The sequence below is a fragment of the Kitasatospora sp. NPDC005748 genome, from assembly GCF_040630735.1.
Taxonomy (GTDB): domain Bacteria; phylum Actinomycetota; class Actinomycetes; order Streptomycetales; family Streptomycetaceae; genus Kitasatospora.
Map to the genome: position 1 here is coordinate 1 of NZ_JBEXYD010000053.1, position 55,270 is coordinate 55,270.

Consider the following 55,270-nt stretch of genomic DNA (forward strand, 5'->3'; position numbering starts at 1 on the left):
GGGTTCCCTTCGGGGAGCCCGGCCGCACGGCGAGAGGCCGGGCTCCCCGAAGGGAACCCGGCCTCTCGGCGTTCAAGGGGTTGCTCAGGCGCCCTTGGCGGCTTCCTTGAGCTTGGAGCCCGCGCTCACCTTGGCGCTGTAGCCGGCCGCGATCTGGATCGGCTCACCGGTCTGCGGGTTGCGGGCGGTGCGGGCAGCGCGGTGGGTGCGCTCGAAGGTCAGGAAACCGGGGATGGTGACCTTCTCGTCGCCCTTGGCGACGACCTCGCCGACGATCTCGGCGAAGGCGGCCAGAACGGCGTCGGCGTCCTTGCGGGTCACCTCGGCGCGCTCGGACAGCGCGGCCACCAGCTCACTGCGGTTCATGTGTACTCCTGTGGTCTGTTCGCTTGCGGTGTGCGGGGGCCCATCGGTGCTCCCCTCCGGGGGCACCCGGACAGGCCGCAGGTCCGCACACAGTGCTCATTCAGGCAATGCGTGGTCGCAGGCCGGGTTCGCGCCCTGTGCCGCGGTCGGTGCCGTCGACGGCCCGTCTGCCTGCCTGGATACGAATCCTGCCCCGACCGGCCCCGAGAAAGCCAATCGGGCCCCGGCCGTGCCACCCGAACAAAGCCCGCCCGCCGGAGGTGTGACGCTCCGTCGGCTCCGGCGGACCGGGCGCGGGCGGCGGTCGGGACGACGCGCCGGAAGACCAGGGGGACGTTCCGTACTTGTCGGACACGCCTGCCCCGTGCAGGGCTACCGTACGCCCTAGGCCCGACAAGCCCAAACACGCCCCTCGCCCTTGTGTCGCAAGGGTTCGGGGCGGACTTGGGCGGGTAAGGACGCTAATCGGTCATTTGACCGATCCGCGACACCTGTCGCGTACCGCCATCAGAGCTTGAAGACGGGGAAGGACGAGGTGTCGAGCGTGCCGACGATGCCCGGGGTCGGCCGGGACGGCGCCTGCTCCTCCTGGGGGCCGGCCAGGGCGGCGTCCCGGACGGCGGCGGCCACGGTCTTGGCGACGTCCTTGTGGAAGACGCTCGGGATGATGTAGTTGGCGTTCAGCTCGTCGTCCGCGACGGTGGTGGCCAGCGCGCGGGCGGCGGCGATCATCATCTCGGTGTTGACGGTCCGGCTCTGCGCGTCCAGCAGGCCGCGGAAGACACCCGGGAAGACCAGCACGTTGTTGATCTGGTTCGGGAAGTCGCTGCGGCCGGTGGCGACCACCGCGGCGGTCTGGCGGGCGATCGCCGGGTCGACCTCCGGGTCCGGGTTGGCCAGCGCGAAGACGATCGCGTCCTCGGCCATGGTGGCCAGGTCGTCGCCGTCCAGCACGTTCGGGGCCGAGACGCCGATGAAGACGTCGGCGCCCGCCACGGCCTCCTTGAGGCTGCCGGTGCGACCCGAGCGGTTGGTGTGCTCGGCGATCCAGCGCAGCGAGTCGTTGAGGTCCTCACGGCCCTGGTGGACCACGCCCAGCACGTCCGCGACGGTGGCGTGCTCGACGCCGGCCGCCAGCAGCAGCTTGAGGATCGCCGTGCCGGCGGCGCCGGCGCCCGACATCACCACCCGGATGTCGCCGATCTCCTTGCCGACCACCTTGAGCGCGTTGGTCAGCGCCGCCAGCACCACGATCGCGGTGCCGTGCTGGTCGTCGTGGAAGACCGGGATGTCCAGGGCCTCGCGCAGCCGGGCCTCGATCTCGAAGCACCGCGGCGCGGAGATGTCCTCCAGGTTGATGCCGGCGAAGCCGGGGGCGATCGCCTTGACGATGGCCACGATCTCGTCGGTGTCCTGGGTGTCCAGGCAGATCGGCCAGGCGTCGATGCCGGCGAAGCGCTTGAACAGGGCCGCCTTGCCCTCCATCACCGGCAGCGCGGCCGCCGGGCCGATGTTGCCCAGGCCCAGCACCGCGGAGCCGTCGGTGACCACGGCGACGCTGTTGCGCTTGATGGTCAGGCGGCGGGCGTCCTCGGGGTTCTCGGCGATCGCCATGCAGACCCGGGCGACGCCCGGGGTGTAGATCATGCTCAGGTCGTCGCGGTTGCGGATCGGGAGCTTCGAGGACATCTCGATCTTGCCGCCGAGGTGCATCAGGAAGGTGCGGTCCGAGACCTTGCCGATCGACACGCCGTCGATCGTGCGGAGCTTCTCGACGATCTCCTCGCCGTGCGCGACCGAGGACGCGGCCACCGTCACGTCGATCCGCAGGGCCTCCAGGCCGGAGGCGGTCACGTCGAGGCCGGTGACCGAGCCGCCGGAGGACTCGACCGCCGTGGTGATCGCACTGACGGCGTTGCCCCTGGCCGGGACCTCCAGCCGCACCGTGATCGAGTTGGAGACACTGGGCACCGTCGCCATCGACGTTTCCTTCTTCCGTCCGTCAGCTGCTTCAACAGAATGTTGAAGCCCTTCGCCTGCGCATGCTAGACCTCGATCGTCGCACCTACCAGGGCGAAGCCAGAAATAACGTTCATTGAGTGTGCGGACTCGACAACTTCTTGCCTCCCCGGGCAGATGCGTTACATTGGACGGGACACCGGCTCGATCCAAGCCCCCGGGCCCAACCTTCGTCCCTTCGAGGGACCACTTGCCGCGAGGCGAGCATGGCGGGTCGGTGTCATCAACGTCTGAAGGCCCCTCACCACCGGTGAGGGGCCTTCTTCGTGCCCGCGGCACGCGACGGTCGGTCAGCCGTGCAGCAGCGCCGGCACCCCGGCCGCGTCCGGCAGGTCGTCCGGACCGGAGAGCACCGTCAGCCGCTGGGTCGCCCGGGTGAGGGCCACGTAGAGCACCCGCAGACCGGCCTCCGACTCGCCGGCGATCCCGGTCGGGTCGGCCACCACGGTCGCGTCGTACTCCAGGCCCTTGGCCTCCAGGCTGCCCAGGGCCACCGCGCGGGCGCCCAGACCCTCGATCCAGCCGGCCGCCTCGGCCCGCCGGTCCATCGGCACGACGACCGCCACGGTGCCGTCCACCTCCGCCAGCAGCCGCTCCAGCTCCGCCCTGGCCGCCGCGCCGAAGGCCCGGGGCGACGGATCGGTGACGGCCGCGAAGCGCGGCTCCACGCCGACGTGGCGCACCGCGCTCGGCGAGGGCGTGCCCGGGGCCGCCAGCGCCAGCACCTTGGCCGCGACCTCGGCGATCTCGGCGGGGTTGCGGTAGTTCACGGTCAGCGTGAACCGCCGGCGCGGCTTGCCGGCCAGCACCTCGTCCAGCGCGGCCTGCGCCTCCTGCGGGAACGGCCAGGAGGACTGCGCCGGGTCGCCGACGATCGTCCAGGTGGCCATCCGGGCGCGGCGCCCGATCATCCGCCACTGCATCGGGGTGAGGTCCTGCGCCTCGTCCACGATGATGTGCGCGTACTCGGTGCGCTCCACCGGCACCTTCTCCCGCTGTCTGGAGCTGCGGTCGGCGAAGGTGGTGACCTCGTCCAGCCCGCTCAGCAGGTCCACCGCGTCCACCTCGCGGACCTTCGGGCGGGCCGCCTCGCCGAGCAGCACCTGGAGCTCGTCCACCAGCGCGACGTCGTGCGCCGACAGCGCGCCCTCGCCGCGCTCGGACAGGTGCCGCCAGGAGCCGGCCAGCACCCTGGCCTCCTCCGGGGTGACGGCGCGACGGGCGATCCGGTTGGTGTGCCGGCTCTGCTTCAGCGTGGCGAGCACCCGACGCGGGGTCAGCGCGGGCCACCAGGCGTCCAGGAAGTCCAGGAACGGCGCCTCGTCCGAGACGTAGTCGTCGAAGGACTCCTTCTCCTCCTGGCGCTGCTCCCGGGCGTAGTGGTCGGCGGGCCTGGGCAGGTGCCGGGTGAGCTCCTGCCAGAGGGCGTCCAGCAGCAGCCTGCGGGCGCGCGGGCGCAGCAGGTTCAGCGGGGTGCCGCCGGAGCCGATCACGTGGCCGCGGACGGCCTTCAGCCGGCCGGCGTCCAGCCGCAGCACCTCGCCGCGGGCGACCACCTTGAGCTCCTGCGGCGCGCCCAGCTCCAGGGCGCCCCTGGCGGCCCGGCGCAGCAGCTGCGTCATCCGGGCCGAGCCCTTGATCCGGGCCGCCTCCGGGGTGTCGTAGGTGCCCGCCTCGATGCCGTCCACCAGTGAGCCGACCGCGCGGACGGCGACCTGCCCCTCCTCGCCGAGCGAGGGCAGCACGCCCTCGGTGTAGGAGACCAGCAGCGGGGTCGGGGAGACCACCAGAATGCCCCCGGCGTAGCGGCGGCGGTCCTGGTAGAGCAGGAAGGCGGCGCGGTGCAGGGCGACGGCGGTCTTGCCGGTGCCGGGGCCGCCGGTGACCAGGGTGGCCCCGGCCGCGGCGGCGCGGATCACCTCGTCCTGCTCCTTCTGGATGGACGAGACGATGTCGCGCATCGAGTGGCTGCGGGCCCGGCCGAGCGAGGCCATCAGCGCGCCGTCGCCGACCACGGCCAGCTCGCGGCCGTCCAGGGTGGGGGTCAGGTCGGGGCGGAGCAGGTCGTCCTCGACCCCGATCACCCGGCGGCCCTTGGACCGGATCACCCGGCGGCGGACCACCCGGCCCGGCTCCAGCGGTGTGGCGCGGTAGAAGGGCGCCGCCGCGGGCGCCCGCCAGTCGATCACCAGCGGGCCGTACTCGGCGTCCAGCACCCCGAGCCGGCCGATGTGCAGCGTCTCGGCGACGGCCGGGTCGGCCGGGTCGAGCGGGGTGTCCGAGGGGATGCCGTGCTCCTCCGGCGCATCGGCCTGCTGGAGGTCGATCCGGCCGAAGAGGAAGTCCTCGAATTCGTTGTTGAGCCGCTGGAGGTGCGCGCCGGCTCGGTACACCTGGGCGTCGCGCTCGGCGAGCGCGCCGGGGGTGCCGACCTGCACGCGCTTGGCGGCGTCCTCCAGGATGTACTCGGCCTCGGCGAGCTTCTCCTCCAGGCGGTGGTAGACCGTGTCGAGGTGACGCTGTTCCCCGGCGATCTCCCGCTCGCGGACGGTCTCGGAATCGGTGACGGCGGTGGTGTCCGTGTTGCTCTGCATGGCCTCGGTGGTTGCGGCGGAGTACTGGGTGGAGCCGGTCTCGCCCAAGAAGCCCCCCGACGTACGTCCTGCGATGGATGGGGTCCGGCCCGGCGAAACGAGCGGACGGAAAATCCTACGCCCCCACCCCTCCCCCGCGCCGCACCAGGGCCGGAATGTGGCGCGGGAGGCTCCGGACGGGGCCGGGGACGCACGAAGGCCGCCCCCCGCTGAGCGGTGGGCGGCCTTCGATCTTCAAACATGGGGTGGTGGAGATGCCGGGAATCGAACCCGGGTCCAGTGGAGTGGATTCAGGACTTCTCCGAGCGCAGTCCGCTGTGATTTTCTCGGCCCTGGCGGTCACGCGGACAAGCCGCCAACAGGCCCAGCTGCTGTTTGATTTCCCCTCCACCCCCGCAGCCCGGGTGGACGGTTGAGTTCCCTAGATTATGCCAGGGTCCGGGTCGGGAACTCCCCGGTCTGACACCCAAGCGCTATCGGTGCTTATTAGGCAGCGAGAGCGAACTGCTGGGAATCGCGCTTAGAGTTGGCGATTATTTGTTTGCGACAGATGGTTAACGAGATCATTGCCGCGTTCCTCGGCTCGCTTCTCCTGTTTCGACTTCCCCTGTCGAAACCGATCATCCCCATGTTTTGTTGAGAAACAACTCGGACGGCGAACCGTCCGTGGTGCTGGCGCCATACTACGCGAGGCGGCCTGCGAGGGTCCAGCGGATTAACTCCGACGTGGCCGCCGGGTCACTGCTGGCGCCGCCGGGCGGCGGCCACGGCGCGGGCCGTCTCGCGGGTGTCCTGCTTCTCCCGCAGCGTCTGGCGCTTGTCGTACAGCTTCTTGCCGACGGCGAGTGCCAGTTCGAGCTTCACCCGGCCGTCCTTGAAGTACAGCGAGAGCGGGATCAGGGTGTGGCCCGCGTCCCGGACCTTCGCCTCGATCTTGTGGATCTCCAGCCGGTGCAGCAGCAGCTTGCGCTTGCGCCGCGCGGCGTGGTTGGTCCACGTCCCCTGGGTGTACTCGGGGATGAAGACGTTGTCGATCCAGGCCTCGTGGTTCTGGATGTAGGCATAGCCGTCGACCAGGTTGGCCCGCCCCTCGCGCAGTGACTTGACCTCGGTGCCGGTGAGCACGAGACCGCACTCGTAGGTGTCGAGGATGGTGTACTCGTGTCGCGCCTTCTTGTTCTGCGCGATCAGCTTGTGTCCGGTTTCCTTTGCCATAGCGCCGCCATTCTCGCACCTCGACGCGGTGGCGGGCAGCTCCTTTACCCGCGGTGCCTCAGGTCCGGGTGCCGAGGCCGGCGAGCACCCGCAGGGCCAGCGCGCCGGCGTCCTCGGTGCCGGACGCGGGCACGTCGGGCACCAGGCCGACGTCCTCCGGGGAGCGGCCGGCGGGGGTGTAGTAGCGCCCGACGGTCAGCTCCAGCACCGCGCCGTCGGCCAGCCGGCTGGGCTGCTGGACGGTGCCCTTGCCGAAGGTCCGGCCGCCCACCACGACGGCCCGGCTGCGGTCCTGGAGGGCGCCGGTGAGCAGCTCGGCGGCGCTCATGGTGCCGCCGTCCACCAGCACCACCAGCGGGGTGCGCTGGTCGCCGCCGGGCGGGGCGGTCAGCTCGCGCGTCCCGCCGCGCTCCTGGTAGGAGCCGACCGGGCCGCCGTCCAGGAAGACCGCGGCGGTGCCGGCGGCCTCCTCGACCAGCCCACCGGAGTTCCCCCGCAGGTCGAGCACCACCCCGTGGGCGCCGTGCACGGCGGCGCGCACCTGCTCGGCGACGCCGCTGGTGAAGGCCCGCACGGTGATCCGCACGACCCCCTTGTCCAGCCGCTCCACCGCGACCTGCTGACTGTCCAGCAGGGCCCGCCGCAGCCGGACCTCGCGGACCTCGCCATCGCCGCGCCGGACGGCCAGGGTCACCTCGGAGCCGGCCTGGCGCTCGCCCTCGCGGCCGCGCAGCCGGGCGACCACTTCGGTGACCGGCAGCCGGTCGGCCTGGTCCGCGTCGATCGTCAGCAGCCGGTCGCCCACCGCGATCCCGGCGGCGGCGGCCGGACCGGCCGGCAGCACCTGGGAGACGGTGGTGACGCCGTCCTGGCCCCGGCCGACCGAGAGGCCCACGCCGAGGTAGCGGCCGTCCAGGCCCTGACTGAACTCGGCGTACTCCCGCGCGCTGTAGTAGGCGCCCCAGCGGTCGCCGGTGGCGCCGATCAGGTGCTCGGCCTGCTGCTCGGAGAGGGCCGCGCCGGCCGGGTCCTGGCCGGCCCCGACCGTGGCGACGGCGGCCGGGGCCGCGTCGCCGGAGGGGCGCGGGTGCGGCGCGGCCGGGTCGCCCCAGGCGCCGGTCGCGGCCCCGGCCAGCAGCACGGCGCCGAACACCAGGCTGAGGGTGACCACCTGACGTGCTCTGCGCGGAGTTTCTGGCATGGCATCGGAGTGTAGGCGCAGCGTGCGGGGCGGTGGGCCGGATCGGCCGACGGCGAAACCCCGACGGCCCCGGACGGCGCAGTGCCGTCCGGGGCCGTCGGGGCCGTGCGGGGTCAGACCTTGAGGTACTTGCGCAGGGTGAAGAACGCCGCGATGCCGGCCATGCCCATACCGACCACCACCAGCAGCGGTATCACCGCCAGCACCGAACCGAGCCCGATGAAGTGGATGAACTGCACCCGCTCGGCCAGCCAGCTGTGGACGAAGAAGTGCCCGCCGAGCAGCAGTCCGGAGGCCATCACCGCGCCGAGCAGCGCGGCGAACGCCGCCTCGGCGATGAAGGGCATCTGGACGTAGAAGTTCGAGGCACCGACCAGGCGCATGATGCCGGTCTCGCGCCGCCTGCTGAACGCCGACACCCGGACGGTGTTCACGATCAGCAGCAACGCGACGAAGAGCATCAGCACCATGATCACGAAGGCCGCGGTCTGGAGGCCGTTCAGCAGGCCGAACAGGTTCTCCAGGATCTTGCGCTGGTCCTCGACCGACTTCACCCCGGGCTTGCCCGCGAAGGCGCTCTGGATGACGTCGTACTTGGTCGGGTCGTTCAGCTTCACCCGCCAGGACTGCGGGATGGCCTCCGGCCCGAGGACGGAGATGAGCGGGTTGTCCGGGTTCATCTCCTTCCAGTGCTTGTAGGCCTCGGCGGAGTCCTCGAACACGGAGGACTGGACGACCGAGTCCATCTTGTCGAGCTGGGTCTTGATGTCGGCGATCTGCTGGTCGGTGGCCGCACCCGCCTGGCACTGCGGCGAGTTGCGGGCATCCGCCTTGGTGCAGAAGTAGATGCTCACCTCGACCTTGTCGTACCAGTACCCCTTCATGGAGTTCACCTGGTCACGAACCAGCAGGGAGGCACCGGCGAGGGCGAGGGAGAGCGCGACACTGACGACCACCGCGATGGTCATCGTCAGGTTGCGGCGGAGACCCACACCGATCTCCGACAGGACGAACTGGGCGCGCATGCGGGTAACAACTCCAGGGTCGGTTGCTGGTCGGGCGAGACGGGCCGGCGGCCTACGGGATCAGTGCTGGTACCCGTAGACGCCGCGGGCCTGGTCGCGGACCAGCAGCCCCTTGTCGAGTTCGATGACGCGCTTGCGCATCTGGTCGACGATGGCCTGGTCGTGCGTGGCCATCAGCACCGTGGTGCCGGTGCGGTTGATCCGGTCCAGCAGCTTCATGATGCCGACCGAGTTCTGCGGGTCGAGGTTGCCGGTGGGCTCGTCCGCGATCAGCAGCATCGGGCGGTTCACGAACGCCCGGGCGATCGCGACGCGCTGCTGCTCACCACCGGAGAGCTCGCCCGGCATGCGGTCCTCCTTGCCGCCGAGGCCGACCAGGTCCAGCACCTCGGGCACCACCTTGTTGATGGCGCTCTTGGGCTTGCCGATCACTTCGAGGGCGAAGGCCACGTTCTGCGCGACCGTCTTGTTGGGCAGCAGGCGGAAGTCCTGGAAGACGGTGCCCAGCTGGCGGCGCATGTGCGGCACCTTCCAGTTGGACAGCTTGCCCAGGTCCTTGCCCATCACGTGCACCTCGCCGGTGCTGGGGCGCTCCTCGCGCAGGCACAGGCGCAGGAAGGTGGACTTGCCCGAGCCGGACGAACCGACCAGGAAGACGAACTCACCCTTCTCGATCTCCAGCGAGACGTTGTCCAGGGCGGGACGGTTCTGCTTGGGATAGGTCTTGGAGACGTTGTCGAATCTGATCACGGCTGCATCACGGAGGCCATCCTAGGCGGCGCCAGTCCTCGGTCGGTCCACCCCGGGCGCCCGGCCCGGGGGCGGGCGGCGGGAGCGGAAAGGGCCGCTCCCGGCTTGGGACCATACGCGAACCGGCGTCCGGCTCGCAGGGCCGGTCCGGGACGGAAACCTCATCTTGGGAGACAATGTCCGGTTATGCCCGGAAAATTTGGGGGCATCTCACAGCCCAGGGGCCGGAACGGTGGGAACCTGGCAGAGTGGAGGTGGTGGCCGGGGCCGGCCACTCCCCCGCACAGGGCAAGAACAGGAACCAAAGCCCCGTCCGGTGCGTTGGCAGTAGCAGCGAGGAGGAGATCGCATGACCTGCGACCATCTGGTGTGCGCCAACTGCAACGGCCGCGTGAGCGATGGCCGCTGCCCCGTGTGCCGCGCCAACCGGGCCCGGCTGCAGGAGCAGCAGGGCCCGTTCGCCGCGCTCTCCCCCGTGATGCTGCTGGCCCTGCTGGCCGGGCTGATCGCGGTGGCACTGATCGCCCGGCAGGCGCTGGCCTGAGCCACGACGGACAGCCGGAAGGCCCCCGACGGATCTCCGTCGGGGGCCTTCCGTCGTTCACGCTCAGTTCGCGGCGGTCTCGCGCTGCTTGCGCCAGCGGATGCCGGCCTCGATGAAGCCGTCGATGTCGCCGTCCAGCACGCCCTGCGGGTTGCCGACCTCGTACTCGGTGCGGACGTCCTTCACCATCTGGTACGGGTGCAGCACGTAGGAGCGCATCTGGTTGCCCCAGGAGCTGCCGCTGTCCTTCAGCGCGTCCATGGCCGCCCGCTCCTCCTGGCGCCGCCGCTCCAGCAGCTTGGCCTGGAGGACGTTCATCGCGGACGCCTTGTTCTGGATCTGCGAGCGCTCGTTCTGGCAGGAGACCACGACGCCGGTCGGGAGGTGCGTGATGCGCACCGCCGAGTCGGTGGTGTTGACGCCCTGGCCGCCGGGGCCGGACGCGCGGTAGACGTCGATCCGCAGCTCGGACTCGTCGATGTCGACGTGGTCGGACTGCTCGACGACGGGGAGCACCTCGACACCGGCGAAGGAGGTCTGCCGGCGGCCCTGGTTGTCGAAGGGCGAGATGCGGACCAGGCGGTGGGTGCCCTGCTCGACCGAGAGGGTGCCGTAGGCGTAGGGCGCCTTGACGGTGAAGGTCGCGGACTTGATGCCGGCCTCCTCCGCGTACGAGGTGTCGTACACCTCGGTGGGGTACCCGTGCCGCTCGGCCCAGCGCAGGTACATCCGCATCAGCTGCTCGGCGAAGTCGGCGGCGTCCACGCCACCGGCCTCGGCACGGATGTTGATCAGCGCCTCGCGGGCGTCGTACTCGCCGGACAGGAGGGTGCGGACCTCCAGCTCCTCGACCGCCTTCATGACGACCCCGAGCTCCTGCTCGGCCTCGACGCGGGTGTCCGCGTCGTCCTCGGCCTCGGCGAGCTCGAACAGGACGCCCAGGTCGTCGATGCGGCTGCGCAGGCCTTCGACGCGGCGCAGTTCACCCTGGAGGAAGGAGAGCCGGCTGGTCACCTTCTGCGCGTTCGCGAGGTCGTCCCACAGGTCGGGGGCGGCTGCCTCCTCCTCCAGACGCGCGATGTCGGCCCGGATCTTGTCCAGGTCGAGGACTGCCTCGATCGACCCCATGGTCGTGTCGAGGTTCTTGAGCTCTTCGGAAGGATCGACGGCTGCCACGCACCCAGGGTAATGGTTCCGGGGGGGCACCTGGCGACACCGGGGTCGCCGGGCCTCCTACGGGGCCCGCGGCGGCGCGGAGTGGACGGCCGGACGGGGCGCCTGCCCGCCCTCCGGCGCGGTGGCGGCGAAGGCGGTCCAGGCGGCGGCCGCACCGGCCAGCAGCAGCACGGTGGCCAGCAGGACGGCCAGCAGCCGGCGGCGGCGCAGCAGGGCCTGGCGGTCCCGGCGGTGGGTGGCGCCCGGGGCGGTGCGCTGCGCCCGGGACTCGGCGGCGTAGGAGGCCAGCTCCTGCGCGGAGGGGCGGCGCAGGCTGGTGTGGGTGTCCCGGGTGGAGTCGGGGGCGAACCCGGGCACCAGCGGGACGGCCGGGCCGCGGCGGCGCTTGTGGGCGCCGGGGGCGGCGTCCACCTCGGCGTACACCGCCTCGCCGGGGGTCAGCTGCTCCTCGGCCGGGGTCCGGCCCTGCTGCGGGACGGCGAGCACCGGCAGTCCGGCCAGCGCGGGCAGCTGCTCGCGGAGCCGGGTGGCCAGCTCGGCGGCGCGCAGCCGGGAGGCCGGGGCCTTGGCCAGGCACTCGGCGATGATCCGCCAGAGGCCGTCGGGCAGCCCGGGGACGGGCGGCACCTGCTCGGTGACGTGGCGGCGCAGCACGGCGCCGGTGTGGCCGCCGCCGAACGGGGTCGAACCGGCCAGCAGCTCGTAGAGCACGGTGGCGAGCGCGTAGATGTCGACGGCGGCGCGCGGCTCCAGGCCCTCGATGATCTCGGGGGCGAGGTAGTCGGGGGTGCCGATGATCCGGGTGGCGCGGGTCCGGCGCGGGGCGTCGACCAGGCGGGCCACGCCGAAGTCGGTCAGCTTGGCGCGCGGGGCGCCGCCGGGGCCGGGCGCGGCGGCGAGGTCGAGCAGGACGTTCTCCGGCTTGACGTCGCGGTGGACGATGCCGGCGGCGTGCGCGGCGGCCAGGCCGTCGGCGACGTCGGCGATGACCGAGACGGCGGTCTGCGGGGCGAGCGCGCCGTCACGCTCCAGCCGGGAGCGCAGGTCGGTGCCCTGGACCAGCTCCATCACCAGGGCGAGGTCGCTGCCGTCGACCACCATGTCGCGCACGCCGACCACCCGGGGGTGGTCGAGGCTGGTCAGCGCGGCGCGCTCCTGGACGAAGCGGCCGACCAGGACCTGGTCGGCGGCGAGGTCCTCGCGCAGCAGCTTGACCGCGACCGGGCCGTCCGGGCCCTCACCGAGCCAGACCGTCCCGGCGGAACCCCGGCCGATCACCTGGTGGACGGTGTAGCGGCTGCCGATCTTGCGTGCCAATGCTGCTCCGTGGGCGGCGGGAGCGCGCGGGGGAGGGTCCGGTGCGCTCGGTGGGGCGGGACAACAGCGACCAACCTACGCGCCCGAACGCCCTTCGCGGGCCGCCTGAGGGCGCTCGGCGGGCACTGACGGGCGAGAAATCTCGTGGATTGTCGATAAAGCGTCAATGTTGCCGCCGGGCCCGGCCCCTGGCGCGGCGCCGGGCCCCCGCGGTCAGCTCTTGGAGCTGCCGACGATATTGCTCACCCAGTCGCTCGCCCTGCTGAACCAGTCCTGGACGTCGGCCCAGTACTGCGGGAGCGGTGTGAAGTTCCACAGCGCCACCGCCGCCACGGCCAGCACCAGCAGCACCATCAGACAGCCCTTGAGGCAGCCGAGGCCCGGGATGTACATCCGGTTGCGGCTGCGCCGGCGCGGCTCGCGGGCCGGCGCGGCCTCCCGCCGGGCGGGCTCCGGCGGTGCCTCGCGGCGCTGCGGGGGCTCCCGCCGCTGCGGCGCGGGCGGCTCCGCCCGCCGCTGCGGGGCGGGCGGCGGCGGGGCCGGGTAGCCGCCGGGCGGGCCGGCCTGCGGCTGCTGCCGCCCGTAGGGCTGCGGGGCCTGGTTGTGCTGCGGGGCCTGGTTGTAGCCGCCCGGCGGCTGCGGGCGGCCGCCGGGGGCCTGGCCCCCCTGCCCCGCCTGGTAGGGCGGCGGGGCCACCGGCGGGCGCTGGGCGTAGCCGGGCGGCGGGGCCTGCTGGTAGCCGCGCGGCGGCGGCTGCTGGGGGTAGCCCTGCGGCCCCTGCGGCCGGGGCTGACCGCCCTGGCCGCCCTGGTCGGCCCGGCCGCCCGGTCGGGCCTGGTACGGCGGCGGGGCAACCGGCGGAGCCTCGAAGTCCGCCGGGTCGAAGTAGCCGATCTCGGTCTGCTGGTTGCGGTCGCGGGCGGCGCGCAGCTGGCTCTGCCAGGGGTGCGGCGCCTCCGGCTGCGGCGGTCCCGGCGGGGTGGGCGGCATCACCTGGGTGCGGTCCGCGGCGCCGTACGGGGCGGCCGGCGGCGGCTGGGTGCCCATCACCCGGGTCGCGGCGGCCGGGTCGTAGTGCTGCCCGCCCGGCTGGCCGGCCGGCAGCACCTGGGTCCGGTCCTCCGTACCCGGCCCGCCCGCGGCGGCGTCGGGCAGGACGCCCGGCGGGTTGCCCGGCACGGCGGCCGGCTGCGGGTCCGGCAGCAGCAGCGCGCCCACCGCGAGCGCCGCGTCCACCGCCGCCGGGGAGGCGTGCACGCCGACCCCGGCCGCGACCACCCGCAGCGCGCGGGCCAGCGCGACGGCGCTCGGCCGCTGCGCCGGGTCCTTGCGCAGGCAGCGCTCGATCACCGTCCAGAGCGGGTCGGGCATGGTGGAGGGCCGCTGCGGCTCCTGGGCGAGGTGCGCCTGGAGGATCTGCAGCGGGCCGTCGCCCTGGAACGGCTGGCGGCCGGTGACCAGCTCGTACAGCATGATCCCGGCGCCGTAGACGTCCACCGCGGAGGTCTGCGGGCGGCCCTCGGCGGACTCGGGCGCGACGTACGCCGGAGTGCCGACGAACTCGTGGGTGCGGGTGATGCCGGGAGAGTCGGCGAGGCGGGCGATGCCGAAGTCGGTCAGCATCGGGTGCATCTGCTCGGTGCCGTCCACCACGGTGGAGGCGAGCAGCACGTTGGCCGGCTTGAGGTCGCGGTGGACGACGCCGTCGGCGTGGCTGGCCGCCAGCGCGTCGGCGACCTGGGCCATCAGCAGGGCGCCGGCGATCGGGCTGAACGGGCCGTTGCCGCGCAGGTAGCGGGCCAGGTCGGGGCCCTCGATCAGGTCCATCACCAGGGCCAGCAGCTCACCCTCGACCACCAGGTCGCGGACCTTGACGATGTTGGGGTGGGTCAGCCGCAGCAGCAGCGAGCGCTCGCGCAGGAAGCGCATCACCACGTCGGGGTCGGCCGCGAGCTCCTCGCGCAGCACCTTGATCGCCACCGGCTGCCCGGGCTCGCTGCCGGGCACCGCGACATCCGCGCGGACCCGTCCGCGCCAGACGGTGCCGGTGGCCCCCCGTCCGAGGGTCTCCTCAAGCAGATACTTGCTGCCGACTGGCCGCACCTGTCGCACTCCTCGCCGTGCCGCCCGCGCGGGGCGCTCCTCCGCAGGTGCGGTGAGCCTGCCGGGCCCGTGTTGCGGCCACTCTAACCGGGTCCGTTCACGTTTTCGGGGCGACCGGCGAGGGTTCCGGACGGGTCTGGGGGACATCCCCTAGGGGGGTCCCCGAGGCCGGCGGGCGGGGCGTTCGGGGGGACGGTTGACCTGACCCTCCGTCGCCCCCACCATGGCGATGATCGCAAGATCGTCAAATCCGGTACCGTGCGCGGACTGTCGGTGACGGATGGCAGGATGACAGTCGCCACTCTTGTGGCCCACCGTCGTCGCAGCCGCCCGCAGGGGCGTCCACCGCAGGCAGCCCGGGCAGCAAGCGTCAGCACCAGGCGTCAGCACCAGCAGAAGGGACCGCGGGCGAGATGCAGATCCGGCTGACCGTCCTCCGACCGCGCAGCGGCCCGGCAGCCGCCGGCTCCGCCATCCCCTACGTGGACGTGCTGGTCACCGCGCCCGTCGGCACCGCGCTCGGCTCCCTCGCGGGCGCCCTCGCGGGCGCCGTGGGCGTGCGCGGCCCACGAGCCGCCACCCATGTACACCTGTACGCCGGGGCGCACCGGGTGGACGAGCACACCCTGCTCGGCCACCCCCCGCTGCTCGACGGCGCCGTCCTCAGCCTCAACGAGCCCGACCCGACCGCCGACGACCCGGACGACGGCCCGGCCGCCGCCGAGCTGCGGGTGGTCGGCGGCCCCGACGCCGGCGGCGTGCACCGCCTGCACGGCCGGGAGATCCGGGTCGGCCGCTCCGGCGAGGCCGACGTCCCGCTCGACGACCCCGACGTCTCCCGCCTCCACCTCGCGCTGCACCTCGGGGAGGACGGCCGGGTCACCGTGCGGGACCTCGGCTCCACCAACGGCACCACCCTGGACGGCCGGATCGTCCCGCCCGGACCGCCCGAGGAGGCCGTCCCGCTGGAGGGCGGCGCCCTGCTGCGGATCGGCGAGTCCACCCTGCGGGTCACCCCGCCGGATCCCGGGTCCGGCCCGGGCGCGCCCGCCCGCGCGGCGCTGCCCGACGGCCACGGCCACCTCCAGCTCGCCGCACCCGCCCCCGCGCGGCCCGCGCCGCCGGTGGCCGAACCGCCCGCCGCGCCCGAGCCCGCCCCCGGCCGCGGCCGGGGCCTGCTCTCGCTCCGGCTCGGCCGCGCCGGCGCCGAGCCGCCCGGCCAGGAGAGCGCCGAGCGCCACCACGCCGCCGTCCGCACCCGGCAGGCCGCCGCCCAGCGCGAGCGCTGGCCCGACCTCGCCACCCTGCTGCTCAACGCCCTCGGCCCGGGCCCGCGGCTCTGGGAGCGCGGCCCCGGCCACCCCGACGCGCTCACCCTGCGCCTCGGCACCGCCGACCGGCCCGGCGGGCCCGGCACCACCCCCGGCACGCTGCTGCCCGCCGTCCCGGTCACCCTCGACCTGCAGACCGCCGGCAGCCTCGGCCTCAGCGGCCCGCGCGAGCGGCTGGACGCCCTCACCCGCGCGGTCGTCGCCCAGCTGGCCGCCCTGCACCCGCCCACCGGCCTCAGCCTCGTCGTGGTCGACGCCGACCCGGCGCGGCCCGCGCAGGACCGCGTCGACACCTGGGCCTGGGCGCTGTGGCTGCCGCACCTGCGCCCCGTCGACGGCCAGGACTGCCGGCTGCTGATCGGCCTCGACGACGAGCAGGCCACCGCCCGCCTCGCCGAGCTCACCGCCCGGCTCAGCGGCCCGGTCGGGCTCGGCGGCCACCCCGCCACCGTGGTCGTGGTCGACGGCCGCCCGCCCGGCGACGCCGCCCGGCAGGCGCTCGACCTGCTGCTGCGCCAGGGCCCGGCCGTCGGCATCTTCCCGATCTGCCTCGCCGAACAGCCCGAGCTGCTGCCGCGCGGCGTCGGCGCCACCGCCCTGATCACCGGCGAGGTCGGCACCCAGCTCTCCCTCGACCGCCCGGTCGCCCGGGGCCGCGAGACGCTGCACGAAGTCTCGCTGGACGCCGTCTCCGACGTCTGGGCCGAACGGCTGGCCCGCGTCCTCGCCCCGCTGCGCGAGGCCGTCCCCGCCGCCCGCGGCCCGCTGCCCGACGCGCTGCGCCTGCTCGACCTGCTGCAGCTCGACACCGTCACCCCGGCCAAGCTCTCGGCCCGCTGGGCCGCGCACGCCGGCGGCATCGGCGCCGCCACCGCCCTGCTGGGCACCACCCGCGACGAGCTCTGCACCCTCGACCTCGCCGACCCCGAGCTCACCCTGCCCTCGCCCGACCCGGGCGGCCCGCACCTGCTCATCGGCGGCGCGCGCGGCTCGGGCAAGACCGAGCTGCTGCGCACCCTGGTCGCCTCGCTGGCCGTCTCCGAGCGGCCCGAGCGGCTGGCCGTCTCCCTCATCGAGGGCCGGGCGACGGAGGAGGGCCTGGACGGCTGTACCGAGCTGCCGCACGTCACCGGGCTGGTCAACGCCGCCACCGACCCGCGCGCCGCACTGCTCGCGGCGGAGGCACTGGAGGACGAACTCGCCCTGCGCGAGCGGCTGTTCGACGGCCTGGACTTCGCCTCCTGGCACGCGGCCCGCATCTTGGACGGCGAGCGGGGCCTGGCCGGAGAGCGAGGCCTGGACGGCGAGCGCGGGCAGGACGACGCCCGGGACCTGGAAGCGGGGCGGCCGGCCGTCCCGGTACCCGCCGCGGTCGGCGCCGCCGGCACCACGGCGCCGGCGACCACCGCCAGGATCATCCACCCCCGCAACGGCGACTCCCCCCGGTCCGCCGCCCCGGCCCCCGTGGTGCCCGCCCGGCTGGTCGTCGTGGTGGACGACTACGACGCCCTGCTCGCCCCGACCTCCCCGGCCGGCCGGCCCCTGGCCCGCGCCCTCGCGGCCGTCGCCCGCCGCGGCGGCCCGCTCGGCGTCCACCTCGCCGTCACCACCGGCCGCCCCGAGGAGAGCGCCGGCACCGAGGTCGACGAGGCCGCGCTGCTGCGGATCGCGCTGCGCACCGACGACCCGGCCGACTCGGACCTGCTGATCCACCTCGGTGACGCCGCCGCCCTGGGCGAGGACACCCCCGGCCGCGGCTATCTGCGGCTGCCGGACGGCGGTGTCACCGCGTTCCAGAGCGCCCGGATCAGCGGCCGCATCCCGCGGACCGCCACCCTGCGGCCGACGGTGGTCGCGATAGACCCGCTCCAGCTCGGTGCCCCGCCGGCCCGCCGGCCGGTGCGCGAGCTCGGCAACGGCCCGACCGACCTCGCCCTGCTGGCGAGCGCGCTCCAGCGGGCGGCCACGCACTGACACGACGGCGGGGCGGACCGGTCGCCGGTCCGCCCCGCCCCCGGTCGTCCGGCGCGCGGGTGCTCAGGAGCAGTACATGCCGCGGTTCGCCACGGCCAGGCCGCCGACCTTGTCGCCGTCCAGGGTGAACTCGTACTTCCAGCCCTGCGTGCCCCGGCCGCCCTCGACCGGCATCTCGTACTTGCCGCTCTCGGCCAGCTCCAGCCCCTTGTCGCCGTAGGCCTGCCTGAGCGCCTCGACCGTCGAACCGGCCCCGATGCCCTCGGCGGTCCGGGCGCCCGCCGGGGCCACCAGCTCGCGCAGACCCTCCGGGCCGAACCCGGCCCGGCCGGTGGCCAGGAACGCGGCGTCGCGGGTCGCCCGCGCGGCCTTCAGCTCGTCGGTGGCCTTGGCCAGCTGTTCGAGCGTCCCCTGGTTGGCCTTCATCCGCTCGGTCTCGGCCAGCAGCAGCGCGGAGTGCGCCTTGAGGTCCTGCAGCGTGGGATTGGACGGGAGGGGCGGCACCGCGCCGGGGGTGCTCCGCCCGGCCTGCGCCTTGGCCTCCAGCTCGTCGATCTTGGCCTGGAGGGCCGCCTCGGCCGCCATCCTGGCCGCGTCCGGCGCCGGGCCGCCCTTGTAGACGAAGTCGGTGCAGCCGTTGAGCAGCGACACCGGGGCCGCCTCCAGGGCGCCGACGGCCAGCGCCGCGTCCTTCGCCATGCCGGGCTTGAGCCCCCGGTAGCCGGCGGCGCCGAACGGCTCCGGGGCCGGGCTCGCGCTGGTCGCCGCCGGGGCGGCCGCGGTCTTCCCGTCGGAGTCACAGGCCGCCGCCCCCGTGACGAGCAGCGCCACGGTCAGCGCGGTCCCCACGGTGCGCCTGATGCGCGTCGTCGTCATGATGATCTTCCCCCTTGTCGCGGGCCACCGTACCGAAGCCGGATCGGCGTCGCGGCCGGTGGGTCCGTGCCCCGGACACGGACCCACCGCGGCGAGCGGCACAGGAGGCGCGGCGGCTCAGGAGGACGGCGGAGCGCCGGTCCCGCGGGCGTAGTGGGCGCCGGCGAGGACGGCGGCCATCAACTCCGCGTCCAGGACGGAGGTGTCGGCCAGCCTGGTCGCCGCCGCGTGGGAGTTGAGCAGCGTCTTGGTGACCCGCAGCGCGGCTTCGGGGCGGCGCGTCACGGGCCGGACCCACTCGGCCACCGCCACGTCCAGCTCCTCCTCGGGGACGACCCGCTGGAGGATGGAGAGGTCGTACGCCTCGGCGGCACCGACCGGGCGGCCGGTGAGGATGATCTCGCGGGCCCGGGCCGCGCCCACCTCGTGCAGCAGTCGGGGCAGCAGGCCGCCCCACGCGACGGGCAGGCCGAGGGCGAGTTCGGGCAGCCGGAAGGCGGCCGTGTCGGCGCCGACCCGCAGGTCACAGGCGAGGGCCAGCGCGAAGCCGGCGCCGATCGCCCGGCCCTGGACCCGCGCGATCGTGACGGCCGGGCTGTCGGTGAGGGCCGCGCAGACCTGGCGGGCCAGGGTGCCGGCGGTACGGATGCCGCCACCCGTGGGGTCCGCGCCGAGCGAGTCGGCGAACTCGTCCCGGTCGCCGCCGAGGCAGAAGTCCGGACCGGCGCCGGACAGCACCACGGCGCGGACGGCCGGGTCCGGCGCGGCCAGCACGGCGAGGAGGTCGCGCAGCACGGCCTCGGTGACGGCGTTGCCGGTCTCGGGGCTGTCCAGCTCGACGTACAGCACCGCGCCCCGGCGCTCGGCGTGGACGGCGCGGGGCGCCGGGGCGTGGGAACCGGCGGGCTCCGGATCGCCCGCCTCGTACGCGGCGCGGTCATGGGCCGCCTCGCCCGCGGGGGCCCGCCCGGGCGGCGCCGGCGGCTGGAGGGGGTACGGAGGGTACGGGATCGCCTCGGAGGAAACGTTCATGCCGCCACTCTCAAGGACATCACCCGGTGGAAGACCATCCGGGGTGCGAACTCGGGCTGGCCCACCACCCGCAGGGTCGGGAAGCGCCGCAGCAGCTGCCCCAGCAGGGTGCGCGCCTCCAGCCGGGCCAGGGCCGCGCCGAGGCAGTAGTGGGCGCCCCCGCCGAAGGCGATGTGGGAGCCCTTGCGGAGGACGTCGAAGGTGTGCGGAGCCGGATTGCGGCGCGGGTCGCGGTTGGCCGCGCCGTACATCACGTGGACCATGGTGTCCTTGGGAATGAACACCCCGGCCAGCTCCGTGTCCTCCCCCGCCACCCGGCTGTTGAGGCGGACCGGCGGGTCGTAGCGCAGCGCCTCCTCGACCGCGTCGTCGATGTGCTCCGGCCGGGCCCGCAGCCAGTCCCAGGTGCCCGGGGACCGGAGCAGCGACCACACCATCAGGGAGAGCGACGCCGCCGTGGCCTCCAGCGACGCGATGGTGACGAACATGGTGAGCTCGTAGACGGTCCGGTCGGTGGCCTCGCGGTCCGACTCCAGCGCGTCCCAGGTGCGGATCCAGCCGGACACCACGTCGTCACCCGGATGGGCACGACGCTCCTGGACGAGGTCGGTGAAGTACCGGCGCAGGTGCAGGGTGGCCGCTTCGGAGATCGCCAACTGGCTCTTGGTGGGCAGGAGTTCCTGGGCGTGCACCTGATTGTGGGTGATCTCCAGGATGTGCGCGTAGTCCTCCGGCGGAAGGTCCAGCCAGCGCCCGATGGTGTTGATCGGGAGCCGGTCGCCGACCAATGAGGCCAGGTCCGCCTCGCCGTCCACGCGTATTCGCTCGGCCAGCCGGTCGAGCAGCTCGGTGACGTCGGCCTCGATCTCCGGCGCCAGGGCCTGGAGGGTGTGGCGGCCGAAGAGGTTCCCGAGGCCCTGCCGCTGCCGGGTGTGGACGGGGGCGTTGAGCCGGTGGAGGGTCCGGCTCATCTCCTGGGTGGCGACGGCCTGCCAGCGCTCGGTCTCGGTCTGCCGCCCCTGCCAGGCCAGGTCGGGGACGAGCCAGTTCCTGCCGCGCAGGACCTGGTCGCACGCGTCGTAACCGGTGACCAGGTACCCGCCCCACGGCGCCGGCACGAGATCGCCCATGGCCCGCAGCTCGTCGTAGATCGGGAACGGATCGGCCAGCCCCTCCGCCGACCGCAGCCGCCGTAGCAACGGCACGGCGGCGCGGCGGTCGACGGTTCCAGCACGGCACTCCGGCGTCCCGGGGCGGGCTTCCATCATGGCGGTCACACGGGGCTCCTTGCGCTGGCGGGCAGTACGGCGGCGACCTACCCACCGGGAGCACGCTCAAGCGTCGAACGGAGTTGCCCCCGTCACATGCGCGAAGTCACCGGACCACGTGCACCGCTGAGCGGTCGTCCGGTCTCCCGCGCCGTCCCGGTCAGAGCCGGAAGACGTCCAGGAAGGAACTCCACCACCCCTTCTGCTTGGCCGGGGCCCGGCCCGCGGCGGGCGCCGCGGCGGTGGCGGCCGGCGGGTGCGGCGTCCCGTTGGCGGCGGCCTGGCCGGCCGGCGGGCCACCGAGGCCGGCTCCCGTGCCCGCCACCGGGGGGCGGACGGGCGCCGGGCTGAACCGCACCGGCAGCGAGACCAGTCCGCGCTGGAACGGGCCCGGCCGCCAGCCCACGCTCCGCGCGGGCACCGCGAGCGTGACGTCCGGCAGCGCGTTGAGCAGGCACTCGATCGCGGTCAGCGCGATCAGCTGGGCCGGCGACTTGGCCGGGCAGGCGTGCGGGCCGGCGCCCCAGGCCAGGTGGGCGCCCTTGCTGAGGGTCAGTCGGGCGTCGGTCAGCGCCGGGTCGGTGTTGGCGGCGGCGAAGCTGATCACCACCGGGCTGTCCGCGGGCATCCGGACCCCGCCCACCTCGACGTCCTGCATCGGGAAGTGCGTCGCGTAGTTGGCGATCGGCGGGTTGTTCCACAGCACGTCGTCGAGGGCGTCCTCGATGCGCATCCCGGAGCCGGCGTCACCGGACAGCAGCAGGAGCAGCGCGTTGCCTATCAGGTTGCGCTCGGGCTCGACCCCGGCGCCCATCAGCATGACCAGCTGGTCCTTGAGCTCCTCGTCGCGCAGCCCGGCCGGGTGCTGGACGAGCCACGAGGTGATGTCGTCGCCGGGCTGGCGGCGCTTCAGCGCGACCAGGTCCATCAGGCAGGCGTTCAGCTCCTCGTTGGCCTGGAGCACGTCCAGCCCGTCGAAGAGCGCGGACATGCTGCGGGTCAGCCGGTCGCCGATGTCGGCCGGGCAGCCGAAGAGCTGGTTGAACAGCAGCAGCGGCAGCAGCTTGGCGTAGTCGTTGATCAGGTCGGCCCGGCCCAGCGGGCTGAACTGGTCGATCAGGTAGCCGGCGATCCGCTCGACGTGCCGGTTGAGCCGGTTGTCGTTGAGCCGCTCCAGGCTCTCGGTGACGGCCTTGCGCAGCCGGAGGTGCTCGGTGCCGTCCGTGAACAGGCAGTTGGGCCGGTAGAACATCATCGGCAGGACGGGGCTGTCCATCGGCACCCGCCCCTCCTTCAGCGCCGACCACCGCCGGGAGTCCCGGGCGAACAGCCCCGGGTTCTGCAGCACCCGCAGGGCGACCTCGTGCGAGGTCACCAGCGTGGCGTCCACACCGGGCGACAACTCCACGGGCGCGACCGGGCCGTGCGCGCGCAGCGCGTCGTAGACCGCCTCGGGGTCGGACGAGAACATCTCCCCGTACAGCGGGGTCGAGCCGCCGTGCATCGGGCAGCCCGGGGGCGGCGACTGCGGGGCGGAGCGCTGCGGAGATTCCATGGGTCGTTCCTCGGAAATGGCCCCGGGCGGGTGCGGCCCCGGGAGGCGGTGACGGGGGGCGGTGACGGGGAAGGGTCAGGAGGCGCGTTCGAGCAGGTGCCGGACGAGGGTCAGCAGCGCGTCGGCCGACGACCGCTGGTCGCGGGCGTCGCAGAACACCACCGGCGTGTGCGGCAGCAGGTCGAGCGCCTCGCGCAGCTCGTCCTCGGTGTAGTCGCTCTGCCGGTCGAAGCTGTTGACCGCCACGGCGTACTCCAGGCCGTACTGCTCGATCAGGTCGATGACGGGGAAGGTGTCCGTGAGCCGGGTCGGGTCGGTCAGCAGCAGCGCTCCCAGCGCCCCCCGCGCCATGTCCTCCCAGAGCTGCATGAAGCGCTGCTGGCCCGGCGTGCCGAACAGGTACAGCACCAGGTCGTCGCCGAGCGTCAGCCGGCCGAAGTCCAGGGCCACGGTCGTGGTCTTCTTGTCCGGTGCGCCCCGGAGGTCGTCGACGCCGGTGGACGCCTGCGTCATCTTCTCCTCGGTGCTCAGCGGGGCGATCTCCGACAGGGCGCCGATGAGCGTGGTCTTGCCGACCGCGAAGTGGCCCACGACCAGGATCTTGACGGCGGTCGTCACCCCGCCCGGGACGTAGATGTCCTCAGGCGAACCGGCGTTGAAGTCCATGCAGTACCTTCTCTAGAAGTCTCGGATCCGGGGCCTGGGCCGGTGGCGGGGCCGCCCGGCGCAGCAGCCGCCCCTCGCGGATCAGGTCCGTCAGCAGCAGCCGGACCACCCCCACCGGGAGCACCAGGTGGGCCGCGACCTCGGCCACCGAGAGGTAGCCGCCGGAGCACAGTTCCCAGATCGCCGTGGTCTCCGGGCTCGGCCGGGCCGGGAGGCCCTGCTCGGGAGCGACGGTGACCAGGGTGATCAGGGACAGGTCGTCCGCACTCGGCAGCTCACGGCCGCCGGTGATGACATAGGAGCGGATGAATCCGCTGGCAACCCGCTGCTCCTCGCCGGGAACCGTCATGAGCCGCTGTGTGTGCTCTGGCGCGGCGCCGCTGTCATGGCCCGTCCGAGCGCGCCCACCTGCTGCTGCATCCGGAAGGACATCGCCTCCATGTCCACGTCGGAGGCGGTGGAGGCCGCGAGGTAGGCGCCGCTGCCGGCCGCGATCAGGAAGATCCAGCCGTGGTCGTACTCCAGGAGCGTCTGGCGCCACGTCCCGCCGTTGCCCCCGACGAACGGGGCCACCGCGCGGCTCAGCGACTGCATCGAACTCATCGCGGCGGCGTTGGTCTCCGCCTCGTCGCGGCCGATCTCACTGGACCGTTCGAGCAGGAGGCCGTCGGCGGAGACGAGAATGGCGTGCCGGGCACCGCGCACCTGCAGCACGTCGTTGAGCACCCAGGTCAGATCAGGGCTCACTGGATCTCGGTTCCTTCCGTGGTCATGGTGTTGCGCCCGGACAGCGTCCCGCGCTGGAACGCGCCGAGGCGGGACGCCGTCTCCTGGCCGGTGCTCGGCACCGGCTCGTCGACGCGGCCGGAGTCCTGCGGGTGCGGGACCACCGAGACAGTGCGCTGGCGGCGGCGCCTGGGCAGCCGTCCGTCCGCCGTCATCTCCGGGACCGCCTGCGCCGCGGCCGGGGCGACCTGGGCGAGCGCGGCCGGAACGGGCTCGGGCAGCGACGCGAGCCGCTGCGCCCGGGCCGGTACGGGCTGCTCCACCGGCTCCCCCTGGTACTCACCCTGGTACGTGCTCGGGTACGTGCTCTGCTGGGCGCCGTCGTACTCGCCCTGGTACGCGTTCTGCTGGGCGCCCTGGTAGGCGCCGCTGTAGTCGCCGTGGCCGGCGGCCGCCGGGGGCGCGACCTCGCTGCTGAGCAGTTCGGCGGGCAGCAGCACCACGGCCCGCACACCGCCGTACGGGGAGACCGAGTCGACCGAGACCCGGAAGCCGTAGCGGGCGGCCAGCATGCCGGAGACGGCGAAGCCGAACTTCGGGGGGTTGCCGAGGCCGGTGAGGCTGATCGGCGCACCGGGGTTCAGGAGCGCGGCGGCGCGGTCCTTCTCCTCCTGCCCCATGCCGAGGCCGGCGTCGTCGATGATCAGGCAGACCCCGGTCGGGACGGCCTGGACGCTGATCTCCACCGGGGTGTCCGGCGCGGAGTAGTTGGTGGCGTTGGCCAGCAGCTCGGCCAGCACGACGGCGACCGGCTCGACGACCTTGCTGACCAGCGAGACGCTGACCCGGGAGTGGATCTGCACCCGGTCGAAGTGCCGGATCCGGCCCTGGGCGCTGCGGGCCACGTCGTAGATCGAGGCGACGGTCTCCCGGCGGCCCAGCCAGCCGCCGCAGAGCACCGCGATGCCCTGGGCGCGCCGGCCGAACTGGCTGTTGGTGTGGTCGATCAGCATCAGGTCGGCGAGGATCTGCGGGCTGTCGCCGTACTTGCGCTGGACCTTGTCGATGACGACCTGCTGCTCGTCGGCCAGACCCTGCAGGGTCCGCATCGCCGCCTTGAGGACGGCCTTGGTGTCCTCCTCGGCGTCCCGGCGGACCTCCGCCAGCACGGCCGCGTGCTGGCTCTGCAGGCGCGAGTTCAGCGCGCCGAGTTCGTCGCGTTGCCGCTGCGCCTGGGCGGCCGTCTCCTCAAGGGAAACGTTTCGCCTGCGCAGGGAGAGGTTCGTCCTGCGGGCTTGGAGGGAGACCCCGACTACTACGAGCATCACCACGATGGAGACCCAGAAAAAGGGTTCCTGCACAAATGACGTCATGAAACTCTCTTCAGGTGGCATCGCGTCAGGAACTGGTCCGGACCGCCCTGCGCGGGTGGGACTGGCGGCCTGCTCCCCGCCGAAAGACACCTGTTGTTCCAGCACGTCGGTGGAGCTCTTCCGGCACGGGACCTGCGGCAACGCCTATCGCGGAGTTAGCTTACTGCAACTCTTGGCATGTCAGAACAGCTGCCAATCAGGGCAGTTGGGGAGGAACTCCGCCACCTGACGACACTTCGGGGCCGACGTACCGGACATTGTGACCCCGCGTTCACCCGCACCTCACATCCGGGCCACAAACGGATTCGCACCCGGAGTGACCGCCCTGACACGCTCCGCCTCGACGCCCTGCGCCGGCCCCAGCCCCGGCCGCCGCCCCGGAGAACGACGACGGCGGGGCCGCGTCCGAAGACGCGGCCCCGCCGTCCGGGCCGTCCGGCTCCCGGTCGTCAGCGCATCGAACCCGTGCGGAGCAGGGTGCGGATGACGCGCATCGCGACGGAGAGGCTGGACAGCTCGTAGTTGTCCGAACCCCTTATGTCGTCGAGCGTGCTCTTGGCGCGGTTCAGCAGGGTGGAGTTGAGCTCCGCCCAGGCGGTGTACCGCTCCTCGGGGGTCGCGCCCTCGGGGCCGCAGGCCAGGATGTCGGCGGTCAGCGCCGCGTGGGCCGCGAAGAGGTCCTCGCGGATCGCCGCGCGGGCCATCGACGACCAGCGGTCGGTCCGCGGCAGCTCGATGATGCGGTCGAGCAGGTGGGTGATCTGCAGGCGGTCGGCCAGGTCGTAGTACAGCTCGGCGACCTCGGCGACGTCCTTGCCGGACCGGTCCGCGACCTCGGTGATGTCCAGGGTCGGGAAGGTCGAGGACAGACCCGCGATCCGGGTGGCCAGCTCCTCCGGCACGCCGGCCGCGGCGAGCTCGCCGTAGACCGACTCGAACCAGGCCAGGTCCTCGCCGCGCAGCGGCTTGGGCAGCGAGCCCCAGACCTGGTTGACCCGGTCGTGGAAGAACTCGATGGTGCCGGCGATGTCGAGCGGCTGGCGGCGGTTGTTCAGCATCCACCGGGTGGCGCGCTCGACGAGCCGGCGCGAGTGCAGCCGCATCCTGGTCTGGGCGCCGGCCGGGACCCGGTTGTCCAGGGCCTCGATCTCGGACCAGATCTGCTCCAGGCTGAAGACGGCCCGCGCGGCGGTGTGCGTCCGGGCGATCTCCTCGTACGTGGCGCCGGTCTCCTCCTTCAGCCGGAAGGCGAAGGTGCAGCCACCGCGGTTGATCGTGTCGTTGACGATCAGCGTGGTGATGATCTCGCGGCGCAGCGCGTGGTTGTCGATCGCCTCGGCGAACCGGGCCCGCAGCGCGCTGGGGAAGTACTCGTGCAGCGCGGTGCGGAAGAACGGGTCGTCGGGCAGCTCGGTGGCGAGCAGCTCGTCGGCCAGGGTGATCTTGGTGTAGGCGAGCAGCACCGACAGCTCGGGCTGCGAGAGGCCGCGGCCGTTCTGCTGGCGCTCGCGGATCTGCCGCTCGGTGGGCAGGAACTCCAGCCCCCGGTCGAGCCGGCCGTCGCGCTCCAGGCGGTTGATCATCCGGGAGTGGACGTTGACCATGCTGGTCGCCTGGGCGACGGCGTTGGCCAGCACCACGTTCTGCGCGTAGTTGTTGCGCAGCACCAGGTGGCCGACCTCGTCGGTCATCTCGGCGAGCAGCTGGTTGCGCTGCTTGACCGTCATGTCGCCGTCCCCGACGACCTGGTTGAGCAGGATCTTGATGTTGACCTCGTGGTCCGAGGTGTCCACCCCGGCCGAGTTGTCGATGGCGTCGGTGTTGATCCAGCCGCCGGCGCCCTGCGGGCCGCCGGACGCCGCGTACTCGATCCGGCCGAGCTGGGTGCAGCCGAGGTTGCCGCCCTCACCGACGACCCGGACCCGCAGCTGCTCGCCGTTGACCCGGATCGCGTCGTTGGCCTTGTCGCCGACCTCGGCGTTGGTCTCGGTGGAGGCCTTGACGTAGGTGCCGATGCCCCCGTTCCAGAACAGGTCGACCGGCGCCTGGAGGATCCGCTTCATCAGCTCGGCCGGGGTGAGCCGGCTCTCCTCGACGCCGAGCGCGGCCCGCACCTGCGAGGTCAGCTGGATCGACTTGGCGCTGCGCGGGAAGACCCCGCCGCCGGTCGAGATCAGCGACTTGTCGTAGTCGTCCCAGGAGCTGCGCGGCAGCTCGAAGAGGCGGCGGCGCTCGGCGTACGAGACGGCCGCGTCCGGGTTGGGGTCGAGGAAGATGTGCCGGTGGTCGAAGGCGGCGACCAGGCGGATGTGCTCGCTGAGCAGCATGCCGTTGCCGAAGACGTCACCGGACATGTCGCCGATGCCGACGACGGTGAAGTCCTCGGACTGGGTGTCGTGGCCGAGCTCGCGGAAGTTGCGCTTGACCGACTCCCAGGCGCCGCGGGCGGTGATGCCCATGCCCTTGTGGTCGTAGCCGGCCGAACCGCCGGAGGCGAACGCGTCGCCCAGCCAGAAGCCGTACGACTCGGCGACGCCGTTGGCGATGTCGGAGAAGGTCGCGGTGCCCTTGTCCGCGGCGACGACCAGGTAGGTGTCGTCCTCGTCGTGGCGGACCACGTCCGCCGGGTGGACGACCTCGCCGCCCTTGAGGTTGTCGGTGATGTCCAGCAGCGCCGAGATGAAGGTCTTGTAGGAGGAGATGCCCTCGGCCAGCCAGGCGTCCCGGTCCACCGACGGGTCCGGCAGCTGCTTGGCGACGAAGCCGCCCTTCGCGCCGACCGGCACGATGACGGTGTTCTTCACCATCTGCGCCTTGACCAGGCCCAGGATCTCGGTGCGGAAGTCCTCACGCCGGTCGGACCAGCGCAGACCGCCGCGGGCGACCTTGCCGAAGCGCAGGTGCACGCCCTCGACCTGCGGCGAGTAGACCCAGATCTCGAACGCGGGGCGCGGGGCCGGCAGGTCCGGGATGGCCTTCGGGTCGAACTTCATCGACACGTAGGAGTGCCAGGCGCCCGCTTCTCCGGTGTGCTGGAAGAAGTTGGTGCGCAGGGTGGCCTTGATGAGGTGCAGGAAGGAGCGCAGGATGCGGTCCTCGTCCAGCGAGGCGACCTCGTCCAGCGCGCCGGACAGCTCCTCCAGGATGGCGTCGGTCAGCTCGGCCGCGCCCAGCTGGTGGCTGGGGCTCAGCCGGGCCTCGAAGAGGTTGACCAGCAGCCGGGTGCTGTGGGTGTTGTTGCGGAGCGCGTCCTCCATGTAGTCCTGGGAGAACGTCGAGCCCGCCTGGCGCAGGTACTTGGCGTACGCGCGCAGCATCATCGCCTGGCGCCAGGTCAGCCCGGCGGTCAGCACCAGCTCGTTGAAGCCGTCGTTCTCGGCCTTGCCGGTCCAGGTGGCGGCGAAGGTCTCCTGGAAGCGGTCGCGCGCCTCGTCGGTCAGCTCGACGGCCTCGCGCAGCCGCAGGCCGAAGTCGTAGACCCAGGCGGTGGTCTGGTCCGAGCGGGTCAGCGCGTAGGGGTGCTCGTCGAGCACCTCGACGCCCAGGCGCTGCAGGACCGGCAGGACCTCGGTCAGCGAGATCGGGCCGCCGACCCGGTAGATCTTGAAGCGGCGCTCGTCGTCGCCCGCGCCGACCGGCTGGTACAGGTTGAGGCGGAAGTCGCCCTCGCCGTGCAGCGACTCGATCTGCTTGAGGTCGGCGACGGCGGTGCGCGCGGTGAAGTCGGCGCGGTAGCCGTCGGGGAAGGCGTTGGCGTACTTGCGGGACAGCTCGGCGGCCCGCTCCTCGCCCAGCTCCAGGTGCAGCTGGTCGTTGAAGCCGTCCATCCAGAACCGGGCGGCCTCGGCGAGCTTGCCCTCGATCCGCTCGATCTCGGCGTCGGTCAGGTGCGGCAGCTCGCTGCCGGGGGTGACCCGGACGACGAAGTGCAGCCGGGTCAGCACGGACTCCGTCGACCAGACCGTGTAGTCGATCGAGGCGCCGTTGAGCTCCTGCATCAGGATGTCCATCAGGCGCAGCCGGATGCGGGTGGTGTAGCGGTCGCGCGGCAGGTACACCAGCGCGGAGAAGTAGCGCCCGTACTCGTCCTGGCGCAGGAAGAGCCGCAGCCGGCGGCGCTCCTGGAGGTAGAGCACGCTGGTGGCGATCTGGAGCAGTTCCTCGGCCGGGGTCTGGAAGATCTCGTCCCGGGGGAAGGTCTCCAGGATCTGCACCAGGTCGCGGCCGTCGTGGCTCTCGGTGGAGAAGCCGGAGCTGAGGACGACGTCCTGGACCTTGCGGCGGACCACCGGGATGCGGCTGACCGACTCGGTGTAGGCGGCGGCCGAGAACAGGCCGAGGAAGCGGCGCTCGCCGACGACCTCGCCGTTGGCGTCGAACTTCTTCACGCCGACGTAGTCGAGGTAGGCCGGGCGGTGCACGGTGGAGCGGCTGTTGGCCTTGGTGAGGACGAGCAGCTTCTTCTCGTGGGCCTTGGCGCGCACCGGCGCGGAGAGCCGGCCGAAGGCCTCGCTGACCGGGTGGTGGTCGTCGTCGTGGCTGAGCGGGTCGGAGCGCAGGATGCCGAGGCCGGTGCCGGCGACGGCCTTCAGGACCTCCTCGCCCTCGTGCTCCACCAGGTCGTACTCGCGGTAGCCGAGGAAGGTGAAGTGGTCGTCGGCCAGCCAGCGCATCAGCTCCCAGGCCTCGCCGACCTCCTGCTCGGGCAGGTGGGCCGGGGGCTCCTCGGCGAGCTCGTCGGCGAGCCGCAGCGCGGACTCGCGCATCTTCGTCCAGTCCTCGACGACCTCGCGGACGTCGCCCAGGACCCGGCGCAGGTCGGCCTCGATCGCGCGGAGGTCGTCGCGGTCGGTCTCGCGGTCGACCTCGATGTGCATCCAGGACTCGACGACGGCGTCGGCGGGCCACTCGGTGCCGGCGGCCTGGCTGCGGGCGCAGGCGTCGATGTCCAGGATCTCCAGCAGCTTGCCGGTGATGTCACGGCGGACCACCAGCTGGGGGTGGATCACGATGTGGATCGCCCGGTCCTGGCGGGACAGCTCGTTGGTGACCGAGTCGACCAGGAAGGGCATGTCGTCCGTGACGACCTCGACCACGGTGTGGCCGCAGGACCAGCCGTTCTCCTCCACCGACGGGGTGTGCACGCGGACCTCGGCGGTGCCCTGCGGGCGCTTGAGGCCGAGGCGGTAGTGGGAGGCGGCCGCGCCGTACACGTCGACCGGGTCGCGGTCGACCAGGTCCTCGGGCGCGGTGTGGAGGTAGTAGTGGTGCAGGTACGCGGTCAGAGCGCCGTTGCTCAGACCCTCCCCCGGCGCCGCTCCCCCCACCTGGCTGTTCTCAGCGGCTGCTGCTGCCTTCGTGAGCAGTTCGGCCTTGGCTGCGTCCAGCTTGGTCTGCATGACTTCTTGGCTCCTGTCGCGCGCCGTTGCGTGACTCGGTGGTGTGTGGTCTCACCGCCGGGTCCACCGCAATCCTGCCGCACCAACCGGCTGAAAGGTCTCCATGGCGCGCATGAAACACCTCCGCAGCGGGTAGGACGAGACGTTCGGCCTGCAGCCACCCGACGACGCCAGCCAGCCTAACGGGCCGATTCGAAGGTGTCAGGGGACAGGGAGGCGCAATCCTGCAGGAAGATCCCGCCGTCCTGGACACCATGTCCAATCCGACCCGCTGTGTTCGCCATCAGCCCATATGCGGGTGAACATACGTGGTCGGCGGGACGAAGGTCTCCTTGATCGACCGCGCCGAGGTCCAGCGCAGCAGGTTCTGGGCGGCGCCGGCCTTGTCGTTGGTGCCGGAGGCCCGGCCGCCGCCGAACGGCTGCTGGCCGACCACCGCGCCGGTCGGCTTGTCGTTGATGTAGAAGTTGCCCGCCGCGAAGCGCAGCTCCTCCACCGCCTGTGCGATGGCGTAGCGGTCCTGCGCGATCACCGCACCGGTGAGGCCGTACGGCGCGCCCGAGTCCACCCGTCGCAGGACGTCTTCCCAGCGGGAGTCCTCGTAGACGTGGACGGCCAGGATCGGACCGAAGTACTCGGTGCGGAAGATCTCGCCCCGGTGGTCGGAGGAGACCAGCACGGTGGGGCGGACGAACCAGCCGATCGCGTCGTCGTACTGCCCGCCGGCCGCCAGCTCCACCGTCGGGTCGGCCTTGGCCCGGTCGATCGCGTCGCGGTTCTTCTCGAAGGCGCGCCGGTCGATCAGCGCGCCCATGAAGTTGGACAGGTCGGTGACGTCGCCGACGGCCAGCGCGTCCACCTCGGCCAGGAACTCGTCCTTGATCGTCTGCCAGAGGCTGCGCGGCAGGTAGGCCCGGGAGAGCGCCGAGCACTTCTGGCCCTGGTACTCGAAGGCGCCGCGGATCAGCGCGGTCCGCACGATCGCCGGGTCGGCCGAGCGGTGGGCGAGCAGGAAGTCCTTGCCGCCGGTCTCGCCGACGATCCGCGGGTACGTCCGGTAGCCGCCGATGTTGGCGCCCACGGTCTGCCAGAGCGACTGGAAGGTGGCGGTGGAGCCGGTGAAGTGCAGCCCGGCGAGGGCGGGGTCGGTGAGTGCCACCTGGGAGAGCTGCTGCCCGTCGCCGGTCACCATGTTGATCACCCCGGGCGGCAGGCCGGCGGCCTCCAGCAGGCGCATCAGGTAGTACGCGGCCAGGGTCTGGGTGGGCGCCGGCTTCCAGACCACGGTGTTGCCCATCAGGGCCGGCGCGGTCGGCAGGTTGCCCGCGATCGCGGTGAAGTTGAACGGGGTGACCGCGTAGACGAAGCCCTCCAGCGGGCGGTGGTCGGTGCGGTTCCACACCCCGGGCGAGGAGATCGGCTGGTCGGCCAGGATCTCGCGGGCGAACCGCACGTTGAACCGCCAGAAGTCGATCAGCTCGCAGGCGGAGTCGATCTCGGCCTGCTGGACCGTCTTGGACTGGCCCAGCATGGTGGCCGCGTTGAGGGTCTCCCGCCAGGGGCCGGCCAGCAGGTCGGCGGCGCGCAGGAAGACCGCCGCCCGGTCGTCGAAGGACAGCCCGCGCCACTCGCGCCCGGCCGCCAGCGCCGCGTCCACCGCGGCCCGGGCGTCCTCCCGGGTGGCGTTGCCCAGCACCCCCAGCTTCGCCGCGTGGTGGTGCGGCTGGACGACCTCGATCCGCTCGCCGCCGCCGAACCGCTGCTCGCCGGCGATGGTCATCGGCAGCGGGATCTGCTCGGCGGCCAGCTCGTCCAGCCGGCGCACCAGCCCGGTCCGCTCCGGGCTGCCGGGCGCGTACCCGTGCACCGGCTCGTTGCCCGGGGTCGGGACCTGGGTGACTGCGTCGATGGGCATGGCGGCTCCGCTCGTCGTCCTGATGGCCTGGCGTCAATCCAGACTGACGAGCGGAGGGCCGGTTCGCCCGCTCGGACACGCCACCGGTGGACGTGGTTCGCGCCACGTCCGGGCGCCGGGCCACCGGACGCCGGGCTACCGGGCCGGACTCAGCCGACCAGGCTCGCGGCCAGCTCGACGGCCTCGGCCAGGCTGTCCACCACCGGGACGCCCACCGGCTCCAGCTTCGCCCGGGTGTGCGAGCCACCGGTGTACAGCACCGCGTGCGCACCCGCGCTCAGCGCCGCCAGCGCGTCGTCCGCGGCGTCGCCGATCAGCACCGTGCGGGCCGGGTCCACCTGTTCCCCGAGCGCGGCCAGGTGCCTGGCCAGGTGCTCCGCCTTCTGGCCACCGGCGGGCCCGCTGCGGCCGTCCACCCGGAGGAAGTGACCGGTCAGGCCGAAGCCGTCGACCACCGGCAGCAGCTTGTGGTGCTCGTACATCGACAGCAGGGACTGGCTGTGCCCGGCCTCCCCCCAGCCGCTCAGCAGCTCCAGCACGCCCTCGGTCAGCCCGCACGCCACGCTCAGCTCCAGATAGCGGTCGTGGAAGACGTCGTCGAGCCGCAGCCACTCGGCGTCGGAGGGCATCCGACCGAGCAGCCGCTGGTAGAAGCGGGGAATCGGGATCTCGTACTGCTCGCGGTACTCCTGCATGGTCATCGGGCCGATGCCGATGGTCGCGAACGCGGCGTTGCTCGCGCCGAGCACCGCCTCCATGTCGTGGAAGAGCGTGCCGTTCCAGTCCCAGACGATATGAGTGCGCACGCAGGGAACGGTAACCCCGGTCACCGACGAAGCGGTACGACGGGGTGGCCGGGGCCCGGCGGGCGGGCGGCGCGAGGCGGGCCGCTCAGGCCGCCCCGGGCCGGGCTCAGGGCAGCAGGGCGGCGATCTCCTGGGTGGCGAACCAGAGCAGCTCGTGGTCCTCGGCGCCGTCCACGGTGAACTGGGCGTCCTGATCGCCCTCGTCGGCCGCGGCGACGGCCGCGACCGCCGCCTCGACGTCCGCGACCACCTCCTGGTCGGCCACGTCCGCGTGCACCGCGGCCGCCTTCGCCAGCCGCACCGGCCCGGCCAGCACCACCCGGCCCAGCGAGGCCTGGTCCTGGTACTCGTCGCCGGGGAACGGCCGCACCGCGGAGTCGGCGACGTCCAGCGCCACCACCACCCGGCGGCGCGGCGCCTGCGGGTCGGCGGCCAGCAGCCGCAGCGAGGACTGCGCGGCCCGGTTCAGCGCCGCGTACTCCAGCTCTTCGAGGTCGTCACTGACGTACCACTCGCGCAGCGCGGGGGTCACGGCGTACGCCGCGGACTGCTCCAGGGCGCCGCCCGGGTGCGCCGCTGCCAGGCCGGTCAGGGTGGTGGGCACGTACACGCGCATCGGTGGCACTCTCCGGTTCGTCCAGCGGCACAGCTTCCAGCGCCCCAAGAATAAGCGCCGGGGTGGCATCCGTGATCACGCGCTCACTCCCGCCCGCACCGCCGGCTCCCGGCGACGGCGCCGCGCACCGCCGGTGCCGCCGGGAACCGGGCCGGCCGGCGGCCCTGCGGCGTGCCGGACACGGCCGCCGACCACCCGGGGCGCCGGCCGGATCACCGCACGCGAGGGGACCGGGCGCCCCCGGCGGCCGGGCACGCCCTCGACCCGAGCACGCGCCCCCGGCCGCCACGACCCGCCGCACGCGCTGCCCCCACCGGCGACCGCCCGCGCGCGGGCCGGATCACCGCACGCCGTCCAGGGCCGCCCGGCTGGTCCGCAGCGCGCTCTCCAGCACCGCTCCGCGGCGGGCCGGGTCCATCATGTTCGGGCCCATCACCGTCAGGTCCGCCAGGGTCGGCGCGAGCAGGTGCACCCGGACGCCGCTCGCCCGCAGCAGCCGGGTCTCCCGCATCAGCTGCCTGGTCACCGCCCGGCGGTAGCGGCCGACCAGCTGGGCGAGCACCCCGCGCGGGCGGTCCCGGGCGCGCCACTCGCGCAGCGCCACCACGGTGCCGCGACCGGGCTCGGCGCGCCCGCGCGGGTGCAGCCGCAGCGCCATCGGGGCGAGCACGAACACCTCGTCCAGACCGCGGCCGAGCATCAGATCGGCGTTGGTGGCCGACCAGCAGCCGCCGTCCACGTACGCCGAGCCGTTCACCCGGACCGGGGCGAACCAGCCGGGGATCGCGCAGGAGGCCATCACCGCGTCGGCGACGGCGGCGGCCGGCGCGCCCGGATCGCCGAAGACCACCCGGCGGCCGCCGCGGTAGTCCACCGCCGCCACCCGCAGCGGCGAGCCGGCCGGCCAGCCGTCCCCGCCCAGCAGACCGCGCACCAGCTCGCCGACGGGCTCCAGCGAGCCGCGGCCGTGCGGCGCCATCGCCGACACCATGGTCAGCAGCGGGTACTCGCGCGGGTGGCGGACGGCGTCCCGCAGCAGGCCCGGCGAGCCGATGCCGGCGCGCGGGCGCGGGGGCAGCGCCCCGCCGACCGCGGTCTCGTAGTCGAAGGCCACCCCGGCCAGCGGGCCGTCCGGAACCGGCAGACCGCGCTGGTGGTCGCGGAGCTCGCCGGTACCGACCCCACCGGCCAGCATCGCGGCGAGGATCGCGCCCGCCGACGTCCCGAGCACCACCTCGGCGCCGCCCGGCCGCCAGCCGACCGCCTCCTCGACGGCGCAGAGCGCGCCGACCGTCCACGCCGCGCCCAGCATCCCGCCACCGCCCAGCACCAGGCCGCGCCGGGGCCGGCCGTCGGCGGGCGGCGCCGACGACGACGCCCGTGTCTGCGCTACCCATGTCGTCATGCCGGCCGCCTGTCCTCGTCGGGGCGCTGTCGTGGTCCGTCCTCCACGGTTCCCGGACCGGCTCCGATCGTGCGCGCCCAGGGCCAGGCGGCGCAACGTCGCGCCCGGCGGGCGCGCCGCCCGTCCCGACGGTGCGGGGTGTCCCCTTTCGGGCCTTCCCGCTGGCCCCGGTACGTCAACCGGGCGCCCTCCCGACGGGCCCGGCGGCCCTTGCGGCACCGGGTCTTTCACCCGGATAGGTGAGACCGCGGGCGGGCCCGCCGGATGCGCCGAACCCGCTTGCCGCCCCGCGCGGCACCGGGCTACCAAGGACCCGTCCGTACCCGCACCAACTGCCCGGGAGGGCCCCATGACCACCAGCCCGGTCCCCGCCGCCGCCCAGCCCGCCCCCCGACCCGCCGGGCCGACCGCCGTACCGCCCGGCGGCCACGGTGGCCGGCCCGTCCGCCCCTCGGCCCACCCGCACCGGCCGCACCACCCCACCGCCCGGACCGGCCACCACCCCTACGACGGCCGGCGACCGCGCCGGCCCCGGACCGCCTGCGCCGCCCCCGCCGCCCCGGGCCCCCACACCGGGCTGAGCACACGGTTCGCCCACCAGCTGGTCGAGGTGCTCACCGGCGCCCGGCCGTCCGGCCAGCTGATGCGGCACACCAGCCTGGACGGCTACGGCCAGCTCGCCTCGCTCGTCCGGATCGGCATCCTGCGGCGCGGCGGCGCCGCCGACCGGCCCCGGCTCGGGCCGGTGCACGACCGGTCGCCCTCGCCCGACGCGATCGAGGCCTGCGTCCGGGTCGACCTCGGCAGCCGGCACCACATGGTGGCGTTCCGGCTGGAGCAGCGCGGGGCGGCCGGGCAGTGGCAGTGCACCGCCGTGGAGGCCCGGTGAACCCGCCCGGCGCGACCGTCCCGTCGCACCGCCCCCGGTCCCGGACGGGCGCCGCACCGGGCCGCGGCGGCCGGCCCGCACCAGGTGCCCCCGGCGGCTCCCGCGACGGCGCCACGCGGCCCGCACGGGCCGCGTGGACCCCGCGGTCCGACCCCGCCCCACAGTCCGACCGGCCCGCCGACGCCGTGGACACCGGCAGCGGCACCGGCGCAACGGCGCAGGGCGCCACCCCCCTGCGGGAGTGGCGCCCTGCGTGGCGGCGGACCGGGCGGACCGGCCCCGTCTCAGCTCTTGCGACGGCGGCCCTTGGCCGACTTGGCGGCCTTGCGGCGCTCGGCGCGGGTCAGCCCGTCGCCCTCGTCCTCCGGCGCGAGGTCCTCGAAGTCACCCTCGACGACACCGCCACCGACCTCGTCCGAGGGGGCCGTGTAGTGCAGCCGCTGCGGCTTGGGGGCCTCCAGGCCCTTGGCCTTGATCTCCGGACGGGCGGCGTCCTTCTCCAGCTTGTCGAGCAGCACCTCGGCGTCCTCGACCGGCACCTCCTCGACCTGCTGCTCGACCTGGACCTCCAGGTTGAACAGGTAGCCGACGGACTCCTCCTTGATGCCCTCCATCATGGCGGTGAACATGTCGAAGCCCTCGCGCTGGTACTCGACCAGCGGGTCGCGCTGCGCCATGGCCCGCAGGCCGATGCCCTCCTGGAGGTAGTCCATCTCGTAGAGGTGCTCGCGCCAGCGGCGGTCCAGCACCGAGAGGACGACCCGGCGCTCCAGCTCGCGCATGATCTCCGCGCCGAGCTGGTCCTCGCGGGCGCCGTACTGCCCCTGGATGTCCTCCTGGATGACCTTGGTGAGGAACTCCGGGGTGAGTCCGGCCGTGCCGCCGGCGTCCTCCTCCAGCTGCTCCAGGTCCAGGGTGACGGGGTAGAGCTGCTTCAGCGCCGTCCAGAGCTTGTCGAGGTCCCAGTCGTCCTCGTAGCCCTCGCCGGTGGCCGCCTTGACGTACGCCTCGACGGTGTCGTCCATGAAGTGGCCGACCTGCTCCTGCAGGTCCTCGCCCTCCAGGACGCGGCGGCGCTCGCCGTAGATGACCTCGCGCTGGCGGTTCAGCACCTCGTCGTACTTGAGGACGTTCTTGCGGATCTCGAAGTTCTGCTGCTCGACCTGGGTCTGCGCCGAGGCGATGGCGCGGGTGACCATCTTGGACTCGATCGGCACGTCCTCGGGCACGTTGGCCATCGAGAGCACGCGCTCGACCATGCCGGCCTTGAACAGGCGCATCAGGTCGTCGCCGAGCGACAGGTAGAAGCGGGACTCGCCCGGGTCGCCCTGACGGCCGGAACGGCCGCGCAGCTGGTTGTCGATCCGGCGGGACTCGTGCCGCTCGGTGCCGAGGACGTAGAGGCCACCGGCCGCCTTGACCTCGTCCTGCTCCGCCTTCACGGACGCCTTGGCCTTCTCCAGCGCGGCCGGGAACGCCTCCTCGTACTCCTCCGGGGTGTCCACCGGGGTGATGCCGCGCTGGGCCAGCTCGGCCGCGGCGAGGTGGTCGGAGTTGCCGCCGAGCATGATGTCGGTGCCACGGCCGGCCATGTTGGTGGCGACGGTCACGGCGCCCTTGCGGCCCGCCTGCGCGACGATCTGCGCCTCGCGCTCGTGGTGCTTGGCGTTCAGCACCTCGTGCGGGATGCCGCGCTTGCGCAGCTCCTGCGACAGGTACTCGGACTTCTCCACCGACACGGTGCCGACCAGCACCGGCTGGCCCTTCTCGTGCTTCTCGGCGATGTCCTCGACCACGGCGGCGAACTTGGCCGGCTCCGACTTGTAGATCAGGTCGGGCTGGTCGATGCGCAGCGGGTCCCGGTTGGTCGGAATGGGCACCACGCCGAGCTTGTAGATCTGGTGGAACTCGGCGGCCTCGGTGGTACCGGTACCGGTCATTCCGGAAAGCTTGTCGTACAGGCGGAAGAAGTTCTGCAGGGTGATGGTGGCCAGCGTCTGGTTCTCGTTCTGGACCTCCACCCCCTCCTTCGCCTCGATCGCCTGGTGCATGCCCTCGTTGTAGCGGCGCCCGGCCAGGATGCGGCCGGTGTGCTCGTCGACGATCATGACCTCGCCGTTCATCACGACGTAGTCCTTGTCCCGCTTGTACAGCTCCTTGGCCTTGATGGCGTTGTTCAGGAAGCCGACCAGCGGGGTGTTCACCGACTCGTAGAGGTTGTCGATGCCGAGGTAGTCCTCGACCCGGGTGACACCCTCCTCCAGCACGCCGACGGTGCGCTTCTTCTCGTCGACCTCGTAGTCGCGCTCGATCTTCAGGCGCTGCACCAGCTTGGCGAAGTCGGCGTACCACTTGGTCGCCTGGTCCGCCGGGCCGGAGATGATCAGCGGGGTACGGGCCTCGTCGATGAGGATCGAGTCGACCTCGTCGACCACCGCGAAGTTGTGGCCGCGCTGGACGAGTTCGTCCTTCGACCAGGCCATGTTGTCGCGCAGGTAGTCGAAGCCGAACTCGTTGTTGGTGCCGTACGTGATGTCCATCGCGTACTGGCGCTTGCGCTCGGCGGGCGTCATGTTGCCCAGGATCACGCCGACTTCGAGGCCGAGGAAGCGGTGCACCCGGCCCATCCACTCCGAGTCGCGCTCGGCGAGGTAGTCGTTGACCGTGATCAGGTGGACGCCCTTGCCGGTCAGTGCGTTGAGGTAGGTGGGCAGGGTGCCGACCAGGGTCTTGCCCTCACCGGTGCGCATCTCGGCGACGTAGCCGAAGTGCAGCGCGGCGCCGCCCATGATCTGGACGTCGTAGTGCCGCTGCCCGAGCACTCGCCGGGCGGCCTCGCGGACGGTCGCGAACGCCTCGGGGAGGATGTCGTCCAGGGACTCACCGTCCGCGATCCGCTGCTTGTACTCGTCGGTCAGCGCGCGCAGCTCGGCGTCGGTGAGGTTGACGAAGTCCTCTTCGATGGAGTTGACCTGGGCAGCAATCCGCTGCAGCTTGCGAAGGATCTTGCCTTCGCCGGCGCGCAGGATCTTGTCGAAGACGGACACTTGAGCGGGCTCCTTGCCTGTATTGGCACTGGACGACTGCACGACGGGTTTACCCCACCGCACGGGCCATCGTATGCGAGGAGTCCAACACCCCGGGAGGTGCGTCAGCACGCTATTCCCGTGTCACCCGTGCGGGCACATGGCCCGATAGCATCGCCCACCGGGGCAAAACGGTCAGCTGCCCGGGCGGTTGAGCGGTCGAGCCGGTTATTCGGATGCCCGGTTTCCTTTCTGCACGGAATAATCCGTTCATGGCAGAGCACCCCGAACCCACCGCGCCCGACTCCGTTCCGGGCCTCCTGGTCACCGAGCGGCTGTTCCTGCGACCGCCCCGGGAATCCGACCTGGACGCGATCTTCGAGGCTTGCCAGGACCCGGAGATCCAGCGCTGGACGGTCGTTCCCAGCCCGTACCGCCGCGAGGACGCGGAGTACTTCGTCAACGACCTGGCCGTGAACGGCCGTCGCACCGGCGAGAACCTCGTCTGGTGCGTGGTCGAGCGCGCCGGTGGCGCCCTGGTCGGCGCCCAGGGGCTGGTCCGCGTCCCGGGCAGGCCGGGGACCGCCGAGGTCGGCTGGTGGGCCACCCGGGAGCACCGCGGCCGCGGGTACACCGTCGAGGCCGCCCGCGCGGTCGCCCACCACGCGATCACCGAGCTGGGCCTGCGCCGGCTGGAGTGGACGGCGTACGTGGGCAACGAGGGCTCCCGCGCGGTCGCCGAGAAGGTCGGCTTCCGCTTCGAGGGCACCCTGCGCTCGTACGCCGAGCAGCGCGGCGAGTTCCGCGACTCCTGGGTCGGCGGGCTGCTCGCCACCGACCTCGCCACCGACCTCGCGGACTGAGCGGCCCCGTACCCCGGCTCCGAGGCCCCGCCCCGCCGCCGGCGACGGCCGACCACGCCCCGGCACCCGGTCCTTCCGGGCCGGGGCGTTGTCGGTGCCGCGGTCTACGCTCGCCGACATGACCGTCATGACTCCCGCCACGACCCTCGGCGCCGACGAGGCCCGCCGGATCGCCCTGCGCGCACAGGGCCTGCTCGGCGCGCCGGACCGCCGGGGCGGCGTCCGCGGAGTGCTGCGCCACCTCGGCGCCGTCCAGCTCGACACCATCTCGGTGCTGGCCCGCTCGCACGAGCTGGTCCCGTACGCCCGGCTCGGCGCCGTCGGCCGGCCCGCCGTCGACGCGGCCTACTGGGCGTCGGGAGCGAGCTTCGAGTACTGGTCGCACGCGGCCTGCATCCTGCCGATCGAGGAGTGGCCGCTCTTCGCGTTCCGCCGCCGGCGCTACCGCGAGCGCGCCCACGTCTGGGGCATGCAGGTGGACGCCGCCACCTACCGGGCCGTCCTGGCCAAGCTGCGCGACGGGGGGCCGCTCACCTCGACCGAGCTGGGCGGCGCCAAGAAGACGGCCGACTGGTGGGACTGGTCCGACACCAAGATCGCGGTGGAGCGGGCCCTGGCGTTCGGCGACGTGGTCTGCACCGAGCGCCGGAGCTGGAAGCGGGTCTACGCGCTGGCCGAACAGGCCGTCCCCACCGAGCTGTTCGAGGCGGAGCCGACCGACGAGGACTGCCTGCGCACCCTGGTCGCCCAGGCCGGCGCCGCGCTCGGCGTGGCCACCCGGGGCGATCTGCTCGACTACCACCGTCTGAAGGCCGAGCAGCTGGACGCGGTGCTCGCCGACTCCGGCCTGGTCCCGGTGCGGGTCGCGGGCTGGGGCCCGGCCGGCGCCCCCGCCGCGGCCTGGGCCGATCCGGCCGCACTCGCCACCGCCCCGCGCGGCCGGCACCGCACCACGCTGCTCTCGCCGTTCGACTCGCTGATCTGGGACCGCTCGCGCACCGAGCGGATCTTCGGCATGACGCACCGGCTGGAGGCCTACACCCCCAAGCACAAGCGGGTGCACGGCTACTTCGCGATGCCGCTGCTGGCCGGCGGGCAGCTGGTCGGCCGGGTCGATCCGGCCCGGGCGGGCGGCACCCTGGTGGCCCGTCAGGTCTCGCTGGACTCCGCGCGGCACGTCGGGGCGCTGGCGACCGCGCTGCGCGAGGCGGCCGCGTGGGTGGGCTGCGACAGCGTCCGGGTGGAGGCGCTGCACGACGAGGCGTTGCGCCCGGCGCTGGAGAAGCTGCTCGCCGACTGAGCCGGCACCGGGCCCGCGACGGGCTCCGCCGTCACCCTATTTCGAGGATCTTCTCCCGCATCGCGTAGACCACGGCCTCCATCCGGGAGTGCAGCTGGAGCTTCTCCAGGATGTTGCGCACGTGGTTCTTCACGGTGTTCTCGCTGATGAACAGCTCCTTGGCGATCTCCCGGTTGTTCATCCCGGTCGCCACCAGCTTCAGCACTTCCAACTCCCGGTCGGTCAACCGGGGGGCGGGCACGAGGTCCCGGTCGTCGGAGCGGCGCTGGATCATCGACTTGAACTCGGTGAGCAGCTTGGAGGCCATCGACGGGCTGATCTGCGACTGGCCGTCGGCGACCGCCCTGATCGCGGTGGCCACCTCGTCGGTGGAGATCTCCTTGAGCAGGTACCCGGTGGCACCCGCCTTGATCGCCTCGTAGAGGTCGGCTTCCTCGTCGCTTATCGTCAGCATGATGATCTTGGTGCTGGGGGCCACGTCCTTGATCGCGGTGCAGGCCTCGATCCCGCTGCGACGGGGCATCCGAACATCCATCAGAATGATGTCGGGCAGCAGGTCGGCGGCCTTGAGCACGGCCTCCGCGCCGTCCCCCGCCTCACCGACGACGGTGATGTCCTCCTCCTCGGCGAGCACGATCTCCAGGCCGCGGCGGAACAGCGCGTGGTCGTCCACCACCAGGACGCGGATCGGCTCCCTCCGGCGCGGGGCGTAGTCGAGGTCCTCCCCCGACCCTCGCGCCACCCCCCCGACCGGCCCCGCACCGGGCCCCAGCCCGAAGTGATCCCCCATCCGCTCCTCCCCCGTCGCCGGTCGTCGTTCGCCAATCATTCCACGCCGCGGACGTCCTCCGGTCACCCTCCGATGCCGATTCCCTCGCACCGGGTGACCTCCCGGCGCCCGGAATCGGCCGGTCACCGGCCCGGACCGGCCCGGCACCCACTCCGGAGCAGCCGCGAACGCCACGGAACACCCCCGAACGCGCCCGGAACGCCCCCCGAACGCCGGTGACCCCGGCGGCAGCGCCACCGGGGTCACCACTCCCACACCGCTCGGACGGTCAGTCCTCGTCGTCGGCGCCGCCGATGGCGCCGCCGGCACCGCCACCCGGCCCGGTCGTTCCGTCGGCCTTCAGGTGGATGACTCCGTAGTGGTAACCGTGCCGGCGGTAGACGACGCTCGGCAGGCCGCTGTCCTTCTCCACGAACAGGTAGAAGTCGTGGCCGACCAGTTCCATCTCGTAGAGCGCCTGGTCCAGCGCCATGGGGGCGGCCGGGTGGGTCTTCTCCCGGACCACCAGCGGGCCTTCGCCCTCCACTTCCAGGGATCCCATCATGGTCTTGCGGACGGCCCCGTTGGTCTCGTTCTCCGGCTTGGTCGTCTCGGGCAGCGCGGCCAGGGCCGCGGTCGCCTCGGCGACGCTGATGGGAGTGCGGCCGTTGCCGCCCTTGTGCACCCGGCGCCGGTCCGCGGACTTGCGCAGCTGCGCGTCGAGCTTCGCCGAAGCCAGGTCGAGCGCCGCGTACGGGTCGCCGGCGGCGGCCTCGGCCCGGATCACCGGACCGCGGGTACGGAGAGTGATCTCCACCCGCTCGGACCGGTCGGCCTGACGCGGGTTGTGCTCCTTGGACACCTCGACGTCGAGGCTGATCACCTTGCCGTCGAACTTCTGGACCTTCTCCAGCTTCTCGGCCACGTGCTCGCGGAACCTCTTGGGCACCTCGGTCTTGCGGCCCTTGACGACGATGTCCACGCAGAACTCCGATCCCTCGTGCTGACGCCGATCCGGGTGCTACCGGATCGGGCTGAGACCCAGCCGGACCAGCCACTTCGCTGCTGACCCTCCACCTCCGCCGCGAGCGACGAAAGCGACTGGCCCTCACCTCACTTCCTCCCCACCAGGGACGGTTGAAACCCCCTGGAGCCTCATCGAACACCTCACACGGGGTTTTCGCCTCCCCAAACGGGAATACGGGTACGACCCGAGGCGGTGGGCTGGCGGTCAGGCTGTTGCACCCTGTCTACCCTCTTGCGAGTGAAGCATGGGTAAATACCTGGACAACACCCCCCGTACGGCGCATCCTGTGCTCACTCTCCGTGCCTGCCGCCGCCAGGAGCAGCCGTGCCGCCCACCGCCGTCCCCACCCGTCCACGGTCCGCCCAAGGGCCGTTCGGCCACGCACTGGCCGGTCTGTTGGAGGTGCTGCTGCCCGCCCGCTGCGCCGGCTGCGGCGCCGACCGCACCCAGCTCTGCCCGGCCTGCCGGCACGCCCTGGCCGCCGCCCGGCCCGGCCCCACCGCGCTGCCCTGGGTGCACGCCGCCGCCCCGTACGCCGGACCGGTCCGGCAGCTGCTGCTCGCCCACAAGGAGCGCGGCGCGCTGCACCTCGCCGGGCCGCTCGGCGAAGCACTCGCCCTGGCCGTGCGCTCCTCGCTCGGGCCGCGCGCGGGGCTGAGCCCGCTGCTGCTGGTCCCGATGCCCTCGGCCCGTTCCGCCGTCCGCGCCCGCGGGCACGATCCGACGCTGCGGCTGGCCGGCGCGGCCGCCCGGTCACTGCGCCGGGCCGGAGTGGACGCCAGGGCGGCGGCCCTGCTGCGGCACACCCGGCCGGTCGCGGACCAGGCCGGCCTCACCGCCACCGAGCGCCGGCGCAACCTGCACGGCGCGCTCACCGTCCTGCCGCGGGCGGACCGCCGGCTGACCGGCCGCCGGCCGGTCCTGGTGGACGACCTGGTGACCACGGGGGCCAGCCTCGCCGAGGCCGCTCGGGCGATGGCGTCGGCCGGGCTCCCGCCGAAGGCGGCCGCCACCGTCGCGGCCGCCGTCCCGCACCGGCCCGCCGGCCGGGTGCCCCACCCCTGCGGCGGGCCCCGCCCCCGGTAGCCCCGGACCAGCTCGGACGAAGCCGGGACCGAACCGCCCGCTGAGCCGGGATAGACGAAGCCGGGACCGGACCGCCCGCTCAGCCGGGATAGATGAAGGAGGACGCCCGGAAGTTCAGGACGAGCTCACGCCACTGGCTGTTGACCAGCCGGTAGATCTTGCCGTCGGTGCCCTGCCGCGCGAGCACCGGCGGAGCCTGGTCCATGGTGTCGGCGGGCGCCTCCGAGGCCTGGGCCGAGGCCATCCCCTCGCCGCCCTGGGGCGGGGCCTCGCTGCTCTGCGAGCCGTCCGTACTGATGTAGTGCAGCTGCTGGAGGCGGCCCTTCTCCTTGCCCAGCACCAGCAGCTGGTCGGCCTCCGCCCAGGACACCGAGGAGACCTCGGTGATCGCGGGGGCCACCCGGCGCAGTCCGGTGATCCGCGCGGTCGGGGCGTCCTTGGTGCCGCCGTGCACCACCAGACCGAGCCAGAGCGACTGCGCCCCGCGCTGGTCCTTGAACACCAGGGCGATCCGGACGGCGTCCGAGGAGATCTTGAGGTCCTGCAGCACCTGCCCGTCGGGGCTGTCCACCGGCACCGTGACCGGGGGCTGGTTGCCGCGCACCATCACCACCCGCCGGTTCTGCGGGTCGCGGTCCACCACCCAGAGGTCGCCGCGGCCGTCCCAGCTGGGCGAGGTCAGGCCGTCCTCGTCCTTCTGCCCGGTGCGGACGGGGGTGGTGAGCACCGGCTCGGGCATGGCCTGCACGCCGTCCGCCAGCGGCACCGTGTAGAGCTGGTGGCCCCTGCCGCCGATCGCCGCGGCCCGCTCGCCGTCCCGGGCCACCGCGATCGTGCCGAGCGGGTCCCGGCCGGCCGGTTGCGGACGGCCCAGCGGGCCGCGCACCGGGTTGCCGTCGCCGGTCTCCTGAGCCTCGGTCAGGACGCCGTTGTCGGCCCGCTGGAAGAACTGCCGCTGGGAGCCGGCCCCGGTCAGCGCGCCCGGTCCGGTCTGCGGGAGGTCGCCGCGGGTCGCCTGGCAGCCGCTGTTGCGCGGGCCCTTCAGGTCCAGCCTGTCCACCTGCCCCTTGCCCTGGTCGGCGAGGGTGTAGAAGAGCTGAGTGGCCATCCGCTTGCAGAGCATCGCGCCGCCGAGGTCGACACCGGTGAGCACCACGTGGGCGGTGCGGGCCTCGTCGACGCTCACCCGCTCGACGGCGGTACCGGTAGGGAAGGCGCTCCGGGCCACCGGCGAGAGCCAGTCGGACGGCCCGGCGACCACGGCCCTGGCGGCCGAGGTCAGCGGGTCTATTCGGCGCCGCAGGTAGATCGGGTCGGCGATCAGCACGGCCGGGGAGCGCAGCGTCGCGGCCGCGGACGGGTCGTCGGCCGCGTAGAAGAAGCGGTCCACCTGGCGGTAACTGTTGCGGAAGTTGGTTTCGTTGATGAGCAGGCCGTCGGGCAGCGCGTCGATCCGCCACTCGCCGCTCTTCTTGTCCCGGACGAACGAGAACTGGAAGTCCACGTCCTTCTGGCCGTCCAGGAAGGTGTACGAGTGCTTGGCGTCCACCTCGGCCACCACCATGCCGGACACCGGGACGGCGAAGGAGGTGTCGGCCTCGGTCAGGGTCTGGACGGGCAGCGACGGGGTCGCGGAGAGCACCTGGATGCGCTCGTCCGGCTTCCACTTCGCCGCCGCCTCCTCGGTGAGGTACATCCGGGCGGTGTCGTAGCTCTCGTCCGCCGTGACGGCGTCCAGGAACCCGGCCAGCAGGTCGCGCGGCTTGGCGCCCTTGTCGGGCGCCTTCGGGAAGACCCTGACCTGCAGGTTCTTGTCCACCGAGTCCTGCGCCAGTTCGACCTTGCTGACGCCGCCGGAGTCCGGCATGGCCGCGCAGCCGCCGGCCAGCAGGGTGCCCAGCACCACGCCGGCCACCGCGGCCAGCCGCGGCTCAGTCCCGCTCGTCCCTCGCACGCTGCGACCCCTCCGTGTCCGTCCCGGCCGTGCCGTGCCCGGCCTCCGCCGGGCCCGGTTCCGCCGTCCGCTGTGCCACCGACGGCCAGCCGGGCGTCGGGTCCACCATCACCTGGGCTCCGGTGGCACCGTACCCGGCGCCGGCGGTCCGGACGTCCGAGGGGTCGGCCCGCGGGCCCTGGGGCAGCCGGCTGGTGCCCAGGCCCGGGCCGATGCTCAGTACGCCGCCGAGGCCGCTGCCGAACCCGCTGCCCCCGGAGCCCTCCGGGGTCTCCGGGACGGCCGGCTCGTCGGTGGCGGTCAGCGCGGTGGCGCCGCCCGGCCGGATCGCCCGGCGGTACGGCACGCCGTACGAGCCGAGGCCCCGGTTGTTGCGCGAGTCCTCCGGCTCCAGCCGGAACGGTGCCCGGTTGATGTCGCCGCCGCGGGTGCGCGGCAGGGTGAGCCGGAAGTGCGAGCCACCGCCGGGCTCGCCCCAGGCCTGCAGCCAGCCGCCGTGCAGGTGCGCGTCCTCGACCGCGATGGACAGCCCGAGGCCGGTGCCGCCGGTGGTCCGCACCCGGGACGGGTCGGCCCGCCAGAAGCGGTGGAAGACCCGGGACGCCTCGCCGGGCTTGAGCCCGATGCCGTAGTCGCGCACGCCGACCGCGACGGCGCCGTCCGCCGAGCCCAGCCGGACCACGACGTCCCGGCCCTCGCCGTGCTCCAGCGCGTTGACCACCAGGTTGCGCAGGATGCGCTCGATCCGGCGGGAGTCGACCTCCGCCAGCACCGGTTCGCCGTCGCCGCGGATCACCACGGCGCTGCCCTTGGCCTGGGCCAGCGGGTCGGCGGCCTCCACCACCCGGGTGACGATCTCGCGCAGGTCGACCGGCTCGGCGTCCAGGATCGCGGCGCCGGCGTCGAAGCGGCTGATCTCCAGCAGGTCGGCGAGCAGCGACTCGAAACGGTCCAGCTGGCCCTGGAGCAGCTCGGCCGAGCGGGCCGCCATCGGGTCCAGGTCCTCGCGGCTGTCGTAGATCAGGTCCGCGGCCATCCGGACGGTGGTCAGCGGGGTGCGCAGCTCGTGCGAGACGTCGGAGACGAACCGCCGCTGCACCCGGGAGAGCTCCTCCAGCTGGCGGATCTGCGCCTGCAGCGCGTTCGCCATCCGGTTGAAGGACTCGCCGAGGCGGGCGATGTCGTCCGTCCCGGTGACCTTCATCCGCTCTTCCAGGTGGCCCGCGGCCAGCCGCTCCGAGATCCCGGCGGCCATCCGGACCGGGGTGACCACCTGGCGCACCACCAGCCAGGCGATCCCGCCCATCAGGATCACCACGAAGACCCCGGCCGTGGCGAGGGTCCCGGTGACCAGGTCGAGGGTGTCCGTCTCCTGGCCGAAGGAGAAGATGTAGTACAGCTCGTAGGAGACGCCGTTGGGGCCGGTGAACTGCATGCCGATGGCCAGTCCGGGCTCGGTCCGCCCAGCGCCGTCCACGCGGTGGATCCGCGTCGGCTGGTCGAAGATCTGGCCGGGCTCCGCCGAGACCCTGGCGCGCAGCGTGTCGGGGATGCTGACCGGCGAGATGTCACCGGTGTAGCGCGGTCCGAGGCCGGCCGTCTCCGGCGAGACCGTCTTGCCGCCGCGCACCACCGCGATCACCGAGTAGACGTTCTGGCCGCTGGCCGCGAGGTCGCCGACCTGGTTGAGCAGCCAGGTACCGGTCTCCTCGACGGCCTGGTCGGCGGGTGCGCCGACCTTGAGCCGCAGGTCCTTGGCCTCGTCGATCTTCTTCTGCTCGGTCTGGAAGCCGGCCCGGGCCTGGCTGTGCGCCGAGTCCCGCTTGGTGCCCAGCAGCCCGTTGCGCACCTGGGCCACCACCACCACGCCCAGGACCAGGACCACCACGACGGAGAGCATCAGGGTGGCCGCGACCACCCGCAGCTGGATGGAACGGCGGTACAGCGCCGAGACCCGGTGCAGGGGCCGGCGCAGCTGACGGGTCACCGGCGCGAGCAGTGCGGCGGGCCCGCGACGGCGGCGGCTGCGCGTGGTCGAGCTCAGCACGTCGCCGCGCACGGCGGACTCCCCGTCGGTCGAGGACTCCGACGGGGTGTCGTCAGCCTGGTACGTCACGTCAGCTGGGTCCGGCCTTGTAGCCGACGCCACGGACGGTCACCACGATCTCGGGACGCTCCGGGTCCTTCTCGATCTTGGACCGGAGCCGCTGGACGTGGACGTTGACCAGTCGGGTGTCCGCCGCGTGGCGGTAGCCCCAGACCTGCTCCAGCAGCACCTCCCGGGTGAACACCTGCCAGGGCTTGCGGGCCAGTGCGACGAGCAGGTCGAACTCCAGCGGGGTCAGCGGGATGCCCCGGCCGTCCCGCTTGACGGAGTGGCCGGCCACGTCGATCACCAGATCGCCGATGGTCAGCTGCTCGGGAGTCGGCTCCTCGGCACGGCGAAGTCGGGCACGTACCCGGGCCACCAGCTCCTTGGGCTTGAACGGCTTGGTGACATAGTCATCGGCACCCGATTCCAGACCGACCACGACGTCGACCGTGTCGGTCTTCGCGGTCAGCATGACGATCGGGATGCCGGACTCCGCCCGGATCTGCCTGCAGACATCGATGCCGTCCCGTCCGGGCAGCATCAGGTCCAGCAGGACCAGATCGGGCTTGGTCTCCCGGAACGCGGCTAGTGCCTTGTCCCCATCCGCGACGAAAAACGGCTCAAAACCCTCACCACGCAGCACAATGCCGAGCATCTCGGCCAGTGCGGAGTCGTCATCAACGACGAGGACGCGTCCCTTCATGCGTCCATCTTCTCATTACCGGATTGTGACCTGCCGCACAGCAGTCCCTTTGCTCCAGAACGGCCAAGTGGCAGCCCGGCGAATTCCGGCCATACCGGACGAATGACCTGGCCCGAACCGGCCCCTCCGGCCCCACCGGTCACCCCCGGGCCGCGTCCGGACCGCGTCCCGCCCGCCCGACGGCCTCCCGTTGCCGTTCAGCAACCGGATACCCCTGGGGGCCGTCCGACCACCATGGCACGATGGGCGCTGCGCGCGGGTGAAGATCCACCCGGCCCCGCGAACCCTGACGCCCCTCCGAGGAGCAGTGATGACCGACACCCCGGGCTGGGCCTCGCCCAGCTCGTCCGAGCCGTCCCGCGACGACAACCGGCCCCCGGCCGACACGTCCGCCGCCGCGCCCGGGCCGTCGGTACCACCCCAGGCCGCGCCCCCCGCCTGGGGCGCCGGCTACGGCGGCCCCGGACCGGGCGGCCCCCAGTACGGCGGCCAGGGGCCGCACGGCCCCCACGGCCAGTACGGCTGGGGCGCCCCGGTCAGCCCCAAGCCGGGCATCATCCCGCTGCGCCCGCTCGGCCTCGGCGAGATCCTCGACGGAGCCGTCTCCACCATCCGCACGCACTGGCGCACGACGCTCGGCCTCTCGCTCGGCGTCGCCGTCGTCGAGCAGGCCGCCGTCACCGGCACCCAGCTGACCGTGCGGGGCGACACCGGCGACCTCACCCCGGTGATCTCCGCCCTGGTGAGCCTGCCGGTGACCATGCTGCTCAGCGTGGTCGCCGCCGCCCTGCTGACCATGGTGGTGAGCCGCGCCATCCTCGGGCAGTCCGCCACCATCCGCGACGCCTGGCGGGACGCCCGCCCCCGGCTGCTCCAGCTGACCGGCCTCACCCTGCTGACCGCCCTGATCGGCGCCGGCGTGGTGCTGGTCGGCTTCGCCCCGATGATCGGCTACCTGCTGACCGGCGCGGACGAACCCGCCATCGCGGGCCTGCTCTTCGTGGTCGGCCTGCTCAGCATCCCGGTCGCGATCTGGATCTGGATCCAGCTCAGCCTGGCCGCCCCCGCCCTGATGCTGGAGAAGCAGGGCGTCATCACGGCGCTCTCCCGTTCGCGCCGGCTGGTCCGCGGCTCCTGGTGGCGGCTGTTCGGGATCAACCTCCTCAGCCAGGTCCTGGCCGGCATCGTCGCCGGCATCATCAGCGTGCCGTTCACGATCGTCGGCCTGGCCCTCGGCTTCGACGACCTCGTCGGCCAGGTCGACGCGGGCGACCCGGCCACCCTGCCCACCGCCGTCCTGATCACCACCGCGATCGCCGGCGTGATCGCCTCCACCGTCACCATCCCGTTCACCGCCACCATCGGCGTGCTGCTCTACGTCGACCAGCGGATCCGGCGCGAGGCCCTGGACATCGAGCTCGCCCGCGCCGCGGGCCTGACCGAGTACGGCGGCACCGGCTGGGGCGACCAGGCCGGCCAGAACCCGGCGAGGCTCTGAACCGGATGCCGAACTGGGGGGAGAGGACGCTGGCGGCGAGCGGTGCCCCGGTCACCGTTCCACGTGACCCGGCCCGCGACGCCGCCCGCGACGAACTGCTCAACGCGGAGTACCACCGGCACGACCCGAGCCTGCAGCAGCGGGTCTACGACTGGGTCATGGACCGGATCGACGACGCGCTCACCACCATCGCCGGCGACGGCACCAGCGGCACCACCGGACTGATCCTCTTCCTGGTGATCGCCGTGCTGATCGCCGCCGCCCTCTGGTGGCGGTTCGGCGCGCCCAAGCGGGCCGCCCGCACCGTGCTCGACGTCTTCGGCACCGCCGGACCGCGCAGCGCCGACCAGTACCGGGCCGACGCCGAACAGCACGCCGCGGCCGGCCGGTGGACGGAGGCCGTCCGCGAGCAGATGCGCGCCCTCGTCCGGGCCCTGGAGGAGCGCACCCTGCTCGACGCCCGGCCCGGCCGCACCGCCGACGAAGCCGCCGCCGAGGCCGGCCGGGCCCTCCCGGCGCACGCCGACGCCCTCCGCGCCGCGGCCCGCACCTTCGACGACATCGCCTACGGCGACCGCACCGCCGACCGCACCGCGTACCAGCTGCTGCGCGACCTCGACCAGACCCTGGAACGCGCCCGCCCGGCGTTCGCCCCGGCCGCGGGAGGAGCGGCATGACCAGCCCCACCCCCGGCCCGGCCGCTCCGCCGGCCCCCGGCGGGCCGCCGCCCGCCGCACCGCCCGCACCCGCCGCCGCACCGCCGCAGACCGCGCCCGCGGCCGGGCCCCCCGCGGCCGGCAGCCTCGCGCCCACCGGCCGCGGCCTCTGGCACCGCTCCCGCTGGTACCTGCTCACCGCCGTGCTCCTGCTGCTCGCCGCCGCCGTGCTGGCCGGGCTCAACCAGGACCGCCGCTACCCCCCGCTCGACCCGCGCTCCTACGACGCCTCCGGCTCCCACGCCGTCGTCGCGCTGCTCCAGCGCCAGGGCCTCGACGTCGACGTCACCGCCGACCTCCCCGCCCGCTCCACCGGCAACGACACCCTCGTCGTCCCCGAACCCGACCTGCTCGGCCCCGACCAGCTGCGCGCCCTCGCCGCCGCCCGGCACGGCCGGCTGGTCCTCGTCTCCCCCGGCCCCGCGGCCCTCAGCGCGCTCGCCCCCGGCGTCCGCCCATCCGAGGAGGGCGGCGGCGCCCCCTACGCCGCCGTCCGCAGCACCGCCGCCCAGTGCGCGCTCACCGAGGCCGTCCGGGCCGGCACCGCCCACCTCGGCGGCCTGCTGTACACCGCCGGCAGCCGCGGCGAGGGCTGCTACCCGCGCGGCCACGGCTACCCGCTGGTCGCCGTCCGGACCGGCCAGGGCACCGACGTCGTCGTCCTCGGCAGCGGTGACTTCCTCAGCAACGAGCTGATCAAGAAGGACGGCAACGCCTCGCTCGCGCTCGGCCTGCTCGGCTCGCAGCCCCGCCTCACCTGGCACCTGCCGGACTACACCGCCCCGCTCGGCGACAGCGTCGGCGACAAGCGGTTCACCGACTACATCCCCGACGGCTGGCGCTGGGCCGCCGTCCAGCTCGGCATCGCGACCCTGCTGGCCGCGCTCTGGCGGGCCCGCCGGCTCGGCCCGGTCATCAGCGAGAACCTGCCCGTCGTGGTCCGCGCCGCCGAGACCACCGAGGGCCGCGCCCGCCTCTACCGCCGGGCCAGGGCCCGGGGCCGCGCCGCCGACGCCCTGCGCCGCGCCGCCGCCCACCGCCTCGCGCCCGTCCTCGGCGTGCCGCCCACCGGCGGCGCACCCGACGCCACCGCGCTCTGCGCGGCCGTCCTCGACCGCCTCCCCGACCGACCCGCCGGGGACGTACGGGCCCTCCTCTACGGCCCGCCCCCGACCGACGACGCCGCGCTGCTGCGGCTCGCCGACGACCTCGACGCCCTCGAAAGGCAGGTACGGAAGCCGTGACCGAACAGGCCACCGCCACCCCCGTCTCCACCCCCGGCACGGCGACCGGCACCCCCGGGACCACCGACGACCCGCGCCAGGCGCTCACCGCCCTGCGCGCCGAGATCGCCAAGGCCGTGGTCGGCCAGGACGCCGCCGTCACCGGCCTGGTCGTCGCCCTGCTCTGCGGCGGCCACGTGCTGCTGGAGGGCGTCCCCGGCGTCGCCAAGACGCTGCTGATCCGCACCCTGTCCACCGCGCTCAGCCTGGACACCAAGCGGATCCAGTTCACCCCCGACCTGATGCCGGGCGATGTCACCGGCTCCCTCGTCTACGACGCCCGCACCGCGGAGTTCTCCTTCCAGCCCGGGCCGGTCTTCACCAACCTGCTGCTCGCCGACGAGATCAACCGCACCCCGCCGAAGACCCAGGCCGCCCTGCTGGAGGCCATGGAGGAGCACCAGGTCACCGTCGACGGCTCGCCCCGCGCGCTGCCGGCCCCGTTCCTGGTCGCCGCCACCCAGAACCCGGTCGAGTACGAGGGCACCTACCCGCTGCCCGAGGCCCAGCTCGACCGCTTCCTGCTCAAGCTGATCCTGCCGCTGCCCGACCGCGACCAGGAGTTCCAGGTCCTCGCCCGGCACGCCGGCGGCTTCGACCCGCGCAACCTCGCCGCGGCCGGCGTGCGCCCGGTCGCCGGCCCCGAACACATCACCGCCGCCCGCGAGCAGATCGCCAAGCTCACCGTCTCGCCCGAGGTGCTCGCCTACATCGTCGACCTCTGCCGGGCCACCCGGCAGTCCCCGTCGCTCTCGATCGGCGTCTCGCCCCGTGGCGCCACCGCCCTGCTCGGCGCCTCCCGCGCCTGGGCCTGGCTGGCCGGCCGCGACTACGTCACCCCCGACGACGTCAAGGCACTCGCCCTGCCGACCCTGCGGCACCGCGTCGCGCTGCGCGCCGAGGCCGAGATGGAGGGCGTCACCGCCGACTCCGTCATCCAGGCGGTCCTGGCCCAGACGCCCGCCCCCCGCTGACCGCCCGCCCCGCCCCGCTCACGAAGGAGCGCAACCGCATGGCCCTCACCGGGCGAACCGCCCTGCTCGCCGCACTCGGCGCGCTCGTCGTGGGCCTGCTCCTGCCGTCCTGGGGCGGGATCGCGGCCGTCACCGGCACGGTCCTGCTCGCCGTCGTCGTCGACCTCGTGCTCGCCGCCCCCGTCCGCAGCCTGCGGATCACCCGGGGCGGCGACACCACCGTCCGGCTCGGCGAGCCGGCCACCGTCGAACTGACCGTCACCAACCCCAGCGGCCGCCCGCTCAGAGGTCGCGTCCGCGACGCCTGGGCCCCGTCCGCGTGGCGGCGCGGCACCGAGATCGCCGCCTCCCGGCACACCCTGCGCATTCCCGGCCGCGAGCGGCGCCGGGCCACCACCGTGCTCACCCCGACCCGGCGCGGCGACCACCACGCCCAGCGGGTGACGGTCCGTTCGCTCGGCCCGCTCGGACTGGCCGGGCGGCAGGGCTCGCACCTCGTCCCCTGGGCGGTCCGCGCCCTGCCGCCGTTCAACAGCCGCAAACACCTGCCGTCCCGGCTCGCCCGGCTGCGCGAACTCGACGGCCGCACCTCCGTCCTGACCCGGGGCCAGGGCACCGAGTTCGACTCCCTGCGCGAGTACCTGCCCGGCGACGACATCCGTTCCATCGACTGGCGCGCCAGCGCCCGCCGGAACACCGTCGCCGTCCGCACCTGGCGCCCCGAGCGCGACCGGCACATCCTGATCGTCCTGGACACCGGCCGCACCTCCGCCGGCCGCGTCGGCGACGCACCCCGCCTGGACGCCTCGCTCGACGCCGCGCTGCTGCTCACCGCGCTCGCCACCAAGGCGGGCGACCGGGTCGACCTGCTCGCCCACGACCTGCGCAAGCGCGTCTCGGTGGCCGGCCGCTCCCCCAGCGAGATCCTGCCGGCCTTCACCAACGCGATGGCCGTCCTGGAACCGGCCCTCTACGAGACCGACATGCGCTCGCTGGTGGCGACCGCGCTCAAGATGGCGCCGCACCGCTCCCTGATCGTCCTGCTCACGGGCCTCGACGCGGCCCCGGTCGAGGACGGGCTGCTGCCGCTGCTCCCGCTGCTGACCAAGCGCCACGAAGTGGTCCTGGCCTCCGTCTCCGACCCCCACCTGGACGAACTGGCCACCGGCCGCGGCACCGTCGAGGCCGTGTACGGCGCGGCCGCCGCCGAGCAGACCCGCGCCGACCGCCGGCTCACCGCGGACCGGCTCACCCGGCACGGCGTGACCGTCCTGGACGCCCCGCCGACCGCGGTGGCCCCGGCCCTCGCCGACACCTACCTCGCCCTCAAGGCCGCCGGCCGCCTCTGAGCCCCCCCCCCCCCGGCCGTGCGGCCGGTGTGAGACCGCATGACTGAGCCCCCGCCACGGATGTGGCGAGGGCTCAGTCGTACGCCTTGCCCGTGGACGGACGTCCGGTCAGCGGGCGCCCTGACGACCGCTTCGGCTGCTTCGGCCGCTTCGGGGAGGGTCTCTGTCCCTGGTCCCCTGTGGTGGCCACTAACCGCCCTCTACTCTGCCGGCGGTCGAGCGAGGAGGCCTGCCTGCCCCCAGGCCTGCCTGCCCCCAGGGCTTGCTGTCGTCTCTCGCCACCGGCGCCTGGTGACCCCGCAACGAAGTGCCGCCTGCGGCCCGAAGCTTGCCCTTATGGTCCCCGGCGAGCCGCAGCCACCCACCGCGAATGCCGCCGGAGAATGCCCCTGGAAACGCAAAGAACCCCCCGATCCTTACGGACCGGGGGGTTCTTTGGAATGATTGTTCGGCGGCGTCCTACTCTCCCACAGGGTCCCCCCTGCAGTA

Annotated in this window: 40 protein-coding genes and 1 other RNA gene; 11 read left to right on the forward strand and 30 right to left on the reverse strand. The window is 73.4% G+C overall.

Annotated features, from left to right (window positions below):
• Positions 1-84: 84 nt before the first annotated feature.
• The 8 genes from ABZ495_RS28670 to ftsE form a co-directional block, all read right to left on the reverse strand.
• On the reverse strand, positions 85-366 hold the full coding sequence (locus ABZ495_RS28670) for an HU family DNA-binding protein (RefSeq protein ID WP_030059737.1): 282 nt from the start codon (positions 364-366) through the stop codon (positions 85-87).
• Positions 367-873: 507 nt separating this feature from the next.
• A complete protein-coding gene (locus ABZ495_RS28675) occupies positions 874-2,346 on the reverse strand; it encodes an NAD-dependent malic enzyme (RefSeq protein ID WP_329487878.1) in 1,473 nt (490 codons plus the stop codon).
• 329 nt (positions 2,347-2,675) lie between these two features.
• Positions 2,676-4,979: a UvrD-helicase domain-containing protein gene (locus tag ABZ495_RS28680; RefSeq protein ID WP_329492116.1), complete on the reverse strand. Its 2,304-nt coding sequence runs from the start codon at positions 4,977-4,979 to the stop codon at positions 2,676-2,678.
• A gap of 246 nt (positions 4,980-5,225) precedes the next feature.
• Positions 5,226-5,607, reverse strand: a transfer-messenger RNA (tmRNA) gene (ssrA, locus tag ABZ495_RS28685).
• 110 nt (positions 5,608-5,717) lie between these two features.
• Positions 5,718-6,194: an SsrA-binding protein SmpB gene (smpB, locus tag ABZ495_RS28690; protein ID WP_329487879.1), complete on the reverse strand. Its 477-nt coding sequence runs from the start codon at positions 6,192-6,194 to the stop codon at positions 5,718-5,720.
• 58 nt (positions 6,195-6,252) lie between these two features.
• The gene (locus ABZ495_RS28695) at positions 6,253-7,395 is read right to left on the reverse strand and encodes a S41 family peptidase (protein WP_359838798.1); all 1,143 of its coding nucleotides are present in this window, start codon (positions 7,393-7,395) and stop codon (positions 6,253-6,255) included.
• A gap of 113 nt (positions 7,396-7,508) precedes the next feature.
• Positions 7,509-8,420 carry a permease-like cell division protein FtsX gene (ftsX, locus tag ABZ495_RS28700; protein WP_329487881.1) on the reverse strand — a complete coding sequence of 304 codons (912 nt, stop codon included), beginning with the start codon at positions 8,418-8,420 and terminating at the stop codon, positions 7,509-7,511.
• Positions 8,421-8,480: 60 nt separating this feature from the next.
• A complete protein-coding gene (ftsE, locus tag ABZ495_RS28705; protein ID WP_329487882.1) occupies positions 8,481-9,170 on the reverse strand; it encodes a cell division ATP-binding protein FtsE in 690 nt (229 codons plus the stop codon).
• A 349-nt stretch (positions 9,171-9,519) separates the two neighbouring features.
• On the opposite strand from ftsE, the gene ABZ495_RS28710 reads away from it, so the two are divergent.
• Positions 9,520-9,714, forward strand: a complete 195-nt coding sequence (locus ABZ495_RS28710; protein ID WP_329487883.1) for a hypothetical protein — start codon at positions 9,520-9,522, stop codon at positions 9,712-9,714.
• Positions 9,715-9,777: 63 nt separating this feature from the next.
• Here the strand turns inward: ABZ495_RS28710 and prfB are convergent, their stop codons facing one another.
• The 3 genes from prfB to ABZ495_RS28725 form a co-directional block, all read right to left on the reverse strand.
• On the reverse strand, positions 9,778-10,890 hold the full coding sequence (prfB, locus tag ABZ495_RS28715) for a peptide chain release factor 2 (RefSeq protein WP_329487884.1): 1,113 nt from the start codon (positions 10,888-10,890) through the stop codon (positions 9,778-9,780).
• 57 nt (positions 10,891-10,947) lie between these two features.
• A complete protein-coding gene (locus tag ABZ495_RS28720; RefSeq protein ID WP_359838800.1) occupies positions 10,948-12,207 on the reverse strand; it encodes a serine/threonine-protein kinase in 1,260 nt (419 codons plus the stop codon).
• 213 nt (positions 12,208-12,420) lie between these two features.
• Positions 12,421-14,310 carry a serine/threonine-protein kinase gene (locus ABZ495_RS28725; RefSeq protein ID WP_359838802.1) on the reverse strand — a complete coding sequence of 630 codons (1,890 nt, stop codon included), beginning with the start codon at positions 14,308-14,310 and terminating at the stop codon, positions 12,421-12,423.
• A 413-nt stretch (positions 14,311-14,723) separates the two neighbouring features.
• On the opposite strand from ABZ495_RS28725, the gene ABZ495_RS28730 reads away from it, so the two are divergent.
• On the forward strand, positions 14,724-17,615 hold the full coding sequence (locus tag ABZ495_RS28730; protein ID WP_359838804.1) for an FtsK/SpoIIIE domain-containing protein: 2,892 nt from the start codon (positions 14,724-14,726) through the stop codon (positions 17,613-17,615).
• A 63-nt stretch (positions 17,616-17,678) separates the two neighbouring features.
• Here the strand turns inward: ABZ495_RS28730 and ABZ495_RS28735 are convergent, their stop codons facing one another.
• From ABZ495_RS28735 to ABZ495_RS28795, 13 genes are all read right to left on the reverse strand, one after another.
• Positions 17,679-18,491, reverse strand: a complete 813-nt coding sequence (locus ABZ495_RS28735) for a hypothetical protein (RefSeq protein ID WP_359809214.1) — start codon at positions 18,489-18,491, stop codon at positions 17,679-17,681.
• Positions 18,492-18,608: 117 nt separating this feature from the next.
• The gene (locus ABZ495_RS28740; RefSeq protein ID WP_329487889.1) at positions 18,609-19,523 is read right to left on the reverse strand and encodes an enoyl-CoA hydratase/isomerase family protein; all 915 of its coding nucleotides are present in this window, start codon (positions 19,521-19,523) and stop codon (positions 18,609-18,611) included.
• Entirely contained in the window at positions 19,520-20,653 is a 1,134-nt protein-coding gene (locus ABZ495_RS28745) for a cytochrome P450 (RefSeq protein ID WP_359809231.1), read from the reverse strand. Before ABZ495_RS28745 ends, ABZ495_RS28740 begins: the two co-directional genes overlap by 4 nt.
• A gap of 298 nt (positions 20,654-20,951) precedes the next feature.
• On the reverse strand, positions 20,952-22,346 hold the full coding sequence (locus ABZ495_RS28750; protein WP_359809212.1) for a cytochrome P450: 1,395 nt from the start codon (positions 22,344-22,346) through the stop codon (positions 20,952-20,954).
• 75 nt (positions 22,347-22,421) lie between these two features.
• Positions 22,422-23,012: an ATP/GTP-binding protein gene (locus ABZ495_RS28755; protein ID WP_329487891.1), complete on the reverse strand. Its 591-nt coding sequence runs from the start codon at positions 23,010-23,012 to the stop codon at positions 22,422-22,424.
• Positions 22,987-23,361 (reverse strand): DUF742 domain-containing protein, encoded by a 375-nt coding sequence (locus ABZ495_RS28760; protein WP_329487892.1) that lies wholly within the window; start codon positions 23,359-23,361, stop codon positions 22,987-22,989. Before ABZ495_RS28760 ends, ABZ495_RS28755 begins: the two co-directional genes overlap by 26 nt.
• Entirely contained in the window at positions 23,358-23,759 is a 402-nt protein-coding gene (locus tag ABZ495_RS28765) for a roadblock/LC7 domain-containing protein (protein WP_329487893.1), read from the reverse strand. The genes ABZ495_RS28760 and ABZ495_RS28765 overlap by 4 nt, the downstream gene beginning before the upstream one ends.
• Positions 23,756-25,111 carry an ATP-binding protein gene (locus tag ABZ495_RS28770; protein WP_329487894.1) on the reverse strand — a complete coding sequence of 452 codons (1,356 nt, stop codon included), beginning with the start codon at positions 25,109-25,111 and terminating at the stop codon, positions 23,756-23,758. The genes ABZ495_RS28765 and ABZ495_RS28770 overlap by 4 nt, the downstream gene beginning before the upstream one ends.
• Before the next feature lie 449 nt (positions 25,112-25,560).
• The gene (locus ABZ495_RS28775; protein ID WP_359809209.1) at positions 25,561-30,510 is read right to left on the reverse strand and encodes an NAD-glutamate dehydrogenase; all 4,950 of its coding nucleotides are present in this window, start codon (positions 30,508-30,510) and stop codon (positions 25,561-25,563) included.
• A 283-nt stretch (positions 30,511-30,793) separates the two neighbouring features.
• Entirely contained in the window at positions 30,794-32,419 is a 1,626-nt protein-coding gene (gene pruA / locus ABZ495_RS28780; RefSeq protein ID WP_359809230.1) for an L-glutamate gamma-semialdehyde dehydrogenase, read from the reverse strand.
• Between the two features lie 155 nt (positions 32,420-32,574).
• Positions 32,575-33,231 (reverse strand): HAD hydrolase-like protein, encoded by a 657-nt coding sequence (locus tag ABZ495_RS28785; RefSeq protein ID WP_329487896.1) that lies wholly within the window; start codon positions 33,229-33,231, stop codon positions 32,575-32,577.
• A gap of 106 nt (positions 33,232-33,337) precedes the next feature.
• On the reverse strand, positions 33,338-33,847 hold the full coding sequence (locus ABZ495_RS28790) for a hypothetical protein (RefSeq protein WP_329487897.1): 510 nt from the start codon (positions 33,845-33,847) through the stop codon (positions 33,338-33,340).
• 340 nt (positions 33,848-34,187) lie between these two features.
• Entirely contained in the window at positions 34,188-35,252 is a 1,065-nt protein-coding gene (locus ABZ495_RS28795) for a patatin-like phospholipase family protein (RefSeq protein WP_359838806.1), read from the reverse strand.
• 349 nt (positions 35,253-35,601) lie between these two features.
• On the opposite strand from ABZ495_RS28795, the gene ABZ495_RS28800 reads away from it, so the two are divergent.
• The gene (locus tag ABZ495_RS28800; protein WP_359809206.1) at positions 35,602-36,141 is read left to right on the forward strand and encodes an Rv3235 family protein; all 540 of its coding nucleotides are present in this window, start codon (positions 35,602-35,604) and stop codon (positions 36,139-36,141) included.
• 284 nt (positions 36,142-36,425) lie between these two features.
• Here the strand turns inward: ABZ495_RS28800 and secA are convergent, their stop codons facing one another.
• Positions 36,426-39,188: a preprotein translocase subunit SecA gene (secA, locus tag ABZ495_RS28805; protein WP_329487900.1), complete on the reverse strand. Its 2,763-nt coding sequence runs from the start codon at positions 39,186-39,188 to the stop codon at positions 36,426-36,428.
• 251 nt (positions 39,189-39,439) lie between these two features.
• Between secA and ABZ495_RS28810 the strand changes: the two genes are divergently transcribed.
• Together ABZ495_RS28810 and ABZ495_RS28815 are read left to right on the forward strand one after the other, a co-directional pair.
• Positions 39,440-40,030 (forward strand): GNAT family N-acetyltransferase, encoded by a 591-nt coding sequence (locus ABZ495_RS28810; RefSeq protein WP_359809204.1) that lies wholly within the window; start codon positions 39,440-39,442, stop codon positions 40,028-40,030.
• Between the two features lie 118 nt (positions 40,031-40,148).
• Positions 40,149-41,330, forward strand: coding sequence for a crosslink repair DNA glycosylase YcaQ family protein (locus tag ABZ495_RS28815; RefSeq protein WP_359838808.1), 1,182 nt, complete (start codon positions 40,149-40,151; stop codon positions 41,328-41,330).
• A 31-nt stretch (positions 41,331-41,361) separates the two neighbouring features.
• On the opposite strand, the gene ABZ495_RS28820 is transcribed toward ABZ495_RS28815, so the two are convergent.
• Together ABZ495_RS28820 and raiA are read right to left on the reverse strand one after the other, a co-directional pair.
• A complete protein-coding gene (locus ABZ495_RS28820; RefSeq protein WP_329487903.1) occupies positions 41,362-42,120 on the reverse strand; it encodes a response regulator transcription factor in 759 nt (252 codons plus the stop codon).
• 268 nt (positions 42,121-42,388) lie between these two features.
• A complete protein-coding gene (raiA, locus tag ABZ495_RS28825) occupies positions 42,389-43,081 on the reverse strand; it encodes a ribosome-associated translation inhibitor RaiA (protein ID WP_329487904.1) in 693 nt (230 codons plus the stop codon).
• Positions 43,082-43,531: 450 nt separating this feature from the next.
• On the opposite strand from raiA, the gene ABZ495_RS28830 reads away from it, so the two are divergent.
• Positions 43,532-44,212 (forward strand): ComF family protein, encoded by a 681-nt coding sequence (locus ABZ495_RS28830; RefSeq protein WP_359838816.1) that lies wholly within the window; start codon positions 43,532-43,534, stop codon positions 44,210-44,212.
• Between the two features lie 79 nt (positions 44,213-44,291).
• Here the strand turns inward: ABZ495_RS28830 and ABZ495_RS28835 are convergent, their stop codons facing one another.
• The 3 genes from ABZ495_RS28835 to mtrA form a co-directional block, all read right to left on the reverse strand.
• The gene (locus ABZ495_RS28835) at positions 44,292-46,166 is read right to left on the reverse strand and encodes an LpqB family beta-propeller domain-containing protein (RefSeq protein ID WP_359838810.1); all 1,875 of its coding nucleotides are present in this window, start codon (positions 46,164-46,166) and stop codon (positions 44,292-44,294) included.
• Positions 46,144-48,153 carry an MtrAB system histidine kinase MtrB gene (mtrB, locus tag ABZ495_RS28840; protein WP_359809226.1) on the reverse strand — a complete coding sequence of 670 codons (2,010 nt, stop codon included), beginning with the start codon at positions 48,151-48,153 and terminating at the stop codon, positions 46,144-46,146. Before mtrB ends, ABZ495_RS28835 begins: the two co-directional genes overlap by 23 nt.
• A 130-nt stretch (positions 48,154-48,283) precedes the next feature.
• Positions 48,284-48,961, reverse strand: a complete 678-nt coding sequence (gene mtrA, locus ABZ495_RS28845; RefSeq protein ID WP_030061806.1) for an MtrAB system response regulator MtrA — start codon at positions 48,959-48,961, stop codon at positions 48,284-48,286.
• A 310-nt stretch (positions 48,962-49,271) separates the two neighbouring features.
• Here mtrA and ABZ495_RS28850 point away from each other — a divergent pair, with 310 nt between their 5' ends.
• The 5 genes from ABZ495_RS28850 to ABZ495_RS28870 all read left to right on the forward strand — a co-directional run bounded on the left by ABZ495_RS28850 (position 49,272) and on the right by ABZ495_RS28870 (position 54,781).
• Positions 49,272-50,459, forward strand: a complete 1,188-nt coding sequence (locus tag ABZ495_RS28850; protein ID WP_359838812.1) for a hypothetical protein — start codon at positions 49,272-49,274, stop codon at positions 50,457-50,459.
• Positions 50,460-50,464: 5 nt separating this feature from the next.
• Positions 50,465-51,136: a DUF4129 domain-containing protein gene (locus tag ABZ495_RS28855; RefSeq protein WP_359809197.1), complete on the forward strand. Its 672-nt coding sequence runs from the start codon at positions 50,465-50,467 to the stop codon at positions 51,134-51,136.
• A complete protein-coding gene (locus ABZ495_RS28860; RefSeq protein WP_359838814.1) occupies positions 51,133-52,419 on the forward strand; it encodes a DUF4350 domain-containing protein in 1,287 nt (428 codons plus the stop codon). The genes ABZ495_RS28855 and ABZ495_RS28860 overlap by 4 nt, the downstream gene beginning before the upstream one ends.
• A 92-nt stretch (positions 52,420-52,511) precedes the next feature.
• Positions 52,512-53,432 carry a MoxR family ATPase gene (locus tag ABZ495_RS28865; protein WP_359809224.1) on the forward strand — a complete coding sequence of 307 codons (921 nt, stop codon included), beginning with the start codon at positions 52,512-52,514 and terminating at the stop codon, positions 53,430-53,432.
• 38 nt (positions 53,433-53,470) lie between these two features.
• Entirely contained in the window at positions 53,471-54,781 is a 1,311-nt protein-coding gene (locus ABZ495_RS28870; protein WP_359809194.1) for a DUF58 domain-containing protein, read from the forward strand.
• Positions 54,782-55,270: the final 489 nt, after the last annotated feature.

Excerpts from the sequence above, each read along its gene's own strand:
- ABZ495_RS28795 (WP_359838806.1), bottom strand. The coding sequence starts at position 35,252 with ATGACGACATGGGTAGCGCAGACACGGGCGTCGTCGTCGGCGCCGCCC.
- smpB (WP_329487879.1), bottom strand. The coding sequence starts at position 6,194 with ATGGCAAAGGAAACCGGACACAAGCTGATCGCGCAGAACAAGAAGGCG.
- ABZ495_RS28820 (WP_329487903.1), bottom strand. The coding sequence starts at position 42,120 with ATGGGGGATCACTTCGGGCTGGGGCCCGGTGCGGGGCCGGTCGGGGGG.
- ABZ495_RS28745 (WP_359809231.1), bottom strand. The coding sequence starts at position 20,653 with ATGGGCGATCTCGTGCCGGCGCCGTGGGGCGGGTACCTGGTCACCGGT.
- ABZ495_RS28735 (WP_359809214.1), bottom strand. The coding sequence starts at position 18,491 with ATGACGACGACGCGCATCAGGCGCACCGTGGGGACCGCGCTGACCGTG.
- ABZ495_RS28790 (WP_329487897.1), bottom strand. The coding sequence starts at position 33,847 with ATGCGCGTGTACGTGCCCACCACCCTGACCGGCCTGGCAGCGGCGCAC.
- ABZ495_RS28730 (WP_359838804.1), top strand. The coding sequence starts at position 14,724 with ATGCAGATCCGGCTGACCGTCCTCCGACCGCGCAGCGGCCCGGCAGCC.
- ABZ495_RS28770 (WP_329487894.1), bottom strand. The coding sequence starts at position 25,111 with ATGACGTCATTTGTGCAGGAACCCTTTTTCTGGGTCTCCATCGTGGTG.
- ABZ495_RS28710 (WP_329487883.1), top strand. The coding sequence starts at position 9,520 with ATGACCTGCGACCATCTGGTGTGCGCCAACTGCAACGGCCGCGTGAGC.
- ABZ495_RS28860 (WP_359838814.1), top strand. The coding sequence starts at position 51,133 with ATGACCAGCCCCACCCCCGGCCCGGCCGCTCCGCCGGCCCCCGGCGGG.
- mtrA (WP_030061806.1), bottom strand. The coding sequence starts at position 48,961 with ATGAAGGGACGCGTCCTCGTCGTTGATGACGACTCCGCACTGGCCGAG.
- ABZ495_RS28850 (WP_359838812.1), top strand. The coding sequence starts at position 49,272 with ATGACCGACACCCCGGGCTGGGCCTCGCCCAGCTCGTCCGAGCCGTCC.
- ABZ495_RS28760 (WP_329487892.1), bottom strand. The coding sequence starts at position 23,361 with ATGACGGTTCCCGGCGAGGAGCAGCGGGTTGCCAGCGGATTCATCCGC.
- ABZ495_RS28815 (WP_359838808.1), top strand. The coding sequence starts at position 40,149 with ATGACCGTCATGACTCCCGCCACGACCCTCGGCGCCGACGAGGCCCGC.
- ABZ495_RS28740 (WP_329487889.1), bottom strand. The coding sequence starts at position 19,523 with ATGAACGTTTCCTCCGAGGCGATCCCGTACCCTCCGTACCCCCTCCAG.
- ABZ495_RS28755 (WP_329487891.1), bottom strand. The coding sequence starts at position 23,012 with ATGGACTTCAACGCCGGTTCGCCTGAGGACATCTACGTCCCGGGCGGG.
- ABZ495_RS28800 (WP_359809206.1), top strand. The coding sequence starts at position 35,602 with ATGACCACCAGCCCGGTCCCCGCCGCCGCCCAGCCCGCCCCCCGACCC.
- ABZ495_RS28695 (WP_359838798.1), bottom strand. The coding sequence starts at position 7,395 with ATGCCAGAAACTCCGCGCAGAGCACGTCAGGTGGTCACCCTCAGCCTG.
- ABZ495_RS28670 (WP_030059737.1), bottom strand. The coding sequence starts at position 366 with ATGAACCGCAGTGAGCTGGTGGCCGCGCTGTCCGAGCGCGCCGAGGTG.
- ABZ495_RS28775 (WP_359809209.1), bottom strand. The coding sequence starts at position 30,510 with ATGCAGACCAAGCTGGACGCAGCCAAGGCCGAACTGCTCACGAAGGCA.
- ABZ495_RS28870 (WP_359809194.1), top strand. The coding sequence starts at position 53,471 with ATGGCCCTCACCGGGCGAACCGCCCTGCTCGCCGCACTCGGCGCGCTC.
- ftsX (WP_329487881.1), bottom strand. The coding sequence starts at position 8,420 with ATGCGCGCCCAGTTCGTCCTGTCGGAGATCGGTGTGGGTCTCCGCCGC.
- ABZ495_RS28810 (WP_359809204.1), top strand. The coding sequence starts at position 39,440 with ATGGCAGAGCACCCCGAACCCACCGCGCCCGACTCCGTTCCGGGCCTC.
- ABZ495_RS28855 (WP_359809197.1), top strand. The coding sequence starts at position 50,465 with ATGCCGAACTGGGGGGAGAGGACGCTGGCGGCGAGCGGTGCCCCGGTC.
- ABZ495_RS28675 (WP_329487878.1), bottom strand. The coding sequence starts at position 2,346 with ATGGCGACGGTGCCCAGTGTCTCCAACTCGATCACGGTGCGGCTGGAG.
- ABZ495_RS28750 (WP_359809212.1), bottom strand. The coding sequence starts at position 22,346 with ATGGAATCTCCGCAGCGCTCCGCCCCGCAGTCGCCGCCCCCGGGCTGC.
- ABZ495_RS28680 (WP_329492116.1), bottom strand. The coding sequence starts at position 4,979 with ATGCAGAGCAACACGGACACCACCGCCGTCACCGATTCCGAGACCGTC.